Source organism: Streptomyces sp. NPDC111507 (genome assembly GCF_055638955.1).
In genome coordinates this window covers 1-55,156 of record NZ_JBVKBU010000007.1, presented here as the reverse complement: position 1 = coordinate 55,156, position 55,156 = coordinate 1, and the positions used below count along the sequence as shown (strand labels likewise).

Genomic DNA, 55,156 nt, shown 5'->3' with positions numbered 1-55,156 from the left:
TGCCTCCCAGTTTTCGGGGTTTCGGGGTTTCGGGTTCGGGGTTTTGGGGTCCCGTTGTTTCGAGGTGCCGATGTTTCGAGTGGCGGTCTCCCGCGTCATCCTGCACCGGCAGGTCAGGGAGTCGCGGGCGAGGCGGGGACGACCGCCGTCAGGGTGCGCATCTGCGCCACGATGGCGTCGAGGGGTGTTCCGGTGGGGAAGACCGCCGCGGCACCCGCCGCCCTCATGCGGGGCACGTCGGCCGGCGGGATGGTGCCGCCCACGACGACGGCGATGTCCTCGGCCCCGGCGGCCCGCAGCCCCTCCACGACCCGCGTCGTCAGCGCCAGGTGCGCGCCGGAGAGGATGCTGAGGCCGACCACGGCCACGTCCTCCTGGAGCGCGGTCGCCACGATGGTGTCGACGCGCTGGCGGATGCCGGTGAAGACCACCTCGAACCCGGCGTCGCGCAGCGTCCGCGCGACGATCTTGGCCCCCCGGTCGTGGCCGTCCAGACCGGGTTTGGCGATGAGCACACGGGACGACATCAGAACACCACCGGTTGCCGGAACTCGCCCCAGACCGCCTTGAGGGCGGCGACCATCTCGCCGACCGTGCAGTAGGCCTTGGCGCAGTCGATGAGCAGGGGCATGAGGTTGTCGGTGCCCTCGGCGCCGCGGGCGAGGGCGGCGAGGCGGTCCCGTACGGCCGCGGCGTCGCGGGTGGCCTTCACGTCGGCGAGCCGCTTCAACTGCCGGTCGCGGCCTTCCCCGTCGAGCTCGTACGTCTCCAGCTGGGGCGGCGGCTCGGGCGTGGCGAAGCGGTTGACGCCGACGACCGGCCGGGTGCCCGCCTCGACATCTTGGTGGAGGCGGTAGGCCTCGTCGGCGATGAGGCCCTGGAGGTAGCCGTCCTCGATCGCCCGGACCATTCCCCCGTGGTGTTCCAGGTCCGCCATGATCTCGGCGATGCGTTCCTCGGTGGCATCCGTGAGGGCTTCCACGAAGTACGAGCCGCCGAGCGGGTCCGCGACCCGGGCGACGCCGGTCTCGTGGGCGAGGATCTGCTGGGTGCGCAGGGCGAGTGTCGCCGACTCCTCGCTGGGCAGCGCGAACGGCTCGTCCCAGGCCGCCGTGAACATCGACTGCACGCCGCCCAGCACCGAGGCCATCGCCTCGTAGGCCACCCGGACCGTGTTGTTCTGCGCCTGCGGCGCGTACAGGGAGGCCCCGCCCGCCACACAGCCGAAGCGGAACATCGACGCCTTGTCGGTGCTCGCGCCGTACCGCTCGCGGACGATCGTCGCCCAACGTCTGCGGCCCGCACGGTACTTGGCGATCTCCTCGAAGAAGTCGCCGTGGGTGTAGAAGAAGAAGGAGATCTGCGGGGCGAACCGGTCGATCGTCATCCGGCCGCGCGCCAGCACCGTGTCGCAGTAGGTGACGCCGTCGGCGAGCGTGAACGCCATCTCCTGCACGGCGTTGGCGCCGGCGTCGCGGAAGTGCGCGCCCGCCACCGAGATCGCGTTGAACCGCGGCACCTCGGCGGCGCAGAACTCGATGGTGTCGGCGATCAGCCGCAGCGACGGTTCCGGCGGCCAGATCCAGGTGCCCCGGGAGGCGTACTCCTTGAGGATGTCGTTCTGTATCGTCCCGGTGAGCTTCGCCCGGGGTACTCCGCCGCGCTCGGCGGCGGCCACGTAGAACGCCAGCAGGATCGCCGCCGTGCCGTTGATGGTGAAGCTGGTGCTGATCCGGTCGAGGGGGATGTCCTCGAAGAGCACCTCGGCGTCGGCGAGCGTGTCGAGGGCGACGCCGACCCGGCCGACCTCCTCGCTCACCTCCGGATCGTCGGAGTCGTAGCCGCACTGGGTGGGCAGGTCGAGGGCCACGGACAGTCCGGTGCCGCCCTGTTCGAGGAGGTAGCGGTAGCGCCGGTTGGACTCCTCGGCGGTGCCGAAGCCGGAGTACTGGCGCAGCGTCCACAGCCGACCCCGGTAGCCCGAGGAGTAGTTGCCGCGGGTGAAGGGGAAGCGCCCCGGCGCGGGCGGCTCGACGGGCCGGTCGGCGGGCCCGTAGACCGCCTTGAGGGGAATCCCGGAGGCCGTGTGGGAGAAGTCGTCCTTCTCCGGCGGCTTCGCTTCAGACGTCATCGCAATCGGTCCTTCATCACCTTGCCGGTGGCGTTCAGCGGCAGCTCTTCGAGAAACTCCACATACCTGGGCACCTTGAACCCGGCCATCCGCTCCCGGCTCCAGGCGATCAGCTCGCCCGCCGCGAGGACCTCGCGAAGAACCACGAAGGCCTTGCCGACCTGGCCGAGCCGCTCGTCCGGTACGCCGATCACGGCGGCCTGGGCGACGGCCGGATGCTCCATCAGGAAGCCCTCGATCTCGGCCGGGTAGGCGTTGAAGCCGCCCACGATGAACATGTCCTTCTTGCGGCCGACGATCCGCAGCCGGCCCCGGTCGTCGAGCGTCCCGAGGTCCCCGGTGTGCAGCCAGCCATCCGCGTCGATCGCCTCGGCGGTCGCGGCCGGGTCGTCGAGGTAGCCGCGCATGACGCTGTACCCGCGCACCAGGACCTCTCCGTCGTCCGCGATCCGGATCTCGACGCCGTCGCAGGGGGTGCCGACGGTCGTCGCGATGTCCTCGAAGGAGTCGCCGGGGCGCGAGGCCGTGGCCGTGCCCGCCTCGGTCAGGCCGTAGCCCGTCATGACGGTGCGGAAGGGCAGGTCAGTGACGATCCTGCGGACGAGGTCGACCGGGATGTCGGCGGCTCCGGTGACGGCGACCCGCAGCGAGGACAGGTCGTGGCCGCCCTGTGCCGCCAGCAGTGAGTGGTAGAGGGTGGGCGGGCCCGGCAGGACCGTCACCTTCTCGCGCTCGACCAGTTCGAGGACCCGGTCCACGTCGAAGACCGGCACCGGGAGGATGGTCGCGCCCCGGATCAGGGACGTGATGCAGCCCGCCTTGTAGCCGAAGATGTGGAAGAACGGGTTGACGATCAGATAGCGGTCGCCCTCCCTGAGGTCCGCCAGGTCGCACCACTCCGCGTACAGCCGGAGTGTCTGGGCGTGTGTCATCAGCACACCCTTGGGCCGCCCCGTGGTCCCCGAGGTGAACACGATGTCGCACACGTCGTCGCCGCTCACCTCGGCCTCGTAGGGCGAACCGCTCGCGAGGAAGTCCGACTTGATGTCGATCACGGGCACGCCCGACGGCACCTCGAAGTCCAGACCGAGGAAGCCCTTCTCGACGAGGACGACCTTGGCTCCGCTGCGGCGGATGATGTCGCCCGCCTCGTCCGCCTTGAACCGGGTGTTGACCGGGACCAGGACGCCGCCTGCGGTCAGCAGCCCGAAGGCCGCGATGATCCACTCGGCGGAGTTGGGGGCCCAGACGGCCGCCCGGTCGCCCCTGCCGACACCGGCCGCCGCGAACGCCCCCGCGGCGGTGCGCACGCGATCGGCCAACTCCTTGAAGGTGAGCCGGAGTTGACCGTCCACGACCGCTTCGGCGTCACCGAAGCGGTCGGCCGCGCTCAGCACCATCCGCGGGATGGTCTCCCCTTTCATACGCCGATCAACCGGGCCAGGTTGCCGCCCATGATCTTGGCCTGGTCGGCCTCCTTCATCCCCTGGATCGCGTCGATGTAGGTGACCGGGTCGGCCAGGCCCTCGGGGTGGGGGTAGTCGGAGCCGAACAGCACCCGCTCGACACCGATGATCCCGGCCAGCTCGGCCATGTCCTCCTCCCAGAACGGGCTGATGTGGATCCGGTTCTTGACCTCTTCGACCGGGTCGCCCAGGAAGCCCTGCGGCTGCTTCTTGTAGACGTCGGCCAGCTGGTCGAGGAGCGGCACCAGCCAGGAGGATCCGTTCTCGATGACCGAGACCTTGAGCTCGGGGAAGCGGAACAGCGCGCCGTGGCAGACCCAGGAGGCCACCGAGTCGGTGACCGGACGCCATTCGCCCAGCATCCGGAAGGTCTGCGCCTGGAACGGCGTCATCTCCTGGCTCCTGCCCTCCCAGTCGCTGGAGTAGCGGGAGTAGCCGCTGTCGGAGGAGTGCATCGACACCAGCACCCCCGCCTCCTCGACCCGCTTCCAGAAGGGGTCGAACTCCGGCAGCGCGAAGGACCGCGAGCCGCCGAACCCGGGGACCGGGGCGGGCCGGACGAGGATCGAGCGCGCTCCGCGCTCCAGGCACCACTCAAGCTCGGCCATCGCCTTGTCCAGGATCGGCAGGCTGATCACCGGCGTGGTGAAGATCCGGTCCTTGTAGTTGAACTTCCACGTGTCGTACAGCCACTCGTTGAGCGAGTGGACGACCGCGTGGATGAGCTCCGGGTCGTCCCGCATCCGCTCCTCGATCAGGCTGGCCAGAGTCGGGAAGTTCAGCGCCTGCTGGATCCCCATCTCGTCCATGAGCTCAAGCCGCGGCCCGGGCTCACGGAACGCGGGAATCGACTTCATCGGCTCACCGAACAGTTCGCGGTGCGACTTGCCCTCTGGATTGCCCTCCCGGAAGTACTGCTCCCACGCCCCCGGCCGGGCGACCACCGAGAACGTGGGGTTGGGGATGTAGTCGCTGATCTGACCACGGATCGCGATCTTCGTACGGCCTTTCACCTGCACGTACTGGATGGCGCCCTCGTACTGCTTCGGCAGGTACCGGGTGAGCGCATCCTCCGTCTCGTACAGGTGGTTGTCGGCGTCGAACAACGGATACGGCAACACGCGCGACGGCATGAGATCCTCCTTCGCTGATTACGAGAATCCTATTCTCAACTTGCTCGTGCGGCAATGTCCCGACGGAGAACGAACTTCTGCACCTTGCCGCTCGCCGTCCGCGGGAACTCCGGCACGACATGCAGCTCCTCCGGCCACTTCTGCCGGGCCAGGCCCGCCCGTTCGAGGTGGGCGCACATCTCGTCGAGCGTGGGCGCGGGGTGACCGGGCCTCAGCCGCAGGACCGCGGCCGCGTGTTCGCCGAGGCGGGCATCGGGGGCGGCCACCACGGCGGCCTCGGCCACGGCCGACAGGGTGAGCAGCGCCTCCTCGACCTCCAGGGCACCGATGTTCTCGCCGCCGCGGATGATGATGTCGGCCTTGCGGTCGGTGATGGTGAGGTAGCCGTCCTCGTCGATCACCCCGATGTCACCGGTGCGGTACCAGCCCTCGCCGTCGAAGGCGCGCTCGGTCAGGGCCGGATCGGTGTACCCGAGGCACAGGTCGGGTCCGCGGCTGAGGATCTCGCCGTCCTCGGCCAGCCGGATCTCCGTGCCGGGCAGGGCGTCGCCGTCCGTGTGGAGCCGCTTGTCCTCGGGAGCGGTGTACCGGGAGCCGGTGATCGAGGGGTGTTCCGTGCTGCCGTACGAGCGGAAGACCGTCATGCCGAGTTCCGTGAGGCGGGTGGTGACCGCGACCGGGACCGCCGCCCCGCCGAGACCCGCGTACTTCATGGCGGCCAGGTGCCGGGGGGTGAAGTCGGGGTGGTCGAGCAGGCTCGTCATGAAGTACGCCGCCCCGCCGCCCACGGTGAGTCCGTCGCTCTCCATCAACTCCAGCACCCGCGCGGGGTCCCAGACGTCGGCGAGGTTCACCGGCGAGCCGTCGAGGACGGGGATCAGGAAGGAGTTCACCATCCCGATGAAGTGCCCGACCGGGGCCGCCGTGAGCTGAGGGCCCCGGTCGGGCGGGTAGAGCCCGGCGAGCTGGCGCGTCTCGAAGCTCAGCGTCCGATGGGAGTGGACGACACCCTTGGGATCGCGGGTGGTGCCGGAGGTGAACGCGATCAGGGCGGGCGCGGCCGCGTCCGTCGCGAGGACACCGGGCAGCGGCTCGTCGGCGAGCAGCTCGTCGAAGTCCCGCCCGACGAGGCCGACGACGGGCACCGCGGCGGACAGGTCCGGCTGGTGTTCCATCCGGCCGAAGCGCTCGGCCGTGACGAAGACGCGGGGCGCGACGGCGTCGAGGATGTAGCCGACCTCCTTGCGCCCGTAGAAGTGGACGATGGGCACCACGACCGCCCCGAGGAAGGCCGAGGCCCAGAACACCGCGGCGGCTTCCATCCAGTTGGGCAGCTGGAAGGCGATGACGTCACCGGGGCCGACTCCCCGGGCGCGCAGCCCCGCGGCGAGCCTGCGGGCCGTCCGTTCGACGTCGGCGAAGGTCCCTTCCCAGGGCCGGACGGCCGAATGCACGCGGAACTCGACGTCGGGGGCGGCGTCGAGGCCGTACGCCAGCAGGTCCCCGATCGTCTCCCGAGTCCACCAGCCCTCCGCTTCATACCGTTCGATCAGCTCGGCGGGCATCGTCCGCATGGCGGTCCGCATGGTGAGAGCTCCCTCCTCGGCGCGAGAATTGCACTCTCGCAGAGGGAGAAGCTAAATTCCACACATGGTACGAGACCACGGCTTCCATCCGGTCCGGATCAAGCGGATCATCCAGGAGACAGCCGACACGCGCACATACGTGCTCGACGCCCCGTTCCCCTACCGGGCCGGGCAGTTCCTGACGGTCAGGGCGTGCGGCGCCCTGCGCAGTTACTCGATGTCGAGTTCCCCGGAGACCGACGACGAGTTGATGACGACGGTGAAGCGCGTGCCGGGCGGCCTGGTGTCGAACTGGATGCACGAACATCTCGCGCCCGGCGACGTCATAGAGACCACGGCACCCGCCGGGGTGTTCTGTCTGCGGGAGTCTGACGAGCCCCTAGTGGCGTACTGCGGGGGCAGCGGCATCACGCCGGTCCTGTCGCTCGTCAAGACCGCGCTGGCGACGACGAACCGGCGCGTCCGCGTCCTGTCGGCCAACCGGGACGCCGGCTCGATCATCTTCGGGTCCGCGCTGACCGAACTGGCCGAGCGGCACCCGGACCGGTTCGAGATCCGCCACCACCTGGACGAGCAGGGGGGTTTCATCACGGATCTCCAGGTGCGCGAGTTCGCCGGCGTCGACCTGGACGCGGACTTCTACCTCTGCGGCCCCGCACCGTTCATGGACCTGGCGGAGCGCGCCCTGCTCGTGCACGGCGTCGCGGCCGAGCAGATCTTCGCCGAGCGCTTCACCCCGGCGGCCGAGGAGACTCGCGGCAGCCCGGGGAGCGGGAGCGCGGCCCCGGCGGAGCAGGAGGGCACGGTCAGCATCGTCCTCGCCGGCAAGCGGCGCTCGGTGCCGCGGCACTCCGGCGAGACCCTGCTGGAGAGCGCGCGACGGGCCGGTCTCATGCCGCCCTTCTCCTGCGAGTCGGGCAACTGCGGCACCTGCATCGCCCAGGTCACCGAGGGCGAGGCCAAGATGCGGGTCAACAACGCGCTCGACGACGACGAGGTCACCGAGGGCTGGGTGCTGACCTGTCAGGGCGAGCCGGTGACCCCGGACATCACCGTCGCCTACGAGGACTGACGAGCGCCGCGCGGCCAGAAGGGGGCGGCGTCGGTCTGGACCGCCACCCTCCGCAAGAATAAGATAATCACTCAGCGAGAATCCCACTCTCCCTCATGGAGAATCCTGCATGGTTGATCTTGAATTGGACCAGGGGCTCGCGGTCATCACCATCGACCGTCCGCACGCCCGCAACGCCATCGCGCCGGCCACCATGGACGAGTTGGACAAGGCCCTCGACGCGGCCGCGGACGCCCTGGCCCTGGTGGTCAGGGGCGCGGGCGACCGGGCGTTCGTCTCGGGCGGCGACCTGAAGGAACTGGCCGCGATCCGCACCGAGGACGAGGCGACGGCCATGGCCCTGCGGATGCGCGGGATCTGCGACCGTCTCGCGCACTTCCCGGGCCCGGTGATCGCCGCCCTGAACGGCCATGCCCTGGGCGGTGGCGCCGAGTTCGCCATGGCCGCCGACATCCGGGTGGCCGCGGACGACATCAGGATCGGCTTCACCCAGGTGAACCTCGCGATCATGCCGGCGTGGGGCGGCGCCGAGCGGCTCGCGGAACTGATCGGCAGGGGGCGGGCGTTGATGCTCGCCGGCTCCGGAGCCGTGCTCGGCGCCGAGGAGGCCCAGCGGCTCGGGGTGATCGACCGGGTGCTGCCGCGGGCCGACTTCGACGAGGGCTGGCGGGCCCTGGCCCGCTCCCTCGCCTCCGTCCCGGCGCGGGAGATCAAGCACGTCATGAGCGGCGCCGTACCGGCGACCGAGGCGGCACGCGCCTTCGCGCGCCTGTGGGTGGCCGACGAACACTGGCAAGCAGCGGAGAAGGTGATGTCCCGTGGCAAGTGAGGTCCAGGTGGAGACGAGCCCCGTAGGTCCGGTCGTACGGCCGCCCGGCGGCACCGAACTGGTCGTGCTCTATCTGCACGGCGACCGGCACCTCTCGTGCACCCCGGAGGCCGCGCTCGACCTGGCCGTCCGCCTCGCCCTGTGGACGGACGCCGTGGTGGTCTGCGCCCGCTACGGGGGCACCTTCCCGGACGCGCTGGACGACGTGCACGCCGCGTACGACTACTGCGAGTCCAGAGGACCGGTGGCGGTGGCGGGCGAACGGCTGGGGGCCGGGCTCGCGGCGGCCCTGCTGGTGCGGCTGCGGGACCTCGGAGCCCCGCCGCCCCTGTGTGGGCTGCTCAACTCGGCGCTGCTCGACCTGACCCTGGACTCCCCGAGCCTGTTGCTCAACGCGGCGGCCGATCCGACCTTCGACGTCGCCGAACTGCGGCGCCGCTGCGGGCACTACGCCGCGGGCACCTCGCCGACCGATCCGCTGCTGAGCCCGCTGCACGCCAACCTCCACGGGCTGCCCCCCGTCCAGCTGCTCGCTGCGGGCACCGATCCCCTGCTGGACGACTCCCTGGGGTTCGCCACCCGCGCGGCGCACTCCGGCGTCACGGTGGACCTGCGGATCCGGCCCGACGCGACGAGCCTGCACCCGGAGACCGTCACCGCCATGGGCGACTTCATACGGGCGTGGACCCCAGCAGCACGGACAGCACATCCCGCATGATCTCGGGATAGTCGTCCTGTTCGCCGTCCAGCAGCCACTGCTGCTGCATGCCGTCGAGCATCGCCAGCATGGCCCGGGCCGCGGCCCGCGGGGCCAGACCGCTGGGCAGGCGCTCGCCGTACCGCTCGGTGAGCCGGGCGACCATCAGCGCCTGCATGGTCTCGTAGTGGTCGTGCAGGTACTGCTGCGCCGGGTCGGCTCCCGTGACGCCCTCGGCCAGCATCACGCTGTGGACCTGGGCCAGGCAGGGGTAGGTGTGGTCGTAGGCGACCACTTCGGCGAACAGCCCCGGCCAGTCGTCCTGGTCGTCATGGCCGGCGAGGTGCTCGCGGTTGAGGTCCTCCCGGAAGCGCAGGAGCGCCATGAAGAGCTTCTTCTTGCTCGGGAAGTAGTGCAGCACACCCTGCCGGGTCAGTCCCGCCCGCTCGGCGACCGCGTCGATCGAGGTCCCCCGGTAGCCCCGTTCCGCGAACACCCGCAGGGCCGCCTCGAGGATCTCCTCGCGCCGGGTCTCTTTCATCCGGTACCCCTCCCGCGACGGACCGTGCCGACGTAACACTACGTTTGCCGTCGCCGTCGGGGGACCCCTCGAACACGCACCGTTTGGCGCCCGGCGCCCGTAGGGCCGGGGATCAGCGCTGGTGGTCGATCAGGGCGAGGGTGGTGTCAGCCGCCTCCAGCACGATGCCCGTCGAGGCCTTGGCCGCGCCGGCCAGATCGGCCACCAGCCGGACGTCCTTGCGCAGCAGCGGTCCGGCCTGGGCCGCGATGCGGTCGAGCCTCCCGCCGGCCGCCGCGATCCGGCCCAGCGCGAAACTCGATCCACTGCCGTGGGCCATCACCTCCGCGAGAGCGGCGGGATCGACGTCGAACTCCCGGCCGAGTGCGAGGGTGCCCGCCGCGGTGGCGAGATTTGCCGTGAACAGCACGTTGTTGAGGAGTTTGGTGAGCTGCCCGGAGCCCAGCGGGCCCATGTGGACCACGGGATCGCCGTACGTCTCGAACACCTTGCGGCAGAAACGGACGGTGCCGGACTCGCCCCCGGCCATCACCAGCAGACGGCCCTCGGCCGCCGCCGGGCCGCCGCCGCTCACCGGCGCGTCGATCAGCGTGACCCCGTGGGCGCGGGCCCGGTCGGCGAGACGGTGACAGGTGTCGGGGTGGACGGTGCTGTGCACGGCGATCACCCCTCCCTGCCGAAGCCCCGCCAACACCCCGCGATCCCCCGCGACGACCTCCTCGACGTCCGCGTCGTCGACGACACAGACGCACACGAGGTCGCTCGCGGCGGCGAGTTCGGCGGGGGACACGGCACGCTTCGCGGGTGTGTCGTCGAAGGGGGCGAGCGAGGCGGGACGGCGTGCCCACAGGGTCGTCTCGAAGCCCGCGTCGACGATCCGGCGTGCCATGGGGGCGCCCTGACTGCCCAGACCTATGAATCCGACGCGCATCAGCGGCTCTCCTGCTCGGCCGGTTTCGGTGCCGGGCGCCAGAACACGCCTAGCAGGCCCGCCGTCGCCGCCATGGCCACCCCGAGGGCGATGCCGCCGCCGGCCCAGCCGGTCACCTCGATGTCCCCGGCATGGTCCACGGAGAGCCGGCCGGGTCCCAGTACCGCGAGGGCCAGCGAGACCACCGCGAGGACGAGGACGTACTCGTAGCCCTCTTTGAAGACGAAGAATCCGTTGGGCCGGTGCGCGAGGACGCCCGCGACCAGCATCACGGAGAGGACCGCGGCGCAGGCCAGCGGGGTGAGCAGCCCGGCGATCAGCAGGGCGCCCGCGCCGACTTCGGTGGCCACGCTCGTCCACGCCTGAAGCGTGCCGTTGCGCAGGCCGAGGCCGGTGAACCAGCGGGCGGTGCCCTCGATCCGGCCGCCGCCCCGCCAGTGGTTGAGTCCGTGCGCGATCATCACGATCCCCAGGACCACCCGTACCAGCAGCAGCGCTGCCACGTCCGCGTCGCTCAACTCGCCCTCCCGGGCCGCTCTTGTGCCGCGCTCGCGCGAGCCAGCACACACTCCTCGGCGAACGACAGGATCTTGAGGTGGTACGCCGTCGCCGTCAGCCCGATGCTCAAGTTGTGGCCACCGTCCGCCTGTTCGTCGGCGACGACGCGCGGCGAGGCCGTGAACAGGGACGCGATGTCGGCCAGTGCCGCGGGCCCGGACCGCCACACCCGCTCGTGCTCGCCGAGGCTGTAGTGCACGGGGACGCGCACCAGGGGGGCTAGTTCGGGAAGGACCAGCGGCCAGCTCCTGGCCACGACCCCCTCGTAGGAGGGCGAGGGCGAGGCGAACCGGGCGCCGCCGACGACATCGTCCTCGTAGAGGTGCGAGGGATTCCACAGCAGGTCCCGGACACTGCCGGCCGCCGGCCTCGGCCACGACTCGTTGTGCCGTACGCCCAGGATGTCCACCGCGTCGTCGTGGTGGTGGCGCCCGGTGCCGGCGATCTCCACGCCCAGCAGGTCGCTCCCCCGCTCGTCGGCCGCCATGCGCAGCGCCAGCTCGCAGCCGATCGAGTGCGCCATCACGAAGACGCCCGCCCCGCGCGGACGCGAGGCGAGCAGCCGGTCCACCGCCGCGTAGGCGAGATCGACCCGCCGCTCCACGGGGGCCAGCTCCCCACCGTGCGGGGCGGAGCTCCCGTATCCCGGCCGGTCGAGAGCGAGGACGGTGAACCCGAGCGCCGTACCGGTGCGCAGCAGCGACAGATGCGGCCTGCCCGGGTAGTCGAAATACCGCGAGTGCGCCGCCCCGCCGTGCAGCGCCAGGACGACGGCCCGGGGCCGGCGCGCCTCCTGGAGCAGCGCCGATACGGGGATGCCGTCGACGTCGACGACACGGGAGACGCCGGTCATGCGTCCGCCCGCAGCAGGATGACGCCGCTCGGGGTGAGACCGCCGGTGCTCGTCACGGCGACCCGGGCACCGTCCACTTGGCGTGCTCCGGCCTCGCCGCGCACCTGTGTGACGGCTTCGTGGACCAGCCCCAGGCCGTGGGTGCGGCCGTGCGAGAGCTGGCCGCCGTGGGTGTTCAGCGGGAGCAGTCCGTCCCTGGCGATGTTCTTGCCTCCGTCGAGGAAGTCCTTGGCCTCACCGATGCCGCAGAAGCCGAGCCCCTCGATCCAGGAGAGGCAGTTGAAGGTGAAGCCGTCGTAGAGCTGGGCCACGTCGACGTCCGAGGGACGCAGTGACGTGCGCGTCCACAGGTGGGCGGACTGGCCGAGCACCTGCGGTTCATGGGTGAGGGAGCTCTGGTCCCATTCGAGCCGCTCCACGATCTGGGTGCCGACGGCCTCCACCAGGACGGGCGGCTTGGCCAGGTCCCGTGCCGCGTCCACGGCCGACACGATGACGGCCACCGATCCGTCGCAGGGCACGTCGCAGTCGTACAGCCCGAAGGGGGTGGTGACCGTCCTGGCCGACAGGTAGTCGTCCATGGTCATCGGATCGCGGTAGATCGCCGTCGGGTTGAGCGCGGCGTTCGCGCGCTGGTTGAGCGCGATCCAGCCGAGCGTCTCGCGCGAGGTGCCGTAACGGTGGAAGTGCCGCTGGGCGTTCTGGGCCAGGGTATGGGCCGCCGAGATCGCCCCGAAGGGCTTCTGCCAGCCCGTGACCCTGCGACCGGTCTCCTGGGTGATCCGGCCGCGCCGGATCAGCTCGCCGTAGGAGGCCTCCCAGACCGTACGGAAGCACAGCACATGACGGGCGAGTCCCCCCGCGACGGCCAGCATCGCGGCGATGAGCGAGCCGCCGGGACCGAAGGTCTCGGCGCCGCCGTTGTACCAGGTGGGCCTGATGCCGAGGGCGTCCTCCAGCGCGGTGATGCCGCCCTCGGCGAAGCCGCCGTAGGCGCCCGCGCCCGGGTAGGTGGCCAGCCCGTCGATGTCGTCGAGGGTCAGGCCCGCGTCCGCGACGGCGCGTTCGCAGGCCCGCACGGTCAGCGACAGCGGCGGGACCATCAGCCGGCGCCCGATCTCGGACATCCCGATGCCGCTGATCGCGACCTTGTCCTCGAACTTCTCGGGCGTGACCATGGGGCGTATGTGGCGCCGCATGTGCTCGGGTTCCACCTCGTCCGAGGGCAGCGGGGCCGGGGAGCCCTGCTCGGCCGCGGGGCGGAAGAGCGGCAGCCATACGTCCTCGGCCTGTTCGAAGACGACCTCAAGCCGCATGCCCAGTTCGAGTTCGTCGGGGTCGCATTCGACGAGGTTGGTGGTGAGCCGGACCCGGGTGTCCTCCTCGACGGCGACCTGCGCCACCACGTAGGGCGCGGGCATGCCGGGCGCGCTGAACCGGTGGTTGACGGTGAAGCCGATCAGCGTCGCGTACCCGGAGACGGCCCGCACCCCGGTCTCGTGCCCCCGGCAGTAGCGGCAGACGGGCTGGGGTGGATGCAGCAGGGCCGAGCAGGATTCACACTCCGTCAGGCGCAACCGGCCGTCCGCGCCGGAGGTCCAGAAGAACTCGTTCTCCTCTGTGATCACCGGCAGCGGACGTCCCGTGGGTCCGGCCACATCGTCTCCTCACCGTGCCACCGCTCGGATGGCACACGTACTCCTGACGGGCCGCCGAAGATCAGCGGTCGATCCTCGCCTGCCCCTTGCGTACCGTGACCGGCTCGGCGAGCCGCTGTTCGTCGACGACCCTCTGGAGGGTCTCCAGGGTCTCGTCGAGCCCGGCACCGGTCCGGGGGCCCGGCGTGAAGGTCGCCGGGAGGTGCCGCATGCCCTGGATGATGCCGATGGTCTCGTAGTGCTCCGCGCCGTCGGGGTCGCAGCGGAAGTCGGGCATCCGGTCCAGGACCTGGGTGACCATCCGCTTGAACACCGTGCGTGCCACGTTGGAGCCGATGCAGCGGTGGATGCCGAGGCCGAAGCTGCTGTGCCGGTTGCCCTTGCGTTCCATGTCGACGGAGTCGGGCTCCGGGAACACCTGCGGGTCCCGGTTCGCCATCGCCCAGGACAGCCAGAGCCGTTCGCCCTCCTTGAACCGGGTGCCGGCGATCTCGCAGTCCGCGGAGAAGGTCCGTCCGTCCCCGGGCGCGGGGGCGTAGTAGCGCAGGAACTCCTCGGTCGCGGAGTCCAGCAGTGCCTTGCGGTCCCGGCTGAGACGGTCCCGTTCGGCCGGGTGCTCCGAGAGCCACTCCAGCGCGTGCGCGGTGAGCGCGGTGGTGGTGTCGAAACCGCCGCCGATCAACAGGGCGAGCACACCGAGGAGTTCGTCGTCGGGCGGGGTCCGGCCGTTGATCTCCGCGCGGACCAGGGCGTCCACCAGACCCGGCCGCGATGTCTGCCGGATCTCCGCGATGGTCATGGCCAGATCCATGCCCATCGCCTTCTGCAGCTCGACGACGCGGGCCTGGTCGGGCGAGTTCGGTGGTGTGTAGACCGAGGCGTGGGCCGCCTCGTTGTAGATGGTCCACTTCCTGACCGGGATGCCCATCATGGCGAGCGTGAGCACGGCCGGCACGACGTTGGCGAGGTCGTCGACGAAGTCGATCCGCCCCGACTCGATCTTCTCGTCGATGCAGGCGCGCGCCACCTCGTCGATCAGCGGAATCCAGCGGCTGATGGCGGCGGGCGACAGATAGGGGTTGAGCGTCTGGCGGTAGTAGCGCTGTTCGGGCGGATCCATCTCCAGGAACCCGCCCCTGGCTGCCTTCGCCCGGGGCGGCGGCGGGATGGTGATGCCCTGGTACCCGCGCCGCTCGCCCTTGACGTCATGGTCGTTGGAGAGGAACTCGGCGGACCGGGCCAGCTCGAAGACCTCGCGGTTGCCACTGGCGACCCAGTGACCGCCGTAGGTCTCCGACCAGGCGATGGGGCACTTGGACTGCAACTCCTGGGTGACCGCCTGGAATTCGTGGCGGTACTCGGGAGTGTGCCGGTCGAAGTGCACCGGATTCCTCTTGGGGTCGTCGTTGACGGTGTCGTCCGTGGTCATCGGAGTGCTCTCCCCTCAGGAGATGAAGATCGCTCGCTCGGGGCAGGACCTGACGGCCTCGATGGCCTCGTCCTGCTGGTCGTCCGAGACCTCTTCCTTGATCACCGAGGAGTGACCGTCGATCTCGCTGAGCTCGAAGATGTCCGGAGCACGCATGGCGCAGAGCGTGTGACCCTGGCAGCGCTCCGGGTCTACCCGTACCTTCACGTCGCTTCCTTCCTGCCGCGGGGGTGGCTACTTGAGGTCGGCCAACGACTTGCCGACATCGGCCAGGGTCATGGGCTTGGTGTAGGTGCCCTTGAACTTGTAGGGGGTCACGTTGCAGCGATAGGCACCGGTGTCGGGCTTGAAGTCGGCGGCCACCCAGCCCTTGGCGGTCGCCTTGACCGGGTCGAAGCACTTGGGAGGCACGGTGGGGGACGACAGGTCCATCGGGGCTTGCAGGCCGCCACCCGTCCACGCGGTCTGCTTGCGCGCGTTGTCGTACACGCACGTGCGGGTGAGTTCGGCGCAGTCGCCCGCGGCGGTGGCGAACAGCAGCCAGCTGGAGAATGACTTCAGCGCCGGCAGGGTGACCTGGGCGTCGGGGGCGTACTTCTTGTAGAGCTCCTCGACCATCTTGGTCGCCGGGTTGGCGGAGGCGTCCTCCAGCGGCGAGAAGCCGCCGAGGTCGGCGAAGTTGGCCTGCTTCGCCAGCGCGGTACCGGCCAGCTGGAGGAAGGCGGGGCCGTAGGCGTTGCTGTTGGCGTCGATCCAGTCGGGTGCGTAGCCGATGTTGGTGAGCACCTGCTCCAGCTTGGCCAGACTGGCGAAGTCACCGAGGAAGACCAGTCCCTTGACCTTCTTGTTCTTGATGGCCTGGGCGTACGGCGTCCAGTCGGACACGCCCTGGGCCGGATACAGGTCCGAGTAGGTGATCTTGCCGCCCGCCGCGATCAGCGTCTCCTTGTCCTGCGCGGTGATGGGCTTCACGACCGGGGAGTCACCGGCGATGATCCCGACGCTGCTCGCCGACGCCGGGTACGCCTCCTTGAGCAGCCAGGAGAAGTAGCCGCCGTAGGGTGAGTAACCGGTGGCGGCGCCCTGGACGGTCACCTGGAGGTCCGCTCCGATGGCCTGGCTGGTCTGGCCGGGGAAGTCGGGGAGCAGACAGTTCAGCCTGTCCTTGACGCCCATGCCGTCGAGCGCGGCGCCGCCGCCGACGAGCGCGAAGTCCGAGCGACAGGCCTCGATCATCCGCTGGCGGACCTCGACGAGCTTGGAGTCGTGGGTGACGGGAACCAGTTTGCGTCCGTTGATGCCGCCCGCGTCGTTGCACCAGGAGGTGAACACCTTGGCCGCGTCGACGAACTCCGGGTTCTTGGTGAAGCCGACGTCGCTGAAGACGCCGACCTTGATCTCGGAGTTGGTGACTCCCTGGGAGGTGGAGGCCTTGGCGGTGCCGGAGTGGCAGACGTTCTTGAGCGTCCCGAAGTCGGCCGCCGCAGCGGAGTCGGACGCCGACGCGGAGGGCTTGTCGCCGCTCGGCGACGTGGTGGAGCGGGCGGAACACCCGGCCAGGGCCAGGACGGCCACAGCGATGAGCAAGCGTCTCATCGGTTCTCCTCGATTTCGTTCCCCGAAAAAAGGGTGGTCAGGTGACCGCGCCCGCTTCTTTCAGCTCGATGATGCGGGGCCAGTCCAGTCCCAGTTCCCTGAGGATTTCCTCGGTCTGGGCAGCGAACTCGGGCGCAGGCCCGAGTGCGGGAGCGGTGGTGTCGAACTGCACGGGGCTGGCGGCCAGATCGATCTCGCCGACCCTGAGCAGGTACTCGTTCGCCCGGATCTGCGCGTCGGCGCCCACCTGCAGGGTGTCCTGCACCGGGGCCCACGGCCCAGCGAGGGTGGCGAAGCGTTCGGTCCACTCGGCGAGGGAGCGGCCGGCCAGCACGGTCCGCAGGATCTTGACGGCCTCTTCGGTGTGGGCGGCGAGCTGCTCCGCCGTGGCGAAACGGGGGTCGTCGGCCAGCTCGGGGTGGTCGATGTGACGGCACACGTCGGCCCAGAACTTGCCGGGCTGGAGCATGACGAAGGCCAGATAGCGGTCGTCGGCCGTGGCATAGATGCCGGACAGCGGGTTGACCGGCGAGCCGTGGGCACCGGGCACCGGTGCCACCCAGGACTTGTCGAGGTGCAGCGAGACCGCGGTGGCCTGGCCGTTGGCCCATACACCGCTGCCGAGCAGGGAGACGTCCACGACCGACGGTTCGCCGGTGCGCTCGCGCCGCAGCAGTGCCGCCGCGATGCCTCCGGCGAGGTTCGTGCCGGAGATGGTGTCCCCGTAGGCGGGTGTGGGGCTGATCATGCCCTCGACGCCGGGTGGGGTGATGCTGGCGGCGGTGCCGCCCCGGGCCCAGAAGGCGGTCATGTCGTACCCGCCCTTCTCGGACTCCGGTCCGCGCGGCCCGAGCGCGCTGCCCCGGGCGTAGATGATGCGGGGGTTCACCGCCCGGATGTCGTCGACGTCGATGCCGAACCGCCGCCGGTGTCCGGGCAGGAAGCTGGTGAGGAACACGTCGGAGCGGCGGGCCAGGTCGTGGAGGACTTCCTTGCCCTCGGGCCGGGTCATGTCGAGGCCGAGGCTGCGCTTGCCCCGGTTGGCGTGCTCGATGTTGGGGTTCGGGTCGCCCTCGACGCGCAGTGTGCCGGTCTGCCGCAGGCCGCGCTGCGGATCGCCCGTGACGGCGTGTTCGACCTTGATGACGTCCGCGCCCCAGTCGGCGAGCACGGCTCCGGCCGAGGGGACGAAGCCGTACATGGCGACTTCGAGGACGCGGATGCCTTCGAGCGGACGCATTACGGGACCACCACCGCGAAGGACTTGGTCTCCAGGAACTCCTCCAGTCCGGCGACGCCGCTCTCCCGGCCGACGCCCGACTGCTTGTAGCCGCCGAAGGGGACTTCCTGGGAGAAGTAGTTGCCGCCGTTGATGCTGAAGGTGCCGCTACGGATCCGGCGCGCCACGGCGATCGCCCGCTGGTCGTCGGCGCTGTGCACCGCGCCGGACAGGCCGAAGATCGAGTCGTTGGCGATGCGTACGGCGTCGTCCTCGCCGTCGTAGGGAATGACGGCGAGCACCGGTCCGAAGACCTCGTCCTGCGCGATCTCGCTGGCCGGGTCGACGTGGGCGAGCAGGGTGGGCGTGTAGAAGAAGCCCGGGTCGACGCGCTTGCCGCCGGTGACCAGCGTGGCGCCGGCCGCGACGGCGCGCTGCACCATGCCGTCGACCTTGTCGCGCTGGCGTTCGCTGATGAGCGGTCCCATGAAGGTCTTGGGGTCGGCCGGATCACCGTACGACACACGTTCGAGGCCGGCCGCGACCATGGCGACGATCTCGTCGTGGTGCTCCCTCGGCACGAGCAGCCGGGAGGTGAGCGCACAGCCCTGTCCCGAGTGGGAGCAGATGGTGAAGGCCGCGAACATGGAGGCGGCGCGGAAGTCGGCGTCGTCGAGCACGATCATGGCGGACTTGCCGCCGAGTTCCAGGAAGACCTTCTTCACGGTGGCGCTCGCGGCCTCCATGATCCGTCGGCCGGTCGCGGTGGAGCCGGTGAAGGTGATCATGTCGACGTCGGGGTGCTGGGTGAGCACCTCGCCGGCCTCGACCCCGGAGGAGACGATGACGTTGACCACGCCGGGCGGGATGTCCGTGTGCTCGGCGATCAGTTCGCCCAGGTACAGCGTGGTCAGCGGGGTGTCCGGGGCGCCCTTGAGGACGACCGTGCAGCCGGCGGCGAGCGCGGGGACCAGCTTGGCGAGCGCGAGCTGGTTCGGGTAGTTGTACGGGATGATCGCGGCGACCACCCCGGCCGCCTCCTTCTCCACCCAGCGGCGGTGGCGCTGCCCGCGGATCTCGGTCTCGCCGAGCTCCTCGGTCAGGGGGTACTTCTCCAGCAGGTCGGTGTAGTACGAGACCAGCTTGACCGGTTCGTCCAGCTGGGGGCCGTGGGTGAGCATGCGGGGCGCGCCGACCTCGGCGATCGTCAGGTCGCGCAGCTCTTCCTGATGGTCGGTCAGCGCCTGGTGCAGCTGGCGGAGGCAGCGCAGGCGCTGGGCGGTGTCGGTCGCCCAGCTCGTGGTGTCGAAGGCGCGGCGGGCGGCCGCGACGGCGGCTTCGGCGTCGGCGGCCGTGGCGTCGGGGGCCTGGTCGAGCACCTCGCCGGTCGCGGGGTTGAGCGAGGGGAAGGTCTTCTCGGTCTCGACGAGCCGGCCGTCGATGAGCAGGCGCTTCACAGCCGGACCACCTGTCCGCCGTCGACGCTGACGACCTGACCGGTCAGCCAGCGCGCCTCGTCCGACAGCAGGAACAAAACGGCGGGCGCCAGGTCTTCGGGCGTGCCCATCCGCTTGATGGCCAGGCTGTTCGTCATCTGCTCCTGGAACTCCTTGGGCACGATGCTCCGGGTGGCGTCGGTGTCCGTGGGGCCCGGCGCGATCCCGTTGACCCGGATGTTCTTGCCGCCGAGTTCGGCGGCGAGCGAGGCGGTCAGGCTGTTGATCCCGGCCTTGGCCAGTCCGTAGTAACCCCCGCCGAGCCAGGCGGCGGTGGACGACTGGTTGACGATGGCGCCGCCCTCGGGCATGTGCGGGACGACGGCGCGGGTGCAGTGCAGCGCGCCCATCAGGTTCACCTGGAGGAAGCGGTTGAGGTAGTCGAGGGGGACCGTGGTGAGGCCGTCGCGCCGCATGCTGTGGAAGATGGCAGCGTTGTTGACCAGGTAGTCGATGCGTCCGAACTCCGCCATCACGGCGGCCGCCATCGCCTCCGCCGACGCCGGGTCGGCCACGTCCACCTTGACGAACAGCGCCGCGTCGCCGATCTCCTTGGCGACCCGCTCGCCCTGTTCCTCGTTGAGTTCGGCGACCACCACGCGTGCGCCCTCGGCCGCCAGTGCCCGGGCATAGCCCTCGCCGATGCCCTGGCCCGCGCCGGTGACGATCGCAACCTTGTCCTGGAACCGCATCCTGCCTCCTTGCTCGGATGTCGTGGAAACTACATTCTCAGTCTGCGCAAATCAATATTCCGGAAACGAGAACGTCATGGCAGACAGGAGAAGGCGAGGACCGGCCAAACCTGACCATGGTTCAGGATCGGAGGCTCACCTCGGCGGGCAGCGGGAGGCGAGAGGCCGGTCGTCCCGGGCCTTCCGGTAGACCAACCGGCGAGAATACTATTCTCGCATCCGGAAGGGAGATTTTCATGATCGCAACGAAGGCCCTCAGCCCGAGCCTGGGCGTAGAGGTCACCGGCGTCGGCAATCTGCTCGACGATCAACTGATCAGCCGGTGCGCGGAGGCGCTCCAGTGGCGCGGCATCCTTCTCATCCGCGGACTGCACCTCGACGACGAAGGCCAACTGGCCTTCAGCCGCAAGCTGGGCAAGGTCTTCGCGGTGCGGGGCAAGGAGATCTTCACCGTCTCGCTCGACCCGGCCAGGAACCCGACGGCCGAGTACCTCAAGGGGACGTTCCACTGGCACATCGACGGCACCACCGACCCCGTACCGACCAGGACGACCACGCTGACCGCCCGGCACGTGGCCATGACCGGCGGCGGGACCGAGTTCGCCAGTACCTACGCGGCGTACGAGAACCTTCCGGAGGCGGACCGCAAGCAGTACGACGACCTGCGCGTGGTGCACAGCTTCGAGGCCGCCCAGCGGCTGGTGACGCCCGACCCGGGTCCCGAGCTGCTCGCGGGCTGGCGCGAAGTCCCCACCCACGAGACGCCGTTGGTGTGGAAGCGCCGTGACGGCCGCCGCTCACTGGTGATCGGGGCGACGGCGGACCACATCGTCGGCATGGCGGCCGCCGAGAGCCGGGCCCTGCTGGACCGGTTGCTGGAGTGGACCACCCAGGAGAAGTTCCGCTACGCCCACGACTGGCGGGTCGGCGACCTGGTGGTGTGGGACAACACCGGGATGCTGCACCGGGCGCTGCCCTACAGCGCCGACTCGGAGCGGACGCTCCAGCGCACCACCATCGTCGGCGACGAGGAGCTGTCATGAGGACGGCGGTCGTCACCGGCGGCGCTTCCGGTATCGGTCTGGCCATCGCGGAGCGGCTGGCCAAGGACGGCTACCAGGTCGCCGCACTCGACCTCAGTCCGTCGGACACGAGTGTCGTTCCGGCCACCGACGTCGCCGACCGGGCCCAGGTGGATGCGGCGCTGGCCGCGGTCAGGGAGCGGCTGGGACCGGTCACGATCCTGGTCAACGCGGCCGGCATGGACGGCTTCAAGCGCTTCTCCGACCTCACCTTCGCGGCCTGGCACCGGGTGATCAACGTCAATCTGAACGGCGTCTTCCACTGCGTGCAGGCCGCGCTTCCGGACATGGTGGAGGCGGGCTGGGGCCGGATCGTCAACATCTCCTCCTCCAGCGCCCAGTCGGGCCAGCCGTTCATGACGCACTACGTGGCGTCCAAGTCGGCGGTCAACGGCCTGACGAAGGCGCTGGCCCTGGAGCTCGGCCCGTTCGGCGTGACCGTCAACGCGGTGCCGCCCGGTTTCATCGACACCCCGATGCTGCGCAAGGCGGAAGCGCGCGAACTGCTCGGCGGGACGGTCGAGGAGCACATCCAGCGCACTCCGGTACGACGGGTCGGCCGCCCGGAGGACATCGCCGCGGCCTGCGCGTTCCTCGTGTCGGAGGAGGCCGGCTACATCACGGGCCAGATCCTGGGTGTGAACGGGGGCCGCAACACATGAACCGTATCCCGCCGCTCCCCTACGACGAGTGGGACACCGAGGCGATGGCGTCCTTCGCACCGGGGCGCACACTGCTGCCGTCCAACGCCCTGGGTCTCTTCGCGCAGCACCCGGAACTGGCCACGGCCTTCCTGGGCTACAGCCGATATCTACTGAGCCGCCGTTCGACTCTGACGCCGCGCACCCGCGAACTGGCCATCCTGCGGGTGGCCTGGCGCAGGCGCTGCCAGTACGAGTGGTCCCAGCATGTACTGATCGCCCGGAAGGCAGGCGTCACCGACGAGGAGATCGACGCGATCCGCGCCGGCGAACCGACCTCGATCACGAGGGCGGTGGACGAACTGGAGACGGACTCGGGCCTGTCCGACGACACCTACCAGGCGCTCGCCGCCGAACTGAACGACCGGCAGCTCATGGACCTGGTCTTCACCATCGGCACGTACGGCCTGCTGGCCATGGTCCTCAACACCTTCGAGGTGGAGCTCGATCCCGGCCTACCTGCGGAGAATTTCACTATCACTGAGTGAGAATGCTATTCTCATTCCGGAAAGGGGAGCAGCCATGCCACACTTCAGCAAGCCTGAGGCCGGGAGCTGGACCGAGCAGTACCCCGAACTGGGCACGAGTCCCGTGAACTACGAGGACTCGATCGATCCCGCCTACTACGAGGCCGAGCGGGAAGCCGTCTTCAAGCGGACCTGGCTCAACGTCGGCCGCGTCGAACAGGTCCCCAAGCCCGGCCACTACTTCACCAAGGAACTCGCCGCGGCCGGCACCTCACTGATCATCGTGCGCGGCCGCGACCAGCAGATCCGCGCCTTCCACAACGTCTGCCGCCATCGCGGCAACAAGCTCGTCTGGAACGACTTCCCGGGCGAGGAGGTCAAGGGCACCTGCCGCCAGTTCACCTGCAAGTACCACGCCTGGCGCTACGACCTCACCGGCAAGCTCACCTTCGTCCAGCAGGAGGGCGAGTTCTTCGACCTCGACAAGGACGACTACGGCCTCAAGGAAGTCGCCTGTGACATCTGGGAAGGCTTCGTCTTCGTCAACCTCGACCCCCAGCAGAGCCTGCGGGAGTACCTCGGGGACATGGCCAAGGGCCTGGAGGGCTACCCCTTCCACGAGATGACCGACGTCTTCACCTACAAGGCCGAGATCGGCAGCAACTGGAAGCTGTTCATCGACGCCTTCGCGGAGTTCTACCACGCTCCCGTCCTGCACCAGAAGCAGGCCACCAAGGAGGAGGCGGAGAAACTCCTGGGCTACGGTTTCGAGGCGCTCCACTACGAGCTGCACAGCCCCCACTCGATGATCTCGTCCTGGGGCGGCATGGCGCCGCCGAAGGACCCCTCGATGGTCAAACCGATCGAACGGGAGCTGCGCAGCGGCCTGTTCGGCCCCTGGGACCGGCCCGACATCGCGGGCCTCGACCCACTGCCGGCCGGTGTCAACCCGGCCCGTCACCACTCCTGGGGCACCGACTCCTTCGTGCTGTTCCCCAACTTCATGCTGCTCCTGTGGGCACCCGGCTGGTATCTGACGTACCACTACTGGCCGACGGCCGTGGACAAGCACCTGTTCGAGGCGAACCTCTACTTCGTCCCCGCGAAGACGGCCCGCGACCGCCTCGCCCAGGAACTCACCGCCGTCACCTTCAAGGAGTACGCCCTCCAGGACGGCAACACCCTCGAGGCCACCCAGACCATGCTCAAGGGCCGCTACGTCACCGACTTCCCCCTCAACGACCAGGAGATCCTCCTGCGCCACCTCCACAAGGTCGTGAGGGACTACGTGAAGGAGCACACCGATGCTGCCGAGTGACTTCGCCGAACTCGAGCCCTACAGCGACTGGATCCTCGGCAGCGAGCGCGAACGCTACGCCAAGCGCCTCGCCAGCAGCATGGCGGACATGCAGGCGTTCTACGACGCGGCGTTCCCCCTGCTGGACCGCGCGACGACGCACCTCGACACGTTCCCGCTCGACGACCTGCCCGAGCCCGAACGCAACCTGATGCTGCTCATGTTCTCCCTCGTCATGGTGTCGTTCCCCATCGAGGTCTGGAAGCAGCCCCGCGTGCCCGACTCGGGCGCCGCCTACCTCGACGTCATCGCCGAGCCGCAGGTCTGAGATGGTCACGCTCAAGGCCGCCCGCGTCCTGCACGTCGACACGGGGCGGATCGAGGAACCGGGTCTGGTCACCGTCGACGGCGACCGCATCGCGGGCGGCGGAGAAGGGGGCGACGGTGACGTCCTGGATCTGGGCGACGTCACCCTGCTCCCCGGCCTGATGGACATGGAGGTCAACCTCCTCATGGGAGGCCGGGGCGAGGTCCCGGGCCTCTCCCCCGTCCAGGACGACCCGCCGCTGCGCATGCTCCGCGGGGTCGCCAACGCACGCCGGACACTGCGCTCGGGGTTCACCACCGTCAGGAACCTCGGCCTGTTCGTGAAGACCGGCGGCCATCTGCTGGACGTCGCCCTGGCCAAGGCCATCGACGCCGGTTGGATCGACGGCCCCCGCATCGTCCCCGCGGGACACGCGATCACCCCGACCGGAGGGCATCTGGACCCCACGATGTTCGCCGCGTACGCCCCCGGCATCATGCCCCTCTCCCTGGAGGAGGGCATCGCCAACGGCGTCGACGAGGTGCGCAAGGCCGTCCGCTACCAGATCAAGTACGGCGCCCAGCTCATCAAGGTCTGCGCGTCGGGCGGGGTCATGTCCCACACCGGCACCGCGGGCGCCCAGCACTACTCCGACGAGGAGTTGCGGGCCATCGTGGACGAGGCCCACCGGCGCGGACTCAAGGTGGCGGCGCACACCCACGGCGCCGCCGCCGTCCGGGCGGCCGTGGAGGCCGGCATCGACTGCATCGAGCACGGCTTCCTGCTGGACGACGAGACCATCGAGCTGATGGCCGAGCGCGGCACCTTCCTCGTCGCCACGACCGCCCTGATCGACGGCATGGACATCTCCAAGGCCCCGCCCGAACTGAAGGCCAAGGCCGGCGAGATCTTCCCGCACGCCAGGACGGTCGTCGCCCGGGCCCTCAAGGCGGGCGTGAAGATCGCGGTCGGCACCGACGCGCCGGCGATCCCGCACGGCCGCGGCGCCCAGGAGCTCATCGCCCTCGTCGAGCGCGGGATGACCCCGCTGGAGGTGCTCCGGGCGGCGACGGTCAGCGCGGCCGAACTGATCGACGCCGAGGACCGCGGACGGATCGCCGAGGGACTCCTCGCGGACCTGATCGCCGTACCCGGCAATCCGCTGGAGGACATCTCGGTGATGGCCGACGTCCGCTTCGTGATGAAGGGAGGGAAGGTCTTCCGTCACGAGCGCGACTGAACAAGGTCGGCCCGCGGGGTTGTTCTGAGGGGCGGGGCGCGTTGCGCGCCCCGCCCCTCAGGACGTCGTCTTCAACCCGGCCGCGTTCACTGCGCCTTGATGTGGTCCTTCATCTCTTCCAATCGCGTGAGGATCGGGTAGCCGCCCACGCTCAGCGCGTTCCCGTGCCCGGTCTCGTGGATGTCGAACACCGACTGGACGGCCGCGTAGAAGCCCTGTACGTCCAGGGTCTGGTTGACAGCCCGCTTGGCCTGGCGCAGCGCGAAGGGGTGCATCCGCGCGATCTGCCCGGCCAACTCCATGGTGGCCGCCTCCAGTTCGTCGAGCGGGACGACACGGTTGACCATGCCGACCTTCTCCGCCTCCTCGGCGGTGACGGCCCGGCCGGTGAACAGGATCTCCTTCGCCTTGCGCGGTCCGAGCTCCCAGGTGTGACCGTGGTACTCCACTCCCCCGATGCCCATGTGCACCACGGGATCGGAGAACTCGGCGTTCTCGGCGGCCACGATCAGATCGCAGGGCCAGCAGAGCATCAGGCCGCCCGCGATGCACTTGCCCTGGACCGCGGCGATCGACGGCTTGGGCACATTGCGCCAGCGCAGGGTGTACTCCAGGTACCTGCGCGCCTCGGCTGTGTAGATCCACTCAAGGGTGATCTTGTCGGGGCTCGGCCAGCGGTCCTTCAGGTCGTGGCCGGCCGAGAAGTGCCGTCCGTTGCCCCGCAGCACGATCACCCGTACGTCGTCGTCGGCCGCGGCGCGGGTCCAGGCCGCGTCCAGGTCGTCGAGGAGTCCCATGGTCTGGGCGTTGGCGACCTCGGGCCGGTTGAGGCTGATGACCGCGACCCGGTCCTCGACCTCGTACAGAATCTGGTCCATCCACGTCCTCCTGGGTTATCTCGGCAGGCCGAGGACGCGCTCGGCGATGATGTTGCGCTGGATCTCCGAGGTGCCGCCCGCGATCGTCCCGGCGAAGCTGCGCGCGTACCGCTCGAACCAGCTGGAGATGAAGTTGTCGATGCTCATGTGGTTCGGCGGTCCGGTCACTTCGGGATGGACCAGGCCCTCCGGCCCGCGGTCCTCCAGTGCGTTGAGGCTCGCGACCTGGATCGCCTCGGAGCCGAGCAGCTTGAGGACCGACAGCTCCGCCGGGTCACGGTCGCCGCCCAGCTGTCGGTAGCCGAGCAGCCTGAGCGCCTGGGCGTCCATGAGGAGCGTCGCGTACCACTCCTCGTCGCTGGGCGCGTCCCGGATCAGGTCGTCGAGGCGCTCGGCGAAGCTCAGCCACAGCATGGTCCGCTCGTGCCCGAGCGAGCCGTGCGCCACCGACCAGCCCTTGTTCAGAGGACCGACGAGGTTCTCGCGCGGGACCCGGACGTCGGTGAAGAACACCTCGTTGAAGTCGAGGTCGTCCTGGGCGGCCATGGACGCGAACGGCCTGCGCACCACCCCCTCGGTGTCGGTGGGGATGAGCAGCACGCTGATGCCCTTGTGCTTGGGCGCGGCCGGGTCGGTGCGGACGAAGGTCAGCAGGACGTCCGCGTCGTGCGCGCCCGACGTCCACACCTTCTGCCCGTTGACGACGAAGTGGTCGCCGTCCAGGACCGCGCGGGTGCGCAGCCCGGCGAGGTCGGATCCGGCGCCCGGCTCGCTCATGCCGAGCGCCGCCGTGATCTCGGTGCGCAGGAGGGGAATCGCCCACCGCTTCTTCTGCTCCTCGGTCCCGAAGGTGAGGATCGAGGCCGCGATGATGCCGATGCCCTGGGGGTTGAAGCTGTGGTAGATCCGCCGCCTCGACAGCTCCTCCAGGTGGGCGAGTTGCTGCGGCAAGGTGGCGTTCCGGCCGCCGTACTCGGGGGGTTTGCCAGGCAGCAGCCAGCCCGCGTCGAACAGCGTGCGCTGCCAGCGGCGCGCCCAGGCGGGGACGTCGGCGCTCGACCGCGACGCGGGGTGGGCCTCGTCCGGGGTGGGCAGACGGGCGTCGAGGAAGGCGGCGAACTCGGCGCGAAACTCCTCCACTTCGGAGCCGGAGTCCAGCTTCATCCCGCCACCACCCCTTCCTGCCCGCTCGTCTCCCGATACGGCCCGGACCTCTCCTGTTCCTGCCGCGTCTTCTCCAGCAACGCCCTGCGGTGTACGGCCGCCGTCCCCAGCAGCAGATCGCCGGCCTTGGCCCGCTTGAGGTGGATCTGCAGTTCGTTCTCCCAGGTGAAGCCCATCGCTCCGAAGAGCTGGAAGCCGTTACGGAAGACGATCCGCTGGCACTCCCCGGCGGCGGCCTTGGCCATCGAGGCCGCCCTGCCACGCCGTGGGTCGTCCTCGGCGATGGTCAGGGCGGAGAAGTAGGCGAGGGCCCGGGCCCGTTCGATGGCGACGTACATGTCCGCCGCCTTGTGCTTGACGGCCTGGAAGGAGCCGATGGGCACGTCGAACTGGACGCGTTCCTTCACATGGGCGACGGCCAGGTCCAGGATGCGCCGGCAGCTGCCGACCGTGGAGATCGCCAGGCCCATCAGGGCGAGGTCCGGGATCCCGGGGACCAGGTCGGGCACCTCCACATGGGCCGCGTGGAGGGTCGGGTCGAAGATGTCGACACGTGCCGCGCCGAGCTCCGGGCCCGCCACGATCCGCACGCCGTCGCGGGTGAGCAGGGCGATCTCGTCCGCCCGGTCCGCGTCGAGGACGAACCGGCCGGTGCCGTCGAACACTCCGGTTCCCGAGCCGCTCGGCAGCCGCCCGGCGAGCGGAGCGAACCAGGTGGCCGTGGCCAGGAAGGGGGTCGGATCGGCGGCGTACCCCAACTCCTCCAGGACGATGGCGAGTTCCACCGGAGGGGCCTCCAGCCACCCCAGTTCCAGATAGGTCGCCCAGAGCTGGTCCGCGGGCTGCGAGCGCGACTTGGCGACCGTCTCCCGTACCAGCCGTTGCAGCAGCCGTTGGTCCTCGTCGAACTCAAACTCCACGGCCCACCTCCAGAAGGGTCTTGCCGATGGCACGGCGGTCCAGGTCCAGGGCCGTCGCCACCGCGTCGAGCGGGTGGACGGCGTGGACCCGGGGGTGGATCAGGTCCTCGGCGAACATGCGGTTCAGCTCGCCGCGGGTGACGGCCAGCCGCTCCCGGGCGTGCCGCGCCCAGCCGCCGAAGTCGAAGCCGTGGATCGTGACGCCCTTGAGCATCGCCAGATTGAGCGGGAGCCGGGGCACCTCGCCGCTGGCGAAGCCGACGTTCACGAACCGGCCGCCCCAGCGCATGGCCCGCAGCGCCTGTTCGGAGTGCGGTCCGCCGACCGGGTCGATCACGAGGTCGGCGCCGCCCGAGTCCCGCAGCCGCCACTTGAGGTCGTCGTACGGGAGCGCTTCATGGGCGCCCTGTTCGAGGCAGGCCGCGCGCTTCTCCTCGGTGGAGGCCACGGCGACCACCTCCGCGCCGAGCAGCGCGGCCAGTTCGACGGCCGCGAGACCGACCCCGCCGGCCGCGCCGAGCACCGCCACCCGCTCCCCCTCCCGGAGACGGCCGATCAGCGTCAGCGCGTTGTAGGCGGTCGCGTGCGAGACCCCGAAGGCCGCCGCGCGCCGGGTCGGGATCGTGTCGGGGATCCGGTACAGGCTGGCCGCCCGGACGGCGACCCGCTCGGCGAAGGCGCCGACGAAGACGGACCCGAAGACCCGCTCGCCCTTCTCGAACCCGTGCCCCGACTCGGCGACCACCCCGGCGAACTCGCTGCCCGGAGTGAACGGCAGGTCCGCCTTCACCTGGTAGGTGCCTTCGACCACCAGGACATCGGCGAAGTTCACCGCCGCGTAGTGCACTTCGACGGGTACCTCACCGTCCGGGTCGGGGATCTCCTCGACGACCACCGGGCCGCCGACCGCATGGCACCGTGCCGCCCTCATAGCCGTGTCGTCGCGGCCAGTTCGGCCGCCCGGGCCGCCATCTGCAGGACCGCGTCCCCGTAGTAGGCCATCTTCGGGTTGCCGCCGTCACCCTTCACATGGCGGGCGTAGCCGCCCTCCAGCACGATCGCCATCTTGAACCGGGCCAGGATCACGTAGTAGTCGATGTCGGCGACGTCCCGGCCGCTGACCTTGGCGTAGTGCTCGATGATGTCGGCCCGGTCCGGCATGCCCGTGTAGTCGGCGTACTTGCCCGCCGCGTCCCGGTCCTCGTCGGCGTTCGGCCACCCCATGACGACCCAGCCGAGGTCGAGCAGCGGGTCGCCCACCGTGGCCATCTCGAAGTCGACCAGAGCGGCGAGCTCGGCGGGGGCCCCGTGCTTGAACATCACGTTGGCGAACTGGTAGTCGCCGTGGATGATGCCCGGCTCCCAGTGCCGGGGCCGGTGCGTACGCAGCCAGGCGGCCGCCGCGTCCAGCCCCGGTATCTCGCGGAACCTGAACTTCGCCAGATGTGCCTGCCAGCGGTCCACCTGGCGGTCGTGGAAGCCGTCCGGCCGGCCGAAGCCTTCGAGTCCCCTGGCCCGCCAGTCGACGTTGCCCAGCTTGGCGATGCCCTCCACCAACTCGTAGGCGAGGCCGGGGCGCAGGGACAGGTCGCTCTTGAAGGGCTCGGGCCAGCCGTCGGTGTTCATGGGCGACCAGCCGTTCACATGGCCCATGAGGTAGAAGCACGAGCCGATCACGTCGGTGTCGTCGCAGACCGCGATGGCCTCCGGGTGCGGCACCTCGGTCCCGCCCAGTGCGTTCAGCACCCGGAACTCCCGCAGCATGGTCTCGTTGCGGCCCAGCGGGACCTTCTCCGGGGGCTTGCGCAGCACCATCCGCCGCTCACCGCGCCGGATGTCGAAGATGTCGTTGGAGGTGCCCCCGGATATGAGGGACACCTCAACCGGTTCACCCGGAGCGATGTCCTGACCGTCCAGCCAGCGGGCGAGCGACTCGATGTTCACATGTTCTCCAGCTGCTTGCGGGCCCACTCCCGGCGAGCGGGCAGATGCTGTGAGGGCCAGGGCCCCGACGCGGCCTCGTAGCCGCGCAGGAGGTCCTTGGCCACCGTGACCTTGTGGATCTCCGAGGGCCCGTCGACGACCGCCATGACGGCCGCGCCGGTCCACATGTCGGCGAAGGGCATCTCGTTGGACACGCCCAGGGCGCCGTGCAGGTGCATGGAGCGGTACACGATGTCGTGCAGCACCTTCGGCGTCAGGAACTTGATGGCGGAGATGTCCTTGCGGACCCGCTTGTAGTCCTGGTACCGGTCGATCTGCCAGGCCGTGTGCAGCACGAACAGCCGGAACTGCTGCAACTGCGCGTAGGAGTCGGCCAGGTCCGCCTGGACGAGCTGCTTGTCGGCCAGTCTGCTGCCCTGGGTCTCCCGGGACAGGGCACGCTCGGCCATCATGTCCAGCGCCTTCTGGCACTGGCCCACGACCCGCATCGCGTGGTGGACCCGCCCGCCGCCGAGCCGGGTCTGCGCGATGGCGAAGGCCTGGCCCTCGCCGCCGAGCAGCGCGTCACCGGGGACGCGGACCCCGTCGTACTCGATGAGCGCGTGCATGCCCTCGTCCGGGGCCTCGCTCATCAGACCGAGGTGGCGCTCCATCCGGATGCCCGGGGTGTCACTGGGCACCAGGAACATCGACATGCCCCGGTACGCGCTGACGTCCGGGTCGGTCACCGCCATCACGATGACGAACTTGGAGGTGCGCGCGTTGGAGGAGAAGAACTTGCGGCCCGTGATGACCCAGTCGTCGCCGTCCCGTTCGGCGCGTGTGGTGAACATCTTCGGGTCGGCGCCGGCCTGCGGCTCGGTCATGGAGAAGCAGGAGAAGCACTCGCCTTCGAGCAGCGGCTTGAGATAGCGCTCCTTCTGCTCCTCGGTGCCGTAGCGGGCGATGATCTCCGCGTTGCCGGTGTCCGGCGCGGCCGTGCCGAAGATGACGGGGGCCCAGCTGGACTCGCCCAGGATCTCGTTGATCAGAGCCAGCTTGAGCTGTCCGAAGCCGCGTCCACCGAGCTCCGGGCCGAGATGAGGAGCCCACAGACCCTGGTCGCGCACCTGCTGCTTGAGGGCCCGGACGACCGGACCGGTCTCCTCGTCGAGGGGGTGGAAGGCCCGGTCGGGGTAGACCAGGTCCAGCGGGTCCACACGCTCGGCGCGGAACCACCTGATCCACTCCAGTTTCTTCTCGAACTCCGGCTCGGTGGAAAAGTCCCATGCCATGTCAGACGATCCTCGTTTCGTGGTTCCGCCAGTACGTCTCCCGGAGCAGGCCCCATGCGCAACGTGCCGCTGGGGTCCCTGGGCAGACTGAGGACGAAGTCGACGGCGCGCGTGCGCTTGTACGGGGCGAGACGCTCCCGGCAGTACGCGAGCAGCTCGTCGGCACTCACGTCGGCTGCGGCCGGCTGGACCACCGCGAGGACCCGTTCGCCCCCCTCGGGGTCCGGGACCCCGATCACCGCGACGTCGGCCACCCCCGGGGTGCACGACCAGGGCGTCCTCGGCCTCCTGCGGGGAGATGGTGACCCCACCGGGCAGGGCGCTGCGCCGTGCAGGACCACGTGTGGGCTGCTCAGGTCACGGGCGCGCCGCGCGGCGGGAAGCTTCAGCATGCGGACGAACAGGGTGGGGGCGAACGGTGCGTGCGTGACCCGGTGACGCTCGATCAGCTCCAGACACTCGGCGGCGGGGTCGCCCATCGGGCCGGCCCTGGCGACTTCCAGGAAGGCAGCGCCGCTGGGCATACGGATCGCGACGGCGTCCCCCGGCTTCGCCTGCCATCCCAGATGCATGCGGTGAGAATATCATTCTCAGTGAATGCAAGTAAGAGTCTCGCAACCTGTGATGCGCGATTCGGTAGGGCGCCCCAACTTATTCCCACTGAAGTGGAGTATCGTTCTGCAAGTGACCGCAGTCCCCGAAGAACCAGCGTGGCGCCAGCGCGCCGTAGAGCGATCGACCCGTGCCGCGAAGCTTCGCGCCGAGCAACGCGTGCAGCGCTTCCTGGACTCGGCACAGGAGTTGATCGTCGAGAAGGGCACGACCGACTTCACCGTCCAGGAGGTCGTCGACCGCTCGAAGCAGTCTCTGCGCAGCTTCTACCAGCACTTCGACGGCAAACACGAGCTGCTCCTCGCCCTGTTCGAGGACGCCCTCTCGATGGGCGCCGCCAAGGTCCGCGAGGCGGCGGCCACCGAGAGCGACCCGCTGCAGCGCCTGCGGATCGCCGTCGAGACGCTCTACGAGCAGTCGCATCCCAGCCCCGGCGTCCAGCGCCCGCTGTTCAACGACTTCGCTCTGCAACTGCTGGTCAAGCACCCCGAGCAGGTGGCGACCGCCCACATCCCGCTGCTCACGGTCTTCACCGAGATCATCGAGCAGGCCGCCGAGGCGGGTCTCATCGCCGGCGGGAAACCCCGCCGCCAGGCCGCCCTCGTCATGCAGACCGTCATGTTCGCCTCGCAGGCCCACGGCGTCCCCGCCGACAGCCACGCCCACCCGGTGACCTCCGAGGAGGTCTGGCAGTTCTGCCTGGGCGGCATCTCGGGCGTTCCGGCCACGGCGGGCAGGTCCGCCTCCGCGTAACACGGGCCCCCAACCCCCTGGCCTCCCACACGGGGAGTTCCATTCTCCACCTCGGAGAGTATGGTTCTCACCATTGTGCCGGAGGATCAGGGGGTTCCCATGACCGTACGGACGGACGCCAGGCCTCACTACCGGGTCGTCCAATGGGCCAGCGGCAACATCGGCTCACGCGCGCTGCGGGCGGTCCTCGAACATCCGGACCTGACGCTGGCCGGGCTGTACGCGCACACGCCGGACAAGGCGGGACGTGACGCGGGCGAGCTGTGCGGCCTGGGCCCGACGGGTGTGATCGCCACCCACGACATCGACGAGATCGTGGCGCTCGGCGCCGACTGTGTCCTCTACACGCCCCGCGCCTGCGACATGGACGAGGTGTGCCGGCTGCTGGCCTCGGGCGCGAACGTCGTGACGACGCGCGGCGAGTTCCATCGCGCCGCCAGTCTCGACCCCACGGTGCGCGAGCGGGTCGAGGCCGCGTGCGAGAGCGGCAAGTCCTCGATCCACAGCACCGGCAGCAGCCCGGGGTTCATCACGGAGGCGCTGCCCCTCGCCCTGAGCTCGATCCAACGGCGGCTCGACGGCCTGACGATCGAGGAGTTCGCCGATCTCTCCCAGCGCGACTCGCCCGGACTCCTCTTCGACGTGATGGGGTTCGGCAAGCCCCCAGCCGAGTACGACGAGCGCCGGCTGTCCGTGGTCCGCGACAGCTTCGGTCCGTCGCTGCACATGGTCGCCGACACGCTCTCGATCCCGCTCGACTCGGTGGAGGCCGAGGGGGAGGTCGCGACCGCGCTCCGCCCGGTCCACATCGCGGCGGGCACCCTGCGGCCGGGCACCGTGGCCGCCCAGCGGATCACGGTCTCGGGACTGCGCGGCGGCCGACCGCTGCTGCGCTTCCGCGCCACCTGGTACTGCACCACCGACCTCGACCGCGCCTGGGACGTCCGCGCCACCGGCTGGCACGTCACGGTCGACGGCGACGCACCGCTCGACATCGACCTGCGCTTCCCGGTGCCCCTCGACCGGATGGCCGCCATATCGCCCTCGTACACGGCGAACCGCGCCGTCAACGCCGTACCGGTGCTGTGCGAGGCGCCCCCCGGGATCCGCTCGACGGCCGACCTTCCGCACATCGTGGCCCGGCTCGGGTGAGCCGCTGAGCGACAACGACACACCGGCCGTCGGCCGTTACGGGATCCTCGGCGCCGTGACCTACGTCCGGCGGGCCGAGGCCCCGGAGGGCGGCGGCGCGTCGACGGCCTCGTGCCATGACACGCCGGTGGCCACGGCCTGGCGCCAGCCGCGGATCGCCTTGGGCGGCATGCCGATCGCCAGGGCCCCCACCAGACGGTCACCGGTACGGTAGGCGACCACGAACCGACGTGCGGCCAACTCGCCTTCCACCACGGCGACTTCGTCGTGTCCGCGCAGATGACCGAACGCCTGCACCTTCATGTCGTACTGGTCCGACCAGAAGTACGGCACCGGCGCGAACGGTTTGCGCGCGTCCGGACGGAGCAGATTGCGGGCGGCGGCCATGCCCTGCTCGGCGGCGTTGGTCCGGTGCTCGATCCGCATCGACGTACCGAACAGCGGATTGTGCCAGCGGGCCACGTCCCCGGCCCCGTACACACCTGGCGCGGCGGCACTGTACTCGTCGCACACGAGCCCGTCGGCCACCTTCAGGCCGCTGCCCTCCAGCCACTCGGTGTTCGGCAGCGAACCGATCGCCACCAACACCTCGTCGGCCGCGACCAGTTCCCCGTCCGTGAGCCGTACGCCGGTGTCGGACACCTCGGCCACACCGACCCCGGTGCGCAGGTCCACGCCGTGCTCTAGATGGGCCCCCGACAGGACCCGTCCCACCTGCTCACCGACCGCGTGGGCCAGCGGAACCGTCGCCGGCTCGAGAAGCGTGACCTCCGTGCCCAGCCCCCGCGCCACGGCGGCGGCCTCCGCGCCGAGGAACCCCGCGCCGACGACCACGAGTCGCCGCCCGGGTCCCAGCCGGTCCCTGAGGGCCAGCGCGTCGTCCAGGGTGCGCAGCACATGCGTGTCCCCCTCGCCGGGAAGCCTGCGCGGCCGTACGCCGGTCGCCACGACCAGGCCGTCGTACGGCAGTCGCGCCCCGTCGGCCAGCAGTACCGCGCGCCCGGCGAGGTCCAGGCCGGTCGCGGCGTGCCCCAGACGCAGGTCGAGGTCGAGGGCGTCGAGATCGGCACGGGCGCGCAGCGGCAACCGCTCCGGGCTCCACTCGCCGGAGAGGATCTGCTTGGACAGCGGTGGACGGTCGTAGGGCAGGTGGGCCTCCGCACCGACGAGGGTGAGGATGCCGTCGTACCCCTCCCGGCGCAGCGTCTCGGCCGCCGCGAGCCCGGCGGCCGAGGCGCCGACGACCAGGATCCGCCTCACTTCTCGACCAGCCGGATCGCCGCGGCCGGGCAGATCGCGACGGCCTCACGCACGCCGTCGAGCAGCTCGGCGCCGGGCTCCTCCGCCAGCAGGATCGCGACGCCGTCGTCCTCCCGCTGGTCGAACACCTCGGGCGAAGCCATCACGCACTGCCCGGACGCGACGCACTTCGGTTCGTCCAGTTCCACACGCATGATCTTTTCCTTTCGGTCGGTACAGGCCAGTACAGGTCGGCGCGCGGTCGCAGTCGCAGTCGCAAGGGAAGAACCCGTGTCGGAGTGCCCTCGTCCCAGATGCGAACCTTCGCGACCGGCTTCGGGTCACACGGCTCCACCGGCGCCGGCACCGAGGGCGCAGCCATGGCACTCCTCGGTGGGGGGCTCCGCAGGGACGGAGAACGAAGAACGACGGAAAGGCCAGTACGCATAGGCAACCGGACCGGACTGACACCCTCCGGTCAGTTTCCTGACCACAAGCTGACGTGACGCAGATCACCATCGCGGGCGAGGTCAGTGGCCGAGCCAGTACCCGAAGCCCCTCCGGGTGTGGATCAGCACGGGACCTTCCTGGTCCACCTTGTGCCGCAGACGGGAGACGAGCTTCTCGATCGCGTTGTCGGCACGACCTTCGCCCCACACATGACGGCAGATCTGCTCCTTGGACAGCACCCGCTCGGCGTTGACCAGCAGATGCCGCAGCAGTCGGTACTCCGCGGGGGTGAGGTCGATCTCCCGTTGGCCGCGCCAGGCCTGACAGGTGTCGTCGTCGAGGACCGGGTCTCCGTAGGACGGTCCTTCCCGTGCGGGACCGCGGTCGCGCAGCAGCACCTCGGCCCGCGCGAGGACCTCGGCGATCCGGAACGGCTTGGTGACGTAGTCCTCCCTGCCGGCACCGAGTTCGGGGACGAGTCGACCCAGGGTCTGATAGGCGGTCAGGAAGAGCACCGGGGGGCGATCGGCGGGCGTGAAGCGGCTCCCGCGGGAGAGGCCCTGCAGATCGGGCAGGGTCACGTCGAGGACGACCAGGTCGAAGCGGTGCTCGACGAGGCGCACCATGGCCTCGGCGCCGGTGCTCACCGTACTGACCCGATAGCCCGCCAACTCCATGGTCGTCGCGAGCAGTTCGGTGGTCTCGGCGTCCTCGACGACGACCAGGACGTGTTGCCCGTCACCGCGGGCCGGCGACCGCTTCTCACTCATGTTCCCATCCCCGGAACGACCATTCGTGCAGAGCTGGAGCATCACGACTTCACGACTTCACACGGTCGACCTCACGGTCAGTGCGTCACGACGTCCGCATGACCGTCTGCCGACATACCCGGCCGGGTCGCACGGACGGACGACCAGGCGCTCACCCACGGGCTGGAGTTCACGGAGGCTCCCTCGACGGGCGGCCACGCCCCACCCCCTCAAAGGCGATACCTCCGCGGCATCACTCCGACCACGTCACCCTCCGCCCCCGCCCGCACCGCCCGAGGGCCCGGCCCCCGCTCTCCTCGCCCTCGGTGGCATGCGCGAGGAAGTCGTCGACCATCCCGAGGAACAGCGTCGCAAGGCGCCGCAGCTCCCCCGGTGTCCACTCCGCCAACGCCATCCGCATGCCCCGCGAGCTCGTCGCACGGATCCGGTCGATCGCGTCCCGTCCGGCCGGGGTCAGCTCGATGCGCTGAGCCCGCCGGTCGTCGGGGTCGGGCGCGCGGTTCACATAGCCCGCCTTCTGCAGTTGCCGCACCTGCCGGGTGATGTGGGACGCCTCCACCTCCAGCCGGGCCGCCAGCTCACCAGGACGCAGGGGATCGGAGTCGGCCAGCTGTCGCAGCAGTGCCACTGCGGCACGGTCCAACCGCAGTCCGGCCATGGCCATCAGGCGATCGTGCTGACGGACCCGGCTGTTCAGGCAGGAGATGCGATCGAGGGCTCGCTCGATCTCGATCACGTCGTCCGAGGCGGGCGCTCGTTGCACTGGTGCGGGCATGCCACCAAGGTAGCACTGCTTGCCTGACTCAAGTAAGTTCCAATACACTTGCCCACGTCAAGCAATCCCCTCGTCCGAATGCCGTCCGCATAGCAAGCGCTCACACAGCGCTACGATGCGCTGGTGGATCAGGGGAAGGCACGTGGCCCGTACGCGAAGACACCAGCCCGGCGAGCGGAGATCGTGCGCGCGGCGCGCGACAGCTTCGCCGAGCGCGGATACGCCCGGGCCTCGCTCCGCGACATCGCCGAGCGGGCCGGCATCACCCACGCCGGTCTCCTGCACCATTTCCGCAGCAAGGACGAACTGCTCGCCGAGGTACTCGCCCAGCGCGACACCGAGGAGTGGGAGGAGGGCGTGGCCCAGGTCGACAGCCTCGAAGCGCTCGCGCCCTACCTCGGCACTCTGCTGGTGCGCCACCAGAAGACCCCTGAGCTGATGCGTCTGTGGCTGGAGCTGGCGGCGGCCGCCTCTCGGCCGGACCACCCCGCGCACGGTTACTTCGTCGACCGGTACGAGCGCAGCCGCATCCACGTCACTCGACGCCTGAGGGAGCTGGAGGCGCAGGGGAAGCTGCGAGAGGGTCTCGGTCCGGACAGTGCGGCGACCCTTTTCCAGGCGGTACTCAACGGACTGCAGGCGCAGTGGCTGCTCAACCAGCGCCTCGACATCATCGAACCGCTGAACCGTTTCCTCGACCTCATCCTGGTGACCGACGCCTAAGCGCTCCGCTGGAAGTGCCGGGATGTGCCGTCGATCGTCTGCGGCGCCCTCGTGGATGGTCGCGCAGTTCCCCGCGCCCCTTCACGGCGCTGCCGAACCGCAGCGGACTTCACCCGACCCGCTTAGACCTACGCCCACGTTCGCACCGGCGTCCCCGTGCGCGGCGGGCGTGCGCGGCGGTCCGCTCGTCATGCTCAGGTAGGGCATACCGGTCGTCTGATACTGCGTTCTCAGTAGCCGGGAGAGTCGGCACACACATGACGACGGGACGTTCCTGCTCAGGCAAGCTGAAAAGGTTCACCATGGTCACAGCACCCGACAGGAAACCCTCCCGATGAACACCAGCTGGCAGCGGTTCGCCAAGGACCACCCCCGCGTCCTGCGGGTGGCGGTCGTTCTGCTGCTGTTCGCCGCCGCCGCTCTCGGCAGCACCTGGACCAGCGGGGAACCCATCGGCCGACACATCGCCCCGTGGCCGGGTGTGCTCCTGGGCGGCATCGGTGCCCTGGCCCTGATGTGGCACCGCAGGTACCCGCTCACGGTGGTGGCGGTGACCGCGGCCGCCGCCAACGCCGCCAGCGCTCTGGGCTATCTGATCACTCCCCTGCTGCTGGCACCGCTCATGGCCGCGCTGTACTGGCTGGCCGTCCAGACCGACCGCAGGACCGCGCGCGTCGGCCTGGCCGGCACCGCCGCGCTGCTGGTCACCACCGCGCTGCTCGTCGACTCCTATCACCATCCGCTGTCCCTCGTCCTCGAGACGGTCGGCCCCGTCTTCTGGGTGCTGGTGCCCATCACCTGGGGCACCGCGACCCGGCTGCGGGCCGACTACCTGGAGGCCGTGCACGCCCGCGCGGAGATCGCCGAGCGTACCCGTGAGGAGGAGGCGCGGCACCGGGTGGCCGAGGAGCGCATGCGCATAGCCCGTGAGCTGCACGACGTCGTCGCCCACCACCTTGCGCTGGCCAACGCGCAGGCCGGGACGGCCGCCCATCTCGCGCGCACCCATCCCCAGCAGGTGCAGAAGATCCTCGACGACCTCGCCGGCACCACCGCATCGGCGCTGCGCGAACTCAAGGCCACCGTCGGACTGTTGCGCCAGACCGACGACCCCGACGCGCCGCTGGAACCGTCCCCGGGCCTGGACCAGCTCTCGGAACTCACGGCCGCGTTCGCGACCGCCGGGCTCAAGGTCGACGTCACCACCGAGGGCGCGGCATGTCTGCTGTCACCGGGAGTGGACCTGACCGCCTTCCGCATCATTCAGGAAGCGCTGACCAACGTCACCAAGCACGCCGCCTCGGACACCGCACACGTGCGGCTCGTCTACTCCCACAACCGGCTGACCATCACGGTCACCGACGAGGGGGAGACCACGGTGACCGCCGACCCGGCTCCGGGCCACGGTTTCGGACTCATCGGCATGCGTGAGCGCGCCCTGTCCGTGGGTGGCCGACTCAAGGCCGATCACCGGGCCGAGGGCGGCTTCGAGGTCACCACGGATCTGCCGCTGTACACACCCGCCCCGGAAGAGGACCGCACCCCATGACCATCAGTGTGCTGCTCGCCGACGATCAGGCCCTGCTCCGGGCGACCTTCCGGATCCTGATCGACTCCTGCCCCGACCTCGAAGTCGTCGACGAAGCCACCAACGGCAAAGAAGCCGTCGACCTCGCCCGCATCCACCAACCCGACGTCGTCCTCATGGACATCCGCATGCCCCACACCGACGGCCTCACCGCCACCGCCACCATCTGCGCCGACCCCCACCTCGACGCCACCCGCGTCCTCATCCTCACCACCTTCGAAATCGACGAATACGTCGCCCAGGCCCTCCGCGCCGGAGCCAGCGGCTTCCTCGGCAAAGACGTCGGCGCCGACGCCCTCCTCGACGCCATCCGCACCGTCGCCGCCGGCGACACCCTCCTCTCCCCCCAAGCCACCCGCACCCTCATCACCCGCTTCCTCACCACCCCCACCCCCAACGCCCCGCTCGCACCCCCCGAAGCCCTCACCACCCTCACCGCCCGCGAACGCGAAGTCATGGCACTCGCCGCCGAAGGTCACTCCAACAGCGAGATCGCCGACCAACTCACCGTCAGCCCCCTCACCGTCCGCACCCACGTCCACCGCGCCATGACCAAACTCGGCGCCCGCGACCGCGCCCAACTCGTCGTCATCGCCTACCAGACCGGCCTCGTCACCGCCACACCCCCACCCCTTGACACCGCACCACGCCGGGAGGCCGCCCCGCCCCGTCCTGTGATAGCCCAGGAGGAGCAGGATCTCCACGAGAGATGAACCGGGGCATCGGGAGAGGACATGGATCTGCGGCAGATGGAGGTCGTCGTCGCGGTGGCCGAGGAGGGCGGGTTCACCGCCGCGGCGCAGCGGCTGCACGTGGTGCAGTCCGCCGTGTCGAGCACCGTGCGCGCGCTGGAGCGGGAGCTCGGGACCCCGCTGTTCGACCGCACCACGCACCGGGTGTCGCTGACATCGGCGGGCGAGGCCTTCGTACCGGCCGCGCGGGCGACGTTGCGGGCCGCCGAACAGGCGCGGTCGGCGGTCGACGCCGCGCGGGGACAGCTGCGCGGACGGGTGACGATCGGCACCATGCAGGGAGTGTGGGCCGACCTGCACCGCCCGCTGGCCGCGCTGCGCGCGGAGCATCCGGGCGTGGTGGTGCGGCTGCGGCAGGGGGCCGTGACCGACATCCGCCAGGCGTTGCGCGAGGGCACGGTGGATCTGGCGGTGGTCGCCCTCGACCGTCAGCAGCAGCGCGGTCTTGCGACCCGGCTGCTCGCCCGGGAGGAGATGGTGCTGGTGTCCGCGCCGGGCCGGGTCCTGGGCGGGGCCGCGCCCGACGGGAGGGTCACGCTCGCCGAAGCGGCCCGGCTGCCGCTGGTGGACTTCACGCCCGGCTGGGCGATCCGCCTCGCCGTCGACCGGGCGTTCCGTGCTGCCGCCGTCGAGCGCGAGTCGACCTTCGAGGTGAACGACATCGTCGCGGCGTCGGAACTCGTCCGCGCCGACCTCGGTGTGTGCGTCATGCCCCTCTCGATCGCCGACCGCTTCCCCGACCTGCACAAGCACCGGTTCGACCGGCACGCGCCGAGCTGGAAGGTCATGGTGGTCCAGCCGCGCGGGGAGGCGCCCCCGGCGGTCGCGGCCCTGCTGCGGCACATGGCCTGACGGGCGTGGCCTGAGAGGCGACGGAGGGACGAAGTGGCTCATCCCTCGGCTCGATCTCTCAGCTCGCTCGCTCAGCCCATCTCGTCCGGAGATGACTGACATTCGTAATCATCGCCACGGCAGGGGAAGCACGGAGGCTTCTCGGGCGCTGAGGAAACCGTGCGAGCGGCAACGAGGCCGCTCGACCACCACCCGGCGTTTCCCGAACTGCTCCACCGGTTCCCTTCCCGAGAAGGTGCCTGTGTCCGTGTCCAAGTCGTCCCCCGTCCTCAAGTCACCGGGCCAGACCGCCACCGCGCAGGCGGCGCATGGCGTGCCGGGCTGGCTGGTCGCCCTCTTCGCCGTCGCCTCCGGCATGACGGTCGCCAACCTGTACTACGCCCAGCCCCTGCTGTCCTCGCTGCGCGACGTGTTCCATGTCGGCACGGCGGCGGCCGGCGGACTCATCACCCTCACCCAGGTCGGCTATGTCCTGGGCATGCTCTTCCTCGTCCCGCTCGGCGACCGGCTGGAGAAGCGCGGACTGATCAGCGTGCTCCTGACGGTCACCACGCTCGCCCTGGTCGCCGCGGGTCTCGCCACCAACTTCCCCATGCTGCTGATCGCCTCCCTGATCAGCGGAGGCACCTCGGTCGTCGCCCAGATACTGATCCCCTTCGCGGCGAGTCTCGCCCCCGACCACGCCCGTGGCCGGATCGTCGGACGGGTGATGAGCGGCCTGCTCACCGGCATCCTGCTCTCCCGTACCCTCAGCAGCCTGGTCTCCGACGTGGCGGGCTGGCGGGTGGTGTACCTCGGCTCCGCCGCGTTGATGGCCCTGCTGGCCCTGGCCCTGCGCGCGGCCCTGCCGCAGCACGCGCCGACCACGACCATGCCGTACGCCCATGTCCTGCGCTCCACGCTCCAACTGGTGCGCCACCACCCCGTGTTGCTGCGCCGGGGCCTCTACCAGGCGGCGATGTTCGGTGCGTTCAGCGCGTTCTGGACCACCGTGTCGTACGTCCTGACCGGCCCCCACTTCCACTACTCCCCCATCGGCGTCGGCCTCTTCGCGCTCGTCGGCGCGGCCGGTGCGGCCGTCGCCCCGTTCGCCGGTCACTGGGCCGACCGCGGGCTCGTCCGTCCCATGACCGGGATCGCCTTCGCCGTCGCGGCCCTGGCCTTCGCGCTCGCGGGCTTCGGTCAGTCCCACATCACCCTGATCGCCCTGGCCGCGATCCTGATCGACACGGCCGTGCAGTCCACCCTGATCCTCGGTCAGCACACCATCTACCAGCTCAACCCGAACGCCCGCGCCCGCCTCAACAGCGCGTTCATCGCGATCTTCTTCGTCGGCGGCGCGCTCGGCTCCCAGCTCGGCTCGATCGCCTACCACGCGGCCGGCTGGAGCGCGGTCACCGTCCTGGGCGCCGCTCTGTCGGTGCTGGGCCTGCTCCACTGGACGACGGAACGCCGTACGGCCTGATCAGTGGCTCGGGGGGGGCGGGTCACGATCCCGCTTCCCCCCGCAGGAAGTTGCTCACCTGACAGGCGAGGCTGTCCCGCGCCGAGTCGGAGCGGGCGGCGGCGTCGACCGAACCCTCGTAGAGGTCGATGCCGCCGACCCACAGGTACCGGTCGGTCCACTCGTCGTCGACCTTCAGCTGGATCTGGATGTCCACCCGGGGCAGCGAGGCGTCCGGGCCCGCGGCGAAGAGGACCGCGGTGGCCCGGCGCAGGGGGTAGACGTCGTAGCCCTCGATGAACTGGGAGTTCCGCCAGTCCAGGAAGGCGCTCTCGCCGTCGGGGCCGACCCGGATGTCCATCTGGCCGTCCTCGAGATGGATGCCGAAGTGCTCGCCACCACGGTTCTCGACGGTCACCCGGCATCGGAAGTAGGTCAGCCCCTCGGCGGCGTCGTCGCGTCCGCGCGGCGGCTCCGCCCGCTCCACCCCATGGACGCGGACGCGCAGGCCGGCGTGCTCGTCGTACTCCTGCCAGTCCCCGACCACGTTCGGTTCGTGCACGGTCCACCTCTCCACCTCAGAGAGCTGTTTCCTATCTGTGCCCTCAACGGGGTGTCAAATGGGCGGAACGCACCGTGGCCAGCGTTTTTGCCCTCCTTGATCGGCGATCAAGCCGTGCCCAGCCAGAACCCGTGTCCTTGCCATCCGGGGGACATTTCCGTGCGTGCTGCACATCACGTTCTCAGGCGCCGCGGCGCAGCGTCCGCATCTGCTCGTCGAGGGGGCCGAGGCCGACGTCGCGGCGCCGCTCCTCGAGGGTCTCGGGCCGCCTGATCGGATACGGGCGGAGGGTCGCGGGGTCGACCCGGGTGCCGTAGAACTGGGGCTGGCCCAGTTCGACCGCGCAGTGATCGGCGATGTAGGCGTGGTGCGGGCCGGGGCAGCGGCCGTCCGCGGTGGCCTGGGCGATCAGGTCACGGCAACGGAGCTGGAAGTCGAGGTCCGGGGCGTGCAGCAGGATCATCAGGGCCGCGGTCGAGGCGGGCGCGCCGACCAGGTCCGCGGCCGGCCAGCCGTGTCGGCGGACGATCGTCCCGAGGGCGTCGGCATTGGTCCTGCGGCATGCGACGAGGCCGCGCCGGACCTGTGGGGTGGGGTTCGTCCGCGCCTGCCGCATCAGGTGCCGCTCCTCGTCGGCCCGGCGCGAGAGTTCCCGGGCGAGCGCGGCGGCGAGTGCCGGGAGGATCCCCGCGGACGCGGGCCCCGGCTCCACCGGTGCTCCGTCCGGTTCCGTCGGCGTGCCGACCGTCTGGTGCCCCGGTAATCGGTTCATGGCATGCCCCGCAGCGCCAGGGTGAACCACACCTTCTTGCCCGTGGTGCCGGGGTCGGCCGGTGCGATGCCCCAGTCGTCCGTCAGAGCGGCCACGATGGCCAGTCCGCGTCCCGACTCCTCGGCGCCGCCCGTGTCGCGCGGTCGCGGCAGGGCGGACGAACGGTCGGCGACCGTCACCCGCAGCTCGTGCCCGATGTGTTCCAGGGTGACGGTGATCGTGTCGCGGGGGCCGGGACTGCCGTGTCTGACCGCGTTGGCGAACAGCTCGTCCGTGGCGAGGACAGCGTTGTCGAGGCACTCGGAGGGCAGGCGCAGAGGGGTGAGGTGCTCGGCGACCATGTCCCGCACGCCGGCCGCGCGCGAGGGTTGGGCGGGGACCGTCGTCCGCACCAGGCTGGGGTGTGTTCTGGGCAGCACGTCGGCGTCGCGCCGCGGTGAGGGCGACGGCCCGCGGCGCTGAGCCCTGGATGCCGTCATCGGTTCTCCTTCGTTGCAGCGCGGGTGGGGGATGTACTCGGTGGCTGCCCGTGCAGCCAACAGGGCACGGCCCCGCGCCGACCAGGGGGTATCGGGGTTGTCCGGTTGCAGGGACGTAGTGACATGGGATGTATGTTCGATCAGGTGAGGAACGTGAGCGGGAGCCGGACACCGGTGCGCCCAGACGATCCCACCGGGTGGTCGGGGGTGCGCGGCAAGCGCGTGCTGGTCACCGGTGGAACGCGGGGTCTCGGCGAGCAGATCGTGCGGCTGCTCGCCGCCGAAGGGGCCCGGGTGGCGACCTGCGCGCGCGGCGCGGGCGATCTGGCGGCGCTGGCGGCATCGCTGGACTCCCCGCTGTTCACCCAGGCGCTGGACGTCACCGAGCCGGAGCGCCTGGAGGAGTTCGTCGCGGCCATGGCGAATCGTTTCGGCGGGCTCGACGGGGTGGTGGCCTGTGCGGGCGGTTCGCGCGGCGGCCGCTTCGAGGAGACCGACGCCGAGGACTGGGCGGCGACCTGGGAAGTGAACGTCGGCCATGCCGCGCGCCTGGTCCGCGCCGCGGTGCCGCATCTCCGGGCCGCCGGGGGCGGATCGGTCGTGGTGATCTCGTCGATCTCCGGCTGGAAGCCCGGGCCGCCCGTCCAGTACGGGGTGGCGAAGTCCGCCCAGATCCAGTTGGCCGCCTCGCTCGCCCGTGAACTGGGGCCGGACGGAATCCGGGTGAACGCCGTCTCCCCCGGGTCGATGCTCATCCCGGGCAGGCGCTGGGACCGGATGCGCCGGGAGGACCCCGAGGCGTACGCGGGATTCGTGGCGAAGGAGCTTCCGAGCGGAGCGCCGGTCGCTCCGCAGGAGGTCGCCCGGGTGGTGGCGTTTCTGCTGTCCGACTGGTCGAGCGGTATCTCCGGTGCGCACCTCCCCGTCGACCGCGCCCAGAACGCCCCCTCGCCGGACGGCTACTGAGCCGACCGTTCCTGTCTCAGGGACCCTGCCCGCCCGAGGGACCGCTCCCGACTCAGGGGCCCTTCCCCTCCCAGCGACCCCTCCCGCCACGTCACCCACCGGACCGACCGCCGCGCTCCGCGTCATGCGACCGCCCCCAGCACCGCACGGGACCTGCGCTCGAACTCCTGCACCATCGGCTCGTGGCGGCGTGACCCCAGACGGGTACGGAAGTCACGCAGGGCCTGGATCGACCGCTCACTGTGCACGGTGCTGAGGGTGTCCAGCGCCTCGGTGGCCGTGCCGACGGCCTCGTCGAGCCGGTCCTGCTGGAGATGCGCGGTCGCGAGCACCGAGCGGCTGATGGCCTGGCGTCTGCGCCGGTCGGCGTTCGCGCTCAGCGACTCGGTCGCCGTACGTTCGGCCTGGGCGGCGAGCCCCAGGTCACGGAAGCACAGGGCGGCCTCGGCCTGGAGATAGTGGTGGTCGAGGTAGCGCACCCAGACGGATTCCTGGTCGGGGCCCCGGCTCATGTCCAGTTGCCCTTCCGCCAGGCGCAGCGCCTCCGAGGTGTCGCACGAGTGTCCCTGTGCGGCATGTCCGCGTGCCGCCATGGCGTACAGGCGCATCAGTCCGAGTGGGCTGCCCGCCCCCTTGGCGGTGGCGACTCCGGCCCGGGCCAGCGCCACCCCCTCGTCGGGGCGGCCGAGGTTGGTGGCCAGATGGGAGAGCCCGGCCAGGATCTGGCCGCCCAGCACCCGGTCGCGTCCCTCGGCGCACAGGCGCAGCCCCTGGGTCATGTACCGCTGCGCGAGCCCGTACTCCCCCGCGTCGTACGAGCTCCAGCCGGCCATCGCGGCGAGGCGCGCGGCTGCGGCGTACAACTGCCGTTGCAGCTGCGGCGGGGTGCCGCGGCGCTGGAGCATGGGGACGACCTCGGTGGAGAGGTAGTGCACGATGCTGGTGCGCACCCCGCCACCGCCGTAGTGGTTGTCCATCTGGTCGAACATGGCGATCATCGCGTGCACCTGCTCGACGGGCCCGCCGCTCGCCGCCACCGTCGGACGGAAGGCCTCCTGCTGCTCCAACAGCCACAACAGCCACTCACGTTGGGGATTCGTCAGCGCGGCGGCGACGAAGGGCACCGAGCCGAGGAGACTGCGGCGGGAGATGTCGGTGGAGCCCAGCTCGGCCAGGGTGTGCAGGGTTTCCGCCACGTCTTCGCCATAGACCAGGGCCCGGCCCGCGACCGGGCGCTGCTGATCGGAGTGGAAGCCGAGGTCCGGGGGCGACACGGCGCGGCCGAGCCGTCCGGAGAGTACGGCGGCGATCAACTCCGGTGTGGTGCCCCGCGGTTGCTGGCCCTGGAGCCAGCGGGTGACCGACGCCTTGTCGTAGTTGGAGTCCACGCCTTGGCGGCGGCCCAGTTCGTTGACCCTGAGGGCGAGGGAGGCGTAGGAGCAACCGGCTTCCTTGAGGGCGACCGCCAGCGCCGAGTTGGCCCCGCCGGGGCCTTTGCCTGCGCTCCTTGATTGTCCGTCGGTCACGGTGGCCACCCAGGTCTCGCATCACGGTGCGTACGGCTGCGCCCGTATCTGCCGGTCCATCAATTTCGTTACGGCACAGCACAGTTGAACGTATGTCGCCAGGGACTGTGCGACAGGTCACTCGATCACTATGGTCGCCGACAGGCTCAACACGCAACCGGCGTTCTGATAATTTCAGAACGATCCGCATCACCCTGTCTCTGTCAACGACCGCGTGGCACACTGCACGCTGTGATACAGCCGTACCGGGAGGTAGGACGTGAGTGACAACCGCTCGGGCGGCAGCGCACCCACGGTCCTGCGGATGGTCCTCGGCAAGCGGCTGAAGCAGCTGAGGGAACAGGCGGGAGTGTCGTTCGAGGAGGCGGCACGGGCGATCGAGGTCACTCCACTGACGGTCCGCCGGATCGAGAAGGCCGAGGTCGGCCTCCGGATCCCCTATGTGAAGGAGTTGCTGCGCACCTACGGGGTGCCGGCGACGGAGATCGACGACTTCCTCGCGCTGGCCCGGGAGGCCAATCAGCCGGGCTGGTGGTACAAGTACCGCGACGTGCTGCCCGAGTGGTTCAGCGCCTACGTGAGCCTGGAGAGCGAAGCCAGCGTCATCCGTCTCTACGAACCCCACTACGTTCCGGGCCTGTTGCAGACGAACGACTACGCCACCGCGCTCATGCGCGTGGGCTTCCCCAACGAGTCGAAGGAGGACGTCGCCCGTCGTGTCGCCCTGCGGACCAGACGGCAGGACCTGCTCGCCAAGCCGGACGCGCCCGCCATCTGGGCCGTCCTCGACGAGACGGTGCTGCGCCGCCCGGTGGGCGGGGCCGAGGTGATGCGGGCCCAGATCGACCGGCTGCACGAGGTCCTGGACATGCCGAAGGTCCGGATCCAGGTCATGCGCTTCGGGGTGGGGGCACACCCCGGCGCCTTCGGCCCGTTCCACCACTTCCGCTTCGGCTTCTCCGAACTGCCCGACGTCATCTACACGGAAAGCCTCGCCGGCGCGGTCTATGTCGACCGGCCCGGCGACGTCGTCACCTATCTCGAAGTACTGGACCGGATGTCCGTACAGGCGGAACCGGTCGCTCGGACCAGGGCCATCCTGGCTGAATTGCGTAAGGAGTTGTGATCCATGGGATTCAAGGACCCCATTTACAGTGGCATGCCGGCCGTCGACCTGGGCACCGAGGGCTGGGAGAAGCCCTGGAGCGGTACGAACGGCGGGAGTTGCGTCGAGGCCAAGCGGCTGCCCGACGGCAGTGTGGCCTTCCGCCAGTCCACGGACCCGGACGGGCCCGCGCTGGTGTACACCCGGGACGAGATGATCTCGTTCCTCGAAGGCGCGAAGTCCGGCCAGGCCGACTTCCTCGTCGCCTGACGCGCTCACCGACCGCCTGAGGCCGGGAGAGCCCTCCGCTCCTCGGGCAACCACCGAAGCCGCACCGTCACCACACCCGCACCACCACTACGCCCGCACAACCGGACAACCCGCACGCCCACTCCCGCCGTGCGGGTCGTCCGTTCACACTGAGGGAATCGGTCGTCCCGGAGGGAGCGGTATGCGCACCGGTCCTTGTCGCGAGGTGCGGGGGTGATCCTCGGCCAGGCCCTCGCCCGGTGCCGGACCCTGGTCGTCGACGGTCCGGACGGAATCGGCAGAAGCGCCCTGATCGCCGAGCTGGCCCGGCACGGATTCCTGGTCCGGCTCTGCCGCGGCCCCCTCCATCATGTGGACCCCACCCAGCCGTACCGCGAACTCCTCGCCGCGTCGGGCCGGTTGGCCGTCGACGGCAGTCTCGTCCACGAGCTGGTCTACGGACCGCTGCGCCGCGGACGCTCCCGGGTGACCTGGATCCAGGCCCTCGACTTCGCCGAAGCGGTGGCGGAACGCGACGGGGCCCTCGTCCACGTGACCGGCGAGACGGACGACACGGAGGCGGTCGACGCGTACGAGCGGGCGCTGCACACCCTCGCCCAGCATGTCCCTGTGGTGACCCTGGAGGCCAAGGACCTCGGCCACCCCATCCGCGGCCCCGCCTGCCCGCACCATCAACTCAGGCCGTGTGACAGGCAGTTGACGATAGGTTATTGACAGACCGCGTGACGGAGGCAGGAGACATCCATGGCAGACGGCCGGCCCAACCCCGACCAAGAGGCGTTGTCCAAGATCGACACCACGGTGCCGCACTCGGCCCGCATCTGGAACTACTGGATGGGCGGGAAGGACAACTACGAGGTCGACCGGATCGCGGGTGACGCCTACCGCGAGGTGGCGCCGAACATCGAGACGATGGCCCGGGCCTCCCGCGAGTACCTGATCAGGACCGTGACCTTCGTCGCCGGTGAGCTCGGCATCCGCCAGTTCCTGGACATCGGCACCGGCCTGCCCTCGTACGACAACACCCACCAGGTCGCCCAGCGGGTGGCCCCCGAGTCGCGCATCGTCTACGTGGACAACGACCCCCTGGTGCTGCGTCACGCCCAGGCACTGCTGACCAGCACCCCCGAGGGCGTCACCAACTACATCGACGCGGATCTGCACGAGCCCGAGAAGATCGTCGAGGCGGCGAGCCGGATCCTGGACTTCGACCGGCCCGTCGCCCTGATGCTCATGGGCATCCTCGGTCACATCCAGGACTACGAGGAGGCCAAGTCGATCGTCCACACCCTCCAGGCCGCCCTGCCCTCCGGCAGCTACTTCGTGCACTACGACAGCACCGATACCGACGCCGCGCTCAAGCAGGCCCAGCAGGGTTACGACGACACGGGCGCCGTCCCCTACGTGCTGCGCAGCCCGGAGCAGATCACCGCGTACTACGAGGGCCTGGAGCTGATCGAACCCGGCATCGTCTCCTGCCCCCGGTGGCGCCCGGAGCCCGGCACCGCACCGGAACCCACGGACGTGCACGGCGGGGTGGCCCTCAAACCGTGATCAGGCGCGCGGCGCCGGTCGGATGTTCTGGTTGAGGCGGAACAGGTTGTCCGGGTCGCGGTCGGCCTTGATACGGGTCAGGCGGGCGTAGTTGTCGCGGTAGCTGGCCCGTACGCGCTCCTGGCCCTCGTCCATCATCATGTTCACGTAGGCCCCGCCCGCGGAGTACGGGTGCAGGGCGTCGGAGTAGTCGACGCTCCACCGTTTGACGCGCTCGGCGCCGGCCGGATCGGAGTCCACGCCCGCGTACACGGTCGCCCAGCGCGCGTTCCGGTAGCTCCAGGCGGTGTCCGCCGGTGCGATGTCGTGGACGGCGCCGTCGATCGGGTACAGGTGCATCGTCGATTTCCAGGTCGGCGGTTCGGGGCCGTACCCGAGGTGCGACGCGACCGCCTCGTCGGGGATCTCGTCGACGAAGTCCGCGCGCCAGTACCACTGGTCGCCGGGCGGGTAGATCCCGTCGAACGCGGACTGCAGCGCGGGGTACGGCATCGGCGCCGCTCCGTGCAGCAGTGGCTCGGGTACGGCGTCGAGGAGGGGTGCCATCTCCGCGGCCGCCGCGTCGGTGTCGTCCCCGACACGGCACCAGACGACCCCGCAGACCTTGCGCAGATGGATCTCCTCGGGGAACGGCGGGCCGGGCGGCACGGAGCCGAACAGGAAGAAGGCGTTCAGTTCACGGGGGGCGTCCGGGAGGAAGTCGCGGTAGACGGTGAGGACTTCGGCGCCGACTTCGGCGGGCCAGAAGGTGGGGCCGGCGACCACGGTGCTCACCTCGCGCAGCCGGAACAGGAACGAGGTGACGACTCCGAAGTTGCCGCCGCCCCCGCGGATCGCCCAGAACAGGTCGGTGTTCTCCGTGTCGCTCGCGCGCACGCGCTCGCCGCTCGCCAGGACGAGGTCGGCCGCCAGGAGATTGTCGACGGTCAGCCCGTACTTGCGGGTGAGATGCCCGATGCCGCCGCCCAGGGTGAGGCCCGCGACTCCCGTCGTGGAGATGATGCCGGCGGGTATGGCCAGGCCGTACTCGTGGGTGGCACGGTCGACCTCGCCCCACACACAGCCGCCTGAGACCCGTACCGTGCGGGCCCCCGGATCGACCTCGATGTCCTTGAGCGGTGAGAGGTCGAGGACCACGCCGTCGTCGCAGACCCCCAGGCCCGCCCCGTGGTGGCCGCCGCCCCGCACGGCGAGCGGGAGGCCGTGGTCGCGCGCGAAGCCGATGACGCGGGAGACGTCCTCGGCGCCGGCGCACCTCGCCACCAGGGCGGGCCGCCGGTCGATCATCGCGTTGTAGACGGTACGTGCCTGGTCGTACCCGGAGTCGCCGGGTGCGACCAACTGTCCCTTGAATTCCGTCAGTTCCTGGCGCGCTGCCTCTGCCGTCGTGATGGACATACGCCTCCCCCCACCTGGGGGCCGGTTTCAGGGCACCCGTGTCGGGGCCCTGACTCCAGTCTCCCTCCGATGGATCCGACGCGCCTGTTCTGCACAACCGCCGGGGCGGGTGGCCCCCGCCCCTCGGTCGTCGTGATCACGTCACAGCGATCACGGCCTCCGCGTCATGTCGCGACACCGCGAGCGCCGGTTCCGGCAACGCCACCTGACGCGGCGTCCGGCGCGCCTCCCGCAGACTGGGCATGGGCGTGGCCGGGACCAGCGGCGCATGCTCGGCAGCACGGGCCCGCCAGGAGAACCAGATGATCTTGCCGCCGGCGCCGGTGGCGCAGCAGCCCCAGCCGTCGCTGAGAGCGGCGATCTGCGCCAGACAGCCCTGGGGCTCGTTGTGCGGGCGGAGATCCTGGTCGTTGTCGGAGACCGCGGTGATGAGGTGGGAACCGTTCCACCACATCTCGATGGTGGTGTTCTTGTCCGTCGCGTGCCGGTCGATCGTGTGCAGCAGCGCTTCCGCACAGTGGCAGACGGAATCGACGAGCGTATCCAGGTTCCAGTACCGGAGATGGGCCCCCAATATGCGCTTGACCTGGCCAACCCGCTCCGGGCTGACCTCCACGTCGAGGTGGTAGTAGCAGGGCACTGCAGGTTTCATCTTCGTTGGCTCCTCACGGCGAAGCTCTCGCCTCTCCTCGCCCTTCTCGGACCGAGCCCCGATCACGAAGCGTGAGCACTGATCGCTTTTGAGTCAGTCCCAGAGTGCGAGTGCTACTCCGTTCGTGCAACACGAGAGCCCGAGCCCATGTGGTTGAAGAGCCAACAAGACGCTGAGTGCCCGCGCAGGCACCATGAGTGAGGGCACCGCCCTCCGTAGTGGGTCGGTGCCCTTCCGTGCACGGCCGTCCGGCATCAGCCGGGTGTCCCGTGCGCAGTCGCGAGAGTGGAAAGGTGACCGGCCCATGCTGCTTCCTGCCAAAGCCGAGGTCGCCAGGCATCTGGAGCAATACCGGGCCTGGGAACGCCTGTTGCTCATGGCCCCCGCCGACCGCACGGTGCGGGGCAACTTCGAGAACACGGGGTACACCCTGTGCGTGCTGATGGGGAAGCGCTGCGCGCGGGAGGCGGTGGACGCCGCCGAGCACTATCTGCGGGACGAGGCACCGGCTGCCGCGCTGTCGTCGATGACGGTGACACACAGCGCGCGGGGCTCTCAGCTCTCCCAGGGGTCTCAGGGGCGGGGAGCGGGTCGAGCGGTCGGCAGGCGTCCCTGAGACGGACCGTGGTGTCGGGAAATTTCGGTGCAGCTCTGAACCGAGGGGGCAGGGCGCGAGGACGGCGGAGGCGAAACATGGAGGCACACCCGGCCCATGGCCGTGACCCGATCGGCCGTATCCCGATCGTGGACGTCCAGCCGGTCGTCGAGCACGGCCGGCGCCCCGCCAAGGCGGTCGTCGGGGAGACCTTCGAGGTCACCGCCACCGTCTTCGGCGAGGGCCGGGATGTGCTCGGCGCGGAGGTCGTCCTGTGCGACCAGAGCGGCCGGCCCGGCCCGCGCGCCCCGATGCGTGAACTCGCCCCGGGCACCGACCGCTGGGGCGCCGAGGTCACACCGGAATCCGTGGGCCACTGGACCTGTCTGGTGGAGGCCTGGAGCGATCCGGTGGCCGCCTGGCGCCACACCGCCGCCATCAAGGTCCCGGCCGGGATCGACGCCGGTCTGGTCCTGGAGGAGGGCGCCGCGCTGTACGAGCGGGCCGCGGACGCGGTACCGGACCCGGCCGGCCAAGCGGTCGTACGCGCCGCGGCGCACGCCCTGCGCGACGACTCCCGGCGGCCCACGGCTCGTCTCACCGCCGCCCTGACCCCGGAAGCGACCGCGGTGCTCACCGCACACCCCCTGCGCGAACGGGTCTCCCGCTCGGTGCCGATGCCCCTGCTCGTGGAACGGAAGCGGGCGTTGTACGGCGCCTGGTACGAGTTCTTCCCGCGTTCGGAGAGCGGACAGCTGGACCCGTCGGTGCACGGCACGTTCCGCAGCGCCGCCGAACGCCTGCCCGCCATCGCCGGGATGGGCTTCGACGTCGTGTACCTCCCGCCGGTCCACCCCATCGGGACCACCTTCCGCAAGGGCCCCAACAACAGCCTGTCGGCGAGCCGTCGGGATGTCGGCGTGCCCTGGGCGATCGGTTCTCCCGAGGGCGGCCACGACGCGATCCACCCGGATCTCGGCACGATCGAGGACTTCGACGCGTTCGTGCGCCGGGCCACGGAACTGCGGCTCGAGGTCGCGCTCGACTTCGCACTCCAGTGCTCGCCGGACCACCCGTGGGTGCAGAAGCATCCCGAGTGGTTCCACCACCGGGCCGACGGGTCGATCGCGTACGCGGAGAATCCGCCGAAGAAGTACCAGGACATCTATCCGATCGCCTTCGACCAGGACATGCCGGGGCTGGTCCAGGAGACGCTGCGGGTGCTGCGCCACTGGATGGACCACGGCGTGCGGATCTTCCGCGTCGACAACCCGCACACCAAGCCGGTCGTCTTCTGGGAGCGGGTCATCGCGGACATCAACCGCACCGACCCTGACGTGATCTTCCTCGCCGAGGCGTTCACCCGGCCCGCGATCATGCACACGCTCGCGGCGGTCGGCTTCCAGCAGTCGTACACCTACTTCACCTGGCGCAACACCAAGCAGGAGCTCACCGACTACCTCACCGAACTGTCGAGCGCGACGGCCGCCTTCATGCGTCCCAACCTCTTCGTGAACACCCCCGACATCCTGCCCGGCCATCTCCAGCGGGGCGGTCGGCCCGCCTTCGAAGTACGCGCCGTGCTCGCCGCCACCCTCTCGCCCTCGTGGGGGGTCTACGCCGGGTACGAGCTGTGCGAGAACGCTCCGGTCGGGCCCGCCAGCGAGGAGTACCGGAACTCCGAGAAGTACGAACTGCGTCCACGTGACTGGGAGTCGGCCGCGCGCGAGGGCCGCACGATCGCACCGCTGATCACGGAGCTGAACCGGATCAGACGGCGCCACAAGGCCCTGCACGCGCTACGGAACCTGCACTTCCACCAGACCGACAACGAGGCCCTGATCGCCTACAGCAAGCGCTCGGACGACGACACGGTCGTGGTGGTGGCCAACCTTGACCCCCACCACACCCAGGAGGCGACGGTCTCGTTGGACATGCCGCGACTCGGCCTGGACTGGCACGAGTCCGTGCCGGTGCGCGACGAGCTCACCGGCGAGACCTACCACTGGGGCAGGGCCGACTTCGTGCGACTGGGGCCGGGCGGTGCGCATGTGCTCGCCGTCGACACCTCACCGCGGATCGGAGGGTCACCCACCACATGATCGTCAACGAGCCCGTCCCGGACACTTTCGAGGACACCCCGGCCAGGGACCGCGACCCCGACTGGTTCAAACGCGCCGTCTTCTACGAAGTCCTGGTCCGCTCCTTCCAGGACAGCAACGGCGACGGCATCGGCGACCTCAAGGGCCTCACCGCGAAACTCGACTACCTGCAATGGCTGGGCGTCGACTGCCTGTGGCTGCCCCCGTTCTTCAAATCACCCCTCAGGGACGGCGGCTACGACGTCTCCGACTACACCGCCGTCCTGCCCGAATTCGGTGACCTCGCCGACTTCGTCGAATTCGTCGACGCCGCCCACCAGCGCGGCATGCGCGTCATCATCGACTTCGTCATGAACCACACCAGCGACCAGCACCCGTGGTTCCAGGAATCCCGCACCAACCCCGACGGACCCTACGGCGACTACTACGTCTGGGCCGACGACGACAAGCAGTACGAGGACGCCCGGATCATCTTCGTCGACACCGAGGCCTCCAACTGGACCTTCGACCCGGTCCGCAAGCAGTACTACTGGCACCGCTTCTTCTCCCACCAGCCCGACCTCAACTACGAGAACCCCGCCGTCCAGGAAGAGATCCTCGCGGCCCTCCGCTTCTGGCTGGATCTCGGCATCGACGGGTTCCGCCTCGACGCGGTGCCGTACCTGTACCAGGTCGAGGGAACCGACTGCGAGAATCTCCCCGCCACGCACATGTTCCTGAAAAGGGTGCGCAAGGAGATCGACTCCCAGTATCCGGACACGGTGTTGCTGGCGGAGGCGAACCAGTGGCCCGAGGACGTCGTCGACTATTTCGGCGACTTCCCCTCCGGCGGCGACGAATGCCACATGGCCTTCCACTTCCCCGTCATGCCGCGGATCTTCATGGCCGTACGCAGGGAGTCCCG

The 55,156-nt window shown here is 70.0% G+C and carries 56 protein-coding genes and 1 pseudogene; 24 read left to right on the top strand and 33 right to left on the bottom strand.

The window, feature by feature from the left end; translation table 11 throughout:
• Positions 1-113: 113 nt before the first annotated feature.
• The 5 genes from ACZ7M2_RS27350 to ACZ7M2_RS27330 are packed head-to-tail and all read right to left on the bottom strand — an operon-like array spanning position 114 to position 6,316.
• A complete protein-coding gene (locus ACZ7M2_RS27350) occupies positions 114-527 on the bottom strand; it encodes a cobalamin B12-binding domain-containing protein (protein ID WP_471597521.1) in 414 nt (137 codons plus the stop codon).
• Entirely contained in the window at positions 527-2,131 is a 1,605-nt protein-coding gene (locus ACZ7M2_RS27345) for a methylmalonyl-CoA mutase family protein (protein WP_470052560.1), read from the bottom strand. The genes ACZ7M2_RS27350 and ACZ7M2_RS27345 overlap by 1 nt, the downstream gene beginning before the upstream one ends.
• On the bottom strand, positions 2,128-3,555 hold the full coding sequence (locus ACZ7M2_RS27340; RefSeq protein ID WP_471597520.1) for a FadD3 family acyl-CoA ligase: 1,428 nt from the start codon (positions 3,553-3,555) through the stop codon (positions 2,128-2,130). The genes ACZ7M2_RS27345 and ACZ7M2_RS27340 overlap by 4 nt, the downstream gene beginning before the upstream one ends.
• Positions 3,552-4,730: an amidohydrolase family protein gene (locus ACZ7M2_RS27335; protein ID WP_471597519.1), complete on the bottom strand. Its 1,179-nt coding sequence runs from the start codon at positions 4,728-4,730 to the stop codon at positions 3,552-3,554. Before ACZ7M2_RS27335 ends, ACZ7M2_RS27340 begins: the two co-directional genes overlap by 4 nt.
• Before the next feature lie 35 nt (positions 4,731-4,765).
• On the bottom strand, positions 4,766-6,316 hold the full coding sequence (locus ACZ7M2_RS27330) for an AMP-binding protein (protein WP_471597518.1): 1,551 nt from the start codon (positions 6,314-6,316) through the stop codon (positions 4,766-4,768).
• A 64-nt stretch (positions 6,317-6,380) separates the two neighbouring features.
• Between ACZ7M2_RS27330 and ACZ7M2_RS27325 the strand changes: the two genes are divergently transcribed.
• From ACZ7M2_RS27325 to ACZ7M2_RS27315, 3 genes are all read left to right on the top strand, one after another.
• On the top strand, positions 6,381-7,388 hold the full coding sequence (locus ACZ7M2_RS27325; protein ID WP_471597517.1) for a 2Fe-2S iron-sulfur cluster-binding protein: 1,008 nt from the start codon (positions 6,381-6,383) through the stop codon (positions 7,386-7,388).
• Positions 7,389-7,497: 109 nt separating this feature from the next.
• Positions 7,498-8,217, top strand: a complete 720-nt coding sequence (locus tag ACZ7M2_RS27320; protein ID WP_471597516.1) for an enoyl-CoA hydratase/isomerase family protein — start codon at positions 7,498-7,500, stop codon at positions 8,215-8,217.
• Entirely contained in the window at positions 8,207-8,935 is a 729-nt protein-coding gene (locus ACZ7M2_RS27315) for an alpha/beta hydrolase fold domain-containing protein (RefSeq protein WP_471597515.1), read from the top strand. Before ACZ7M2_RS27320 ends, ACZ7M2_RS27315 begins: the two co-directional genes overlap by 11 nt.
• Here the strand turns inward: ACZ7M2_RS27315 and ACZ7M2_RS27310 are convergent.
• The 11 genes from ACZ7M2_RS27310 to ACZ7M2_RS27260 all read right to left on the bottom strand — a co-directional run bounded on the left by ACZ7M2_RS27310 (position 8,889) and on the right by ACZ7M2_RS27260 (position 19,887).
• Complete coding sequence (locus ACZ7M2_RS27310) at positions 8,889-9,455, bottom strand: TetR/AcrR family transcriptional regulator (RefSeq protein ID WP_352047228.1); 567 nt, start codon at positions 9,453-9,455, stop codon at positions 8,889-8,891. The two genes, ACZ7M2_RS27315 and ACZ7M2_RS27310, sit on opposite strands and share 47 nt — an antisense overlap.
• Before the next feature lie 112 nt (positions 9,456-9,567).
• The gene (locus ACZ7M2_RS27305) at positions 9,568-10,386 is read right to left on the bottom strand and encodes an NAD(P)-dependent oxidoreductase (protein ID WP_352047229.1); all 819 of its coding nucleotides are present in this window, start codon (positions 10,384-10,386) and stop codon (positions 9,568-9,570) included.
• Positions 10,386-10,904 carry a DoxX family protein gene (locus tag ACZ7M2_RS27300; RefSeq protein WP_471597514.1) on the bottom strand — a complete coding sequence of 173 codons (519 nt, stop codon included), beginning with the start codon at positions 10,902-10,904 and terminating at the stop codon, positions 10,386-10,388. The genes ACZ7M2_RS27305 and ACZ7M2_RS27300 overlap by 1 nt, the downstream gene beginning before the upstream one ends.
• Positions 10,901-11,797, bottom strand: a complete 897-nt coding sequence (locus ACZ7M2_RS27295) for an alpha/beta hydrolase (RefSeq protein ID WP_471597513.1) — start codon at positions 11,795-11,797, stop codon at positions 10,901-10,903. The genes ACZ7M2_RS27300 and ACZ7M2_RS27295 overlap by 4 nt, the downstream gene beginning before the upstream one ends.
• Positions 11,794-13,455 (bottom strand): thiolase C-terminal domain-containing protein, encoded by a 1,662-nt coding sequence (locus ACZ7M2_RS27290; protein WP_471597512.1) that lies wholly within the window; start codon positions 13,453-13,455, stop codon positions 11,794-11,796. The genes ACZ7M2_RS27295 and ACZ7M2_RS27290 overlap by 4 nt, the downstream gene beginning before the upstream one ends.
• A 61-nt stretch (positions 13,456-13,516) precedes the next feature.
• Positions 13,517-14,884 carry a cytochrome P450 gene (locus ACZ7M2_RS27285; protein WP_471597511.1) on the bottom strand — a complete coding sequence of 456 codons (1,368 nt, stop codon included), beginning with the start codon at positions 14,882-14,884 and terminating at the stop codon, positions 13,517-13,519.
• A gap of 15 nt (positions 14,885-14,899) precedes the next feature.
• A complete protein-coding gene (locus ACZ7M2_RS27280; RefSeq protein ID WP_405885199.1) occupies positions 14,900-15,091 on the bottom strand; it encodes a ferredoxin in 192 nt (63 codons plus the stop codon).
• Between the two features lie 27 nt (positions 15,092-15,118).
• Positions 15,119-16,480, bottom strand: coding sequence for an ABC transporter substrate-binding protein (locus ACZ7M2_RS27275; RefSeq protein ID WP_471597510.1), 1,362 nt, complete (start codon positions 16,478-16,480; stop codon positions 15,119-15,121).
• Positions 16,481-16,517: 37 nt separating this feature from the next.
• Complete coding sequence (locus ACZ7M2_RS27270; RefSeq protein ID WP_471597509.1) at positions 16,518-17,720, bottom strand: CaiB/BaiF CoA transferase family protein; 1,203 nt, start codon at positions 17,718-17,720, stop codon at positions 16,518-16,520.
• Positions 17,720-19,156: an aldehyde dehydrogenase family protein gene (locus ACZ7M2_RS27265; protein ID WP_471597508.1), complete on the bottom strand. Its 1,437-nt coding sequence runs from the start codon at positions 19,154-19,156 to the stop codon at positions 17,720-17,722. Before ACZ7M2_RS27265 ends, ACZ7M2_RS27270 begins: the two co-directional genes overlap by 1 nt.
• Positions 19,153-19,887, bottom strand: coding sequence for an SDR family oxidoreductase (locus ACZ7M2_RS27260; RefSeq protein WP_190173865.1), 735 nt, complete (start codon positions 19,885-19,887; stop codon positions 19,153-19,155). The genes ACZ7M2_RS27265 and ACZ7M2_RS27260 overlap by 4 nt, the downstream gene beginning before the upstream one ends.
• Positions 19,888-20,123: 236 nt before the next feature.
• Here ACZ7M2_RS27260 and ACZ7M2_RS27255 point away from each other — a divergent pair, with 236 nt between their 5' ends.
• Genes ACZ7M2_RS27255 through ACZ7M2_RS27230 form a run of 6 tightly spaced genes read left to right on the top strand, consistent with a single transcriptional unit; the run spans position 20,124 to position 24,981 of the window.
• Entirely contained in the window at positions 20,124-20,930 is an 807-nt protein-coding gene (locus tag ACZ7M2_RS27255; RefSeq protein ID WP_471597507.1) for a TauD/TfdA dioxygenase family protein, read from the top strand.
• The gene (locus ACZ7M2_RS27250; protein ID WP_471597506.1) at positions 20,927-21,631 is read left to right on the top strand and encodes an SDR family NAD(P)-dependent oxidoreductase; all 705 of its coding nucleotides are present in this window, start codon (positions 20,927-20,929) and stop codon (positions 21,629-21,631) included. Before ACZ7M2_RS27255 ends, ACZ7M2_RS27250 begins: the two co-directional genes overlap by 4 nt.
• Positions 21,628-22,158 (top strand): carboxymuconolactone decarboxylase family protein, encoded by a 531-nt coding sequence (locus tag ACZ7M2_RS27245; RefSeq protein ID WP_471597505.1) that lies wholly within the window; start codon positions 21,628-21,630, stop codon positions 22,156-22,158. The genes ACZ7M2_RS27250 and ACZ7M2_RS27245 overlap by 4 nt, the downstream gene beginning before the upstream one ends.
• Positions 22,159-22,192: 34 nt before the next feature.
• Complete coding sequence (locus ACZ7M2_RS27240) at positions 22,193-23,455, top strand: aromatic ring-hydroxylating oxygenase subunit alpha (RefSeq protein WP_471597504.1); 1,263 nt, start codon at positions 22,193-22,195, stop codon at positions 23,453-23,455.
• On the top strand, positions 23,442-23,762 hold the full coding sequence (locus ACZ7M2_RS27235) for a hypothetical protein (protein ID WP_352047242.1): 321 nt from the start codon (positions 23,442-23,444) through the stop codon (positions 23,760-23,762). The genes ACZ7M2_RS27240 and ACZ7M2_RS27235 overlap by 14 nt, the downstream gene beginning before the upstream one ends.
• Before the next feature lies 1 nt (position 23,763).
• Complete coding sequence (locus ACZ7M2_RS27230; RefSeq protein WP_471597503.1) at positions 23,764-24,981, top strand: metal-dependent hydrolase family protein; 1,218 nt, start codon at positions 23,764-23,766, stop codon at positions 24,979-24,981.
• 86 nt (positions 24,982-25,067) lie between these two features.
• On the opposite strand, the gene ACZ7M2_RS27225 is transcribed toward ACZ7M2_RS27230, so the two are convergent.
• The 7 genes and pseudogenes from ACZ7M2_RS27225 to ACZ7M2_RS27195 all read right to left on the bottom strand — a co-directional run.
• Positions 25,068-25,859: an enoyl-CoA hydratase gene (locus ACZ7M2_RS27225; RefSeq protein WP_471597502.1), complete on the bottom strand. Its 792-nt coding sequence runs from the start codon at positions 25,857-25,859 to the stop codon at positions 25,068-25,070.
• 15 nt (positions 25,860-25,874) lie between these two features.
• Positions 25,875-27,023 (bottom strand): acyl-CoA dehydrogenase family protein, encoded by a 1,149-nt coding sequence (locus ACZ7M2_RS27220; protein ID WP_352053340.1) that lies wholly within the window; start codon positions 27,021-27,023, stop codon positions 25,875-25,877.
• Positions 27,020-27,943 carry an acyl-CoA dehydrogenase family protein gene (locus ACZ7M2_RS27215; protein WP_471597501.1) on the bottom strand — a complete coding sequence of 308 codons (924 nt, stop codon included), beginning with the start codon at positions 27,941-27,943 and terminating at the stop codon, positions 27,020-27,022. Before ACZ7M2_RS27215 ends, ACZ7M2_RS27220 begins: the two co-directional genes overlap by 4 nt.
• Positions 27,933-28,874, bottom strand: a complete 942-nt coding sequence (locus ACZ7M2_RS27210) for an NADPH:quinone oxidoreductase family protein (protein ID WP_471597500.1) — start codon at positions 28,872-28,874, stop codon at positions 27,933-27,935. The genes ACZ7M2_RS27215 and ACZ7M2_RS27210 overlap by 11 nt, the downstream gene beginning before the upstream one ends.
• Positions 28,871-29,887 carry a phosphotransferase family protein gene (locus tag ACZ7M2_RS27205; protein ID WP_471597499.1) on the bottom strand — a complete coding sequence of 339 codons (1,017 nt, stop codon included), beginning with the start codon at positions 29,885-29,887 and terminating at the stop codon, positions 28,871-28,873. Before ACZ7M2_RS27205 ends, ACZ7M2_RS27210 begins: the two co-directional genes overlap by 4 nt.
• Complete coding sequence (locus ACZ7M2_RS27200) at positions 29,884-31,161, bottom strand: acyl-CoA dehydrogenase family protein (protein WP_190173876.1); 1,278 nt, start codon at positions 31,159-31,161, stop codon at positions 29,884-29,886. Before ACZ7M2_RS27200 ends, ACZ7M2_RS27205 begins: the two co-directional genes overlap by 4 nt.
• Positions 31,162-31,238: 77 nt before the next feature.
• Positions 31,239-31,553 (bottom strand): annotated as a pseudogene (locus ACZ7M2_RS27195) (AMP-binding enzyme); the annotation flags it as partial.
• A gap of 292 nt (positions 31,554-31,845) precedes the next feature.
• Between ACZ7M2_RS27195 and ACZ7M2_RS27190 the strand changes: the two are divergent.
• Both ACZ7M2_RS27190 and ACZ7M2_RS27185 read left to right on the top strand, forming a co-directional pair.
• Complete coding sequence (locus tag ACZ7M2_RS27190) at positions 31,846-32,526, top strand: TetR/AcrR family transcriptional regulator (protein WP_079174160.1); 681 nt, start codon at positions 31,846-31,848, stop codon at positions 32,524-32,526.
• A gap of 99 nt (positions 32,527-32,625) precedes the next feature.
• Complete coding sequence (locus ACZ7M2_RS27185) at positions 32,626-33,678, top strand: NAD(P)H-dependent amine dehydrogenase family protein (RefSeq protein WP_471597498.1); 1,053 nt, start codon at positions 32,626-32,628, stop codon at positions 33,676-33,678.
• A gap of 60 nt (positions 33,679-33,738) precedes the next feature.
• On the opposite strand, the gene ACZ7M2_RS27180 is transcribed toward ACZ7M2_RS27185, so the two are convergent.
• From ACZ7M2_RS27180 to ACZ7M2_RS27165, 4 genes are all read right to left on the bottom strand, one after another.
• Positions 33,739-34,938 carry an NAD(P)/FAD-dependent oxidoreductase gene (locus ACZ7M2_RS27180; RefSeq protein ID WP_471597497.1) on the bottom strand — a complete coding sequence of 400 codons (1,200 nt, stop codon included), beginning with the start codon at positions 34,936-34,938 and terminating at the stop codon, positions 33,739-33,741.
• Positions 34,935-35,132, bottom strand: a complete 198-nt coding sequence (locus ACZ7M2_RS27175; protein WP_054235675.1) for a ferredoxin — start codon at positions 35,130-35,132, stop codon at positions 34,935-34,937. Before ACZ7M2_RS27175 ends, ACZ7M2_RS27180 begins: the two co-directional genes overlap by 4 nt.
• A 315-nt stretch (positions 35,133-35,447) precedes the next feature.
• On the bottom strand, positions 35,448-36,137 hold the full coding sequence (locus tag ACZ7M2_RS27170; protein ID WP_471597496.1) for a response regulator transcription factor: 690 nt from the start codon (positions 36,135-36,137) through the stop codon (positions 35,448-35,450).
• Between the two features lie 232 nt (positions 36,138-36,369).
• Complete coding sequence (locus ACZ7M2_RS27165; protein WP_471597495.1) at positions 36,370-36,912, bottom strand: MarR family winged helix-turn-helix transcriptional regulator; 543 nt, start codon at positions 36,910-36,912, stop codon at positions 36,370-36,372.
• A gap of 123 nt (positions 36,913-37,035) precedes the next feature.
• Between ACZ7M2_RS27165 and ACZ7M2_RS27160 the strand changes: the two genes are divergently transcribed.
• The 5 genes from ACZ7M2_RS27160 (at position 37,036) to ACZ7M2_RS27140 (ending at position 42,292) form a co-directional block, all read left to right on the top strand.
• Complete coding sequence (locus tag ACZ7M2_RS27160) at positions 37,036-37,635, top strand: TetR/AcrR family transcriptional regulator (RefSeq protein ID WP_471597494.1); 600 nt, start codon at positions 37,036-37,038, stop codon at positions 37,633-37,635.
• Positions 37,636-37,969: 334 nt separating this feature from the next.
• The gene (locus tag ACZ7M2_RS27155) at positions 37,970-39,184 is read left to right on the top strand and encodes a sensor histidine kinase (protein WP_471597493.1); all 1,215 of its coding nucleotides are present in this window, start codon (positions 37,970-37,972) and stop codon (positions 39,182-39,184) included.
• Positions 39,181-39,936: a response regulator transcription factor gene (locus tag ACZ7M2_RS27150; protein ID WP_471597492.1), complete on the top strand. Its 756-nt coding sequence runs from the start codon at positions 39,181-39,183 to the stop codon at positions 39,934-39,936. Before ACZ7M2_RS27155 ends, ACZ7M2_RS27150 begins: the two co-directional genes overlap by 4 nt.
• Before the next feature lie 21 nt (positions 39,937-39,957).
• Positions 39,958-40,827: a LysR family transcriptional regulator gene (locus ACZ7M2_RS27145; RefSeq protein WP_471597491.1), complete on the top strand. Its 870-nt coding sequence runs from the start codon at positions 39,958-39,960 to the stop codon at positions 40,825-40,827.
• A gap of 313 nt (positions 40,828-41,140) precedes the next feature.
• The gene (locus ACZ7M2_RS27140) at positions 41,141-42,292 is read left to right on the top strand and encodes an MFS transporter (RefSeq protein ID WP_471597818.1); all 1,152 of its coding nucleotides are present in this window, start codon (positions 41,141-41,143) and stop codon (positions 42,290-42,292) included.
• Between the two features lie 22 nt (positions 42,293-42,314).
• Here the strand turns inward: ACZ7M2_RS27140 and ACZ7M2_RS27135 are convergent, their stop codons facing one another.
• The 3 genes from ACZ7M2_RS27135 to ACZ7M2_RS27125 all read right to left on the bottom strand — a co-directional run bounded on the left by ACZ7M2_RS27135 (position 42,315) and on the right by ACZ7M2_RS27125 (position 44,084).
• On the bottom strand, positions 42,315-42,833 hold the full coding sequence (locus ACZ7M2_RS27135) for a hypothetical protein (RefSeq protein ID WP_099925902.1): 519 nt from the start codon (positions 42,831-42,833) through the stop codon (positions 42,315-42,317).
• A gap of 181 nt (positions 42,834-43,014) precedes the next feature.
• Complete coding sequence (locus tag ACZ7M2_RS27130) at positions 43,015-43,605, bottom strand: DUF6624 domain-containing protein (RefSeq protein ID WP_352053328.1); 591 nt, start codon at positions 43,603-43,605, stop codon at positions 43,015-43,017.
• A complete protein-coding gene (locus tag ACZ7M2_RS27125) occupies positions 43,602-44,084 on the bottom strand; it encodes an ATP-binding protein (RefSeq protein WP_471597490.1) in 483 nt (160 codons plus the stop codon). Before ACZ7M2_RS27125 ends, ACZ7M2_RS27130 begins: the two co-directional genes overlap by 4 nt.
• Positions 44,085-44,258: 174 nt before the next feature.
• Here ACZ7M2_RS27125 and ACZ7M2_RS27120 point away from each other — a divergent pair, with 174 nt between their 5' ends.
• Positions 44,259-45,050, top strand: coding sequence for an SDR family NAD(P)-dependent oxidoreductase (locus tag ACZ7M2_RS27120; RefSeq protein WP_471597489.1), 792 nt, complete (start codon positions 44,259-44,261; stop codon positions 45,048-45,050).
• A 122-nt stretch (positions 45,051-45,172) separates the two neighbouring features.
• On the opposite strand, the gene ACZ7M2_RS27115 is transcribed toward ACZ7M2_RS27120, so the two are convergent.
• Positions 45,173-46,585 (bottom strand): hypothetical protein, encoded by a 1,413-nt coding sequence (locus ACZ7M2_RS27115; protein WP_471597488.1) that lies wholly within the window; start codon positions 46,583-46,585, stop codon positions 45,173-45,175.
• 295 nt (positions 46,586-46,880) lie between these two features.
• On the opposite strand from ACZ7M2_RS27115, the gene ACZ7M2_RS27110 reads away from it, so the two are divergent.
• The 4 genes from ACZ7M2_RS27110 to ACZ7M2_RS27095 all read left to right on the top strand — a co-directional run bounded on the left by ACZ7M2_RS27110 (position 46,881) and on the right by ACZ7M2_RS27095 (position 49,505).
• Positions 46,881-47,702 carry a helix-turn-helix domain-containing protein gene (locus tag ACZ7M2_RS27110; protein ID WP_434097731.1) on the top strand — a complete coding sequence of 274 codons (822 nt, stop codon included), beginning with the start codon at positions 46,881-46,883 and terminating at the stop codon, positions 47,700-47,702.
• Between the two features lie 3 nt (positions 47,703-47,705).
• Entirely contained in the window at positions 47,706-47,951 is a 246-nt protein-coding gene (locus ACZ7M2_RS27105) for a DUF397 domain-containing protein (protein ID WP_352053324.1), read from the top strand.
• A 213-nt stretch (positions 47,952-48,164) separates the two neighbouring features.
• On the top strand, positions 48,165-48,665 hold the full coding sequence (locus tag ACZ7M2_RS27100) for a hypothetical protein (RefSeq protein ID WP_471597487.1): 501 nt from the start codon (positions 48,165-48,167) through the stop codon (positions 48,663-48,665).
• Positions 48,666-48,695: 30 nt separating this feature from the next.
• Positions 48,696-49,505 carry an SAM-dependent methyltransferase gene (locus tag ACZ7M2_RS27095; RefSeq protein WP_471597486.1) on the top strand — a complete coding sequence of 270 codons (810 nt, stop codon included), beginning with the start codon at positions 48,696-48,698 and terminating at the stop codon, positions 49,503-49,505.
• Here the strand turns inward: ACZ7M2_RS27095 and ACZ7M2_RS27090 are convergent, their stop codons facing one another.
• Together ACZ7M2_RS27090 and ACZ7M2_RS27085 are read right to left on the bottom strand one after the other, a co-directional pair.
• Positions 49,506-50,903 carry an FAD-binding oxidoreductase gene (locus tag ACZ7M2_RS27090; protein WP_471597485.1) on the bottom strand — a complete coding sequence of 466 codons (1,398 nt, stop codon included), beginning with the start codon at positions 50,901-50,903 and terminating at the stop codon, positions 49,506-49,508.
• Positions 50,904-51,039: 136 nt separating this feature from the next.
• Positions 51,040-51,555: a pep a2 gene (locus tag ACZ7M2_RS27085; protein ID WP_352053320.1), complete on the bottom strand. Its 516-nt coding sequence runs from the start codon at positions 51,553-51,555 to the stop codon at positions 51,040-51,042.
• Between the two features lie 304 nt (positions 51,556-51,859).
• On the opposite strand from ACZ7M2_RS27085, the gene ACZ7M2_RS27080 reads away from it, so the two are divergent.
• From ACZ7M2_RS27080 to ACZ7M2_RS27070, 3 genes are all read left to right on the top strand, one after another.
• Complete coding sequence (locus tag ACZ7M2_RS27080; protein WP_471597484.1) at positions 51,860-52,171, top strand: DUF5133 domain-containing protein; 312 nt, start codon at positions 51,860-51,862, stop codon at positions 52,169-52,171.
• Positions 52,172-52,248: 77 nt separating this feature from the next.
• Positions 52,249-54,252, top strand: a complete 2,004-nt coding sequence (locus ACZ7M2_RS27075) for an alpha-1,4-glucan--maltose-1-phosphate maltosyltransferase (protein WP_471597483.1) — start codon at positions 52,249-52,251, stop codon at positions 54,250-54,252.
• The coding region (locus ACZ7M2_RS27070; protein WP_471597482.1) for an alpha-amylase family glycosyl hydrolase at positions 54,249-55,156 on the top strand (908 nt) is incomplete at its 3' end. The genes ACZ7M2_RS27075 and ACZ7M2_RS27070, both read left to right, overlap by 4 nt.

Bases quoted from the DNA above. Each gene is read 5' to 3' on its own strand.
- ACZ7M2_RS27320 (WP_471597516.1), top strand. From the start codon at position 7,498: ATGGTTGATCTTGAATTGGACCAGGGGCTCGCGGTCATCACCATCGAC.
- ACZ7M2_RS27155 (WP_471597493.1), top strand. From the start codon at position 37,970: ATGAACACCAGCTGGCAGCGGTTCGCCAAGGACCACCCCCGCGTCCTG.
- ACZ7M2_RS27350 (WP_471597521.1), bottom strand. From the start codon at position 527: ATGTCGTCCCGTGTGCTCATCGCCAAACCCGGTCTGGACGGCCACGAC.
- ACZ7M2_RS27340 (WP_471597520.1), bottom strand. From the start codon at position 3,555: ATGAAAGGGGAGACCATCCCGCGGATGGTGCTGAGCGCGGCCGACCGC.
- ACZ7M2_RS27090 (WP_471597485.1), bottom strand. From the start codon at position 50,903: ATGTCCATCACGACGGCAGAGGCAGCGCGCCAGGAACTGACGGAATTC.
- ACZ7M2_RS27270 (WP_471597509.1), bottom strand. From the start codon at position 17,720: ATGCGTCCGCTCGAAGGCATCCGCGTCCTCGAAGTCGCCATGTACGGC.
- ACZ7M2_RS27105 (WP_352053324.1), top strand. From the start codon at position 47,706: ATGGGATTCAAGGACCCCATTTACAGTGGCATGCCGGCCGTCGACCTG.
- ACZ7M2_RS27165 (WP_471597495.1), bottom strand. From the start codon at position 36,912: ATGCCCGCACCAGTGCAACGAGCGCCCGCCTCGGACGACGTGATCGAG.
- ACZ7M2_RS27175 (WP_054235675.1), bottom strand. From the start codon at position 35,132: ATGCGTGTGGAACTGGACGAACCGAAGTGCGTCGCGTCCGGGCAGTGC.
- ACZ7M2_RS27260 (WP_190173865.1), bottom strand. From the start codon at position 19,887: ATGCGGTTCCAGGACAAGGTTGCGATCGTCACCGGCGCGGGCCAGGGC.
- ACZ7M2_RS27230 (WP_471597503.1), top strand. From the start codon at position 23,764: ATGGTCACGCTCAAGGCCGCCCGCGTCCTGCACGTCGACACGGGGCGG.
- ACZ7M2_RS27095 (WP_471597486.1), top strand. From the start codon at position 48,696: ATGGCAGACGGCCGGCCCAACCCCGACCAAGAGGCGTTGTCCAAGATC.
- ACZ7M2_RS27235 (WP_352047242.1), top strand. From the start codon at position 23,442: ATGCTGCCGAGTGACTTCGCCGAACTCGAGCCCTACAGCGACTGGATC.
- ACZ7M2_RS27075 (WP_471597483.1), top strand. From the start codon at position 52,249: ATGGAGGCACACCCGGCCCATGGCCGTGACCCGATCGGCCGTATCCCG.
- ACZ7M2_RS27285 (WP_471597511.1), bottom strand. From the start codon at position 14,884: ATGACCACGGACGACACCGTCAACGACGACCCCAAGAGGAATCCGGTG.
- ACZ7M2_RS27185 (WP_471597498.1), top strand. From the start codon at position 32,626: ATGACCGTACGGACGGACGCCAGGCCTCACTACCGGGTCGTCCAATGG.
- ACZ7M2_RS27110 (WP_434097731.1), top strand. From the start codon at position 46,881: ATGGTCCTCGGCAAGCGGCTGAAGCAGCTGAGGGAACAGGCGGGAGTG.
- ACZ7M2_RS27170 (WP_471597496.1), bottom strand. From the start codon at position 36,137: ATGAGTGAGAAGCGGTCGCCGGCCCGCGGTGACGGGCAACACGTCCTG.
- ACZ7M2_RS27245 (WP_471597505.1), top strand. From the start codon at position 21,628: ATGAACCGTATCCCGCCGCTCCCCTACGACGAGTGGGACACCGAGGCG.
- ACZ7M2_RS27240 (WP_471597504.1), top strand. From the start codon at position 22,193: ATGCCACACTTCAGCAAGCCTGAGGCCGGGAGCTGGACCGAGCAGTAC.
- ACZ7M2_RS27325 (WP_471597517.1), top strand. From the start codon at position 6,381: ATGGTACGAGACCACGGCTTCCATCCGGTCCGGATCAAGCGGATCATC.
- ACZ7M2_RS27145 (WP_471597491.1), top strand. From the start codon at position 39,958: ATGGATCTGCGGCAGATGGAGGTCGTCGTCGCGGTGGCCGAGGAGGGC.
- ACZ7M2_RS27200 (WP_190173876.1), bottom strand. From the start codon at position 31,161: ATGGCATGGGACTTTTCCACCGAGCCGGAGTTCGAGAAGAAACTGGAG.
- ACZ7M2_RS27335 (WP_471597519.1), bottom strand. From the start codon at position 4,730: ATGCCGTCGCGCGTGTTGCCGTATCCGTTGTTCGACGCCGACAACCAC.
- ACZ7M2_RS27080 (WP_471597484.1), top strand. From the start codon at position 51,860: ATGCTGCTTCCTGCCAAAGCCGAGGTCGCCAGGCATCTGGAGCAATAC.
- ACZ7M2_RS27130 (WP_352053328.1), bottom strand. From the start codon at position 43,605: ATGAACCGATTACCGGGGCACCAGACGGTCGGCACGCCGACGGAACCG.
- ACZ7M2_RS27345 (WP_470052560.1), bottom strand. From the start codon at position 2,131: ATGACGTCTGAAGCGAAGCCGCCGGAGAAGGACGACTTCTCCCACACG.
- ACZ7M2_RS27085 (WP_352053320.1), bottom strand. From the start codon at position 51,555: ATGAAACCTGCAGTGCCCTGCTACTACCACCTCGACGTGGAGGTCAGC.
- ACZ7M2_RS27330 (WP_471597518.1), bottom strand. From the start codon at position 6,316: ATGCGGACCGCCATGCGGACGATGCCCGCCGAGCTGATCGAACGGTAT.
- ACZ7M2_RS27305 (WP_352047229.1), bottom strand. From the start codon at position 10,386: ATGCGCGTCGGATTCATAGGTCTGGGCAGTCAGGGCGCCCCCATGGCA.
- ACZ7M2_RS27210 (WP_471597500.1), bottom strand. From the start codon at position 28,874: ATGAGGGCGGCACGGTGCCATGCGGTCGGCGGCCCGGTGGTCGTCGAG.
- ACZ7M2_RS27250 (WP_471597506.1), top strand. From the start codon at position 20,927: ATGAGGACGGCGGTCGTCACCGGCGGCGCTTCCGGTATCGGTCTGGCC.
- ACZ7M2_RS27255 (WP_471597507.1), top strand. From the start codon at position 20,124: ATGATCGCAACGAAGGCCCTCAGCCCGAGCCTGGGCGTAGAGGTCACC.
- ACZ7M2_RS27275 (WP_471597510.1), bottom strand. From the start codon at position 16,480: ATGAGACGCTTGCTCATCGCTGTGGCCGTCCTGGCCCTGGCCGGGTGT.
- ACZ7M2_RS27220 (WP_352053340.1), bottom strand. From the start codon at position 27,023: ATGAAGCTGGACTCCGGCTCCGAAGTGGAGGAGTTTCGCGCCGAGTTC.
- ACZ7M2_RS27125 (WP_471597490.1), bottom strand. From the start codon at position 44,084: ATGACGGCATCCAGGGCTCAGCGCCGCGGGCCGTCGCCCTCACCGCGG.
- ACZ7M2_RS27150 (WP_471597492.1), top strand. From the start codon at position 39,181: ATGACCATCAGTGTGCTGCTCGCCGACGATCAGGCCCTGCTCCGGGCG.
- ACZ7M2_RS27295 (WP_471597513.1), bottom strand. From the start codon at position 11,797: ATGACCGGCGTCTCCCGTGTCGTCGACGTCGACGGCATCCCCGTATCG.
- ACZ7M2_RS27225 (WP_471597502.1), bottom strand. From the start codon at position 25,859: ATGGACCAGATTCTGTACGAGGTCGAGGACCGGGTCGCGGTCATCAGC.
- ACZ7M2_RS27310 (WP_352047228.1), bottom strand. From the start codon at position 9,455: ATGAAAGAGACCCGGCGCGAGGAGATCCTCGAGGCGGCCCTGCGGGTG.